The organism is Pseudomonas sp. 05N431, from assembly GCF_056397005.1.
The window spans coordinates 115,085-171,561 of sequence record NZ_JBFTMN010000010.1; the positions used below are offsets into that span (position 1 = coordinate 115,085).

A 56,477-nucleotide genomic window follows, 5' to 3' on the forward strand; every position below is an offset into this window, starting at 1 on the left:
CGCCGAAATGCTGGAGCCTTTAGGCTTGAAGCGGGTGGTGGTGGTGACGCAGGCCTGGCATATGCCGCGCAGCGTCTGGAGTTTCGAGCGGTCGGGTTTGACCGTGGTGCCGGCACCGGTGGGTTTTATGGGCACCGATAATGCCGAACCGCTGGGTGGCTGGATGCCGACGTTCAAATCGATCTGGCGATCCGGTCAGTTGTTGAACGAGGTGGTGGGGCAGATCGGGTATTCGATCTTTTACCGCTGAAGATCAAAAGATCGCAGCCAATTGATTGTTCCCATGCTCCCGCGTGGGAATGCTTCCCTGGACGCTCTGCGTCCGCTTTTGTGACGCGGAGCGTCACTGGCTGCATTCCCACGCAGAGCGTGGGAACGATCAACAGACAGTGCTTAAACCGTCTTGGCGATCCGGCTGGCCAGCAGTGCCCAGCCAAACAGCAGCGCGCAAAGGATAAGCAGCGGCCACGAGCGCCATTGCAGGTAAGGCGTCAAGTTGTGCATCGGCACCACGTCGCCGTAGAGAATGCCGCGTTCGAATTGCGGGATCTGCGCGGTGATTTTGCCGAAGGGGTCGATCAGCCCGGTGACACCGTTATTGGTTGCGCGAATCATCCAGCGACCAGCCTCAAGCGCCCGCATCTGCGCCATCTGCAGGTGTTGCAGCGGGCCGATGGAGGTGCCGAACCAGGTGTCGTTGCTGATGGTCAGCAGCAAATCGCTGCGCGCCGAAAGGCTGGCGGCAAATTCCGGGTAGACCACTTCATAGCAGATGAACGGTGCAATCTGATAACCCTTGGCTTGCAACAACGGCTGATCAGCCGGGCCACGGGCGAAATCCGACATCGGCAGATCGAAGAACGCAATCAGGCCACGCAACAGCTCTTGCAGCGGTACGTATTCGCCAAACGGCACCAGTTTCTGCTTGAGGTAAGTGCCCTCGCCTTGGCCAACCACGGTGATGCCATTGTAGAAGCGTTTCTCGTGATGCACTTCCTGGCGGATCGGCACGCCGGTAATCAGTGCCGAATTACGTTCGGCGGCGAAGCCGCCCATCATGTTCAGGTAGCCCTCGGCAGACTCCTTGAGCACCGGGACCGCGGTTTCCGGCCAGATCAGCAGGTCGACACGTTTGGAGCTGAAACTCATGTCGCGGTACAGCGCCAATTGCGCGTTGAGCTGCTCCGGGTCCCACTTCATGCTTTGTTCGATGTTGCCCTGAATCGCCGCGACGCTCAGTGGATTGCCCGAAGGGCTGGTCCAGGCGTGGCCTTTGAGCGACAGGCCGATAACCCAGGGCGCGGCCAGCAACAGAAGGCCAGCGACAATAAAACCTTTGCGTCCAGCCTTGATCAGGCGTGGCAGGTTGTACACAAGCGCGGCGGTCAGGGCCAGGCTGAAGGAAATCAGCCACATGCCGCCCAGTGGCGCCAATCCGGCAAGCGGGCCATCGAGTTGGCTGTAACCGGAATAGAGCCATGGAAAACCGGTGAGGAACCAGCCACGAAACGCTTCCTGACCCACCCACAGCGCTGCAAATGCCAAGGCGTCGGCCAATGGCGCTTCGTTACGGCGCAACCAGCGCGCCCAGAGCCAGGCGGGCAGGGCGAAGAACCAGGCAATCGCGGCGGTGAAAGCCAGCATCAGCAACCCGGCGAGCAGCATCGAAGCGCCGCCAAAGTTGTGGATGCTGTAGTAGATCCAGCTGGTGCCGGCGCCAAACAGACCGAAACCGAAGCACCACCCGCGACCCAGTGCCTGACGAGGTGTCAGTTCACGCAAGCCGGCATAGAAAAATCCGACCGCCAGCAATGCCAACGGCCAGATATCGAATGGCGCCAAGGCCAGGGTGGTGAGTGCACCGGCCGCCACGGCCAGCAGGTTACCGGGCCAGCCGGGGCGGGTGATCCAACGCATGTCAGTCCTTAACGGGCTATAGGGGTCAAGCGCAGCAAGTGAATGCGACGGCTGTCGGCGTTCAGGATGCGGAAGCGATAGGCGCCGATTTCAGTGATTTCATTGCGTTTTGGCAAGTGCCCGAACGCGCTCATCACCAGGCCGCCAACGGTGTCGAATTCGTCGTCGGAGAATTCGCTGTCGAAGAACTCGTTGAAGTTCTCGATCGGCGTCAGGGCCTTGATCAGGAAGTCGCCGCTTGGCAGTGGCTTGATGTAGCTGTCTTCTTCAACGTCGTGCTCGTCTTCGATGTCGCCGACGATTTGCTCGAGCACGTCTTCGATGGTTACCAGGCCCGCCACGCCGCCGTATTCGTCGATGACGATGGCCATGTGGTTATGGTTGGCGCGGAACTCGCGCAGCAACACGTTCAGACGCTTGGACTCGGGCACGAACGTGGCCGGACGCAGCAAATCCTTGATGTTGAAGCTGTCGCCGTTCTCCTTGAGGATCAGCGGCAGCAGGTCCTTGGCCAGCAACACGCCCATGACGTCGTCGTGGCTCTCGCCGATGACCGGATAACGCGAGTGCGCGGACTCAACCACGGCCGGGAGGAATTCACGGGGTGTCTGGGTCGCCTTGATGCTGACCATCTGCGAGCGCGGGACCATGATGTCGCGTACTTGCAGGTCAGCGACCTGGATGGCGCCTTCGACGATGGCCAGCGCTTCGCTGTCCAGCAACTTGTTCTGATGGGCATCACGCAGAAGCTCCAGCAGCTCCTGACGGTTTTTCGGCTCGTGGGCAAAAGCCTGGGTGAGTTTACCCAGCCAGGACTTTTGCCCGTTGCTCGATCGATCTTCGCTCATAGCGATTACTCTGAATCCTTTGTTGTAACGATAGGGGATGTTTCGGTTTCGTCGTCCGCATAAGGGTCAGGATGACCCAGTTCTGCAAGCAACGTTCGTTCCAGTGCTTCCATTTCTTCGGCTTCGTCATCATCTATATGGTCGTAACCAAGCAGATGCAAGCAGCCGTGAATGACCAGATGCGCCCAATGGGCCTTCAAATCCTTGCCTTGCTCGGCAGCCTCGCGCTCGACCACGGCCACGCAGATCACCAGATCGCCCAGCAACGGGATGTCCAGCAATTCATCGGGCACATCGGCAGGGAATGACAGGACGTTAGTCGCGTAATCCTTTTGACGCCACGTGTAGTTCAGCTCGCGGCCTTCTTCCTCGTCGACCAGGCGAATGGTCAATTCGGAGTCGGCGGTGCGCTGACGCAGGGCCAGTTCGCACCATTGGCGGAACTCGGCTTCGCTTGGGGCGGGCGCTTCGGTCGCCAGTTGCAGATCAAGCTCAAGCATCGTGGCGATTGCCCTTTTCGGCGGAAAGCGTTGCAGGTTCGTCAATCAGGCGATTTTCGAAACGCTCGTAGGCTTCGACAATGCGCTGCACCAACGGGTGGCGCACGACGTCTTTGGGTTTGAAGTGGGTAAAGCTGATGCCCGGTACTTCCTTGAGCACGTCGATCACATGAATCAGCCCGGACTTGGTGCCCTTCGGCAGGTCGATCTGGGTGATGTCACCGGTGATGACTGCGGTCGAGCCAAAACCGATCCGTGTCAGGAACATCTTCATCTGTTCGACGGTGGTGTTCTGGCTTTCGTCGAGGATGATGAAGCTGTTATTCAGCGTGCGGCCGCGCATGTAAGCCAGCGGCGCGACTTCGATCACCTGGCGTTCGATCAGCTTGGCGACGTGTTCAAAACCGAGCATTTCGTACAGCGCGTCATACAGCGGGCGCAGGTATGGGTCGATTTTTTGTGCCAGGTCGCCGGGCAGGAAGCCGAGTTTCTCGCCTGCCTCGACCGCTGGACGTACCAGCAGGATGCGGCGGATCTGCTCGCGCTCCAGCGCATCGACTGCGCAGGCAACGGCCAGATAGGTCTTGCCGGTACCGGCCGGGCCGATGCCGAAGTTGATATCGTTGCCGAGGATTTCCTTCACGTAGCGCAGTTGATTCAAGCCGCGAGGGCGAATCATGCCTTTTTTGGTGCGCAGGGCGACTGAGGGTTCGGCGGGCGAATGGTTGTCCATTTCTTCCACGGCCGATTCCTGCAGGAACAGGTGAACCAGGTCTGGCGACAGCTCACTACTCTTGGTTTCACGGTAGAGGCGGCGCAGCAGGTTTTCCGCGGAGATGGTGTGCTTGGGCTCGCCGATCAATTCGAACTGATTGCCGCGATTGCGGATCACGATCGCCAGGCGTTGTTCGATCAAGCGCAAATGCTCGTCGAATTGCCCGCACAGATTGGCGAAGCGATGAGCCTCGAAGGGCTCGAGGATGAAACGATGTGGTTCTATGGGTGCGTTCAAGGTTGTTTTTAGCCGCCCTGGGGCAATGAAGATAAATCAAGGATAACGCCAGAGGCCTGGGTGCGAAAGCTCTTAAACAGGCCAATCTTTTTCGTACGCCTGACGCGGTCTCTGTGGGAGCGAGCTTGCTCGCGATGGGGGCATGCCAGGCCACGCATATGTTGAATGCCGGACCGCAATCGCGAGCAAGCTCGCTCCCACAGGTTATCGTTGCTCCGCACAGGTGTTACAGAATCAGCGAACCGCGCAGCGAGTGCGGCTGGGCGGCGTCGATGTGCACGTCCGCGAACTGGCCGATCAAGGTCGGATTGTCGCAGCGGAAGTTTACGATTCGATTATTCTCGGTCCGGCCTTGCAGTTCGCCCGGGTCTTTTTTCGAGTAGTCGGTCACCAGGATCCGCTGGGTCGAACCGACCATTTGTCGGCTGATCTCGAAACCTTGCTGATTGAGGCGATGTTGCAGGGCGTTCAGGCGTTCTTTTTTCAGCTCTTCCGGCGTTTCGTCGGCCAGGTCGGCGGCCGGGGTGCCCGGGCGCTGGCTGTAGACGAACGAGTAGGAGAAGTCGAAACCGACGTCTTCGATCAGCTTCATGGTCTGTTCGAAGTCTTTTTCAGTCTCGCCGGGGAAGCCGACGATAAAGTCCGAGCTGATGCAAATGCCCGGCACGGCGGCCCGCAGTTTGCGCAGTTTCGACTTGTATTCGAGTGCGGTGTGGTTGCGCTTCATCGCCGCCAGAATCCGGTCCGAACCCGACTGCACCGGCAAATGCAGGTGTTTGACCAGTTCCGGCACTTCGGCGTGGGCCTGGATCAGGCTGTCGGAGAACTCCAGCGGGTGTGACGTGGTGTAGCGGATGCGGTCGATGCCATCGACCGCCGCCACCACGCGGATCAGCTCGGCCAGATCGGCCAGGCGTCCATCGTGAGTCAGGCCGCGATAGCCGTTGACGTTCTGCCCCAGCAGGGTGACTTCACGCACGCCGTTCTCGGCCAGGTGAATGATCTCGGCAATCACGTCATCGAACGGTCGGCTGACTTCTTCGCCGCGGGTATAGGGCACTACGCAGAAGGTGCAGTACTTGCTGCAACCTTCCATCACCGACACATAGGCGCTTGGGCCGTCGATGCGCGGTTCCGGCAGGTGGTCGAACTTTTCGATTTCCGGGAACGAGACGTCGACTTGCGGCAGCTTGGTCAGTCGGGCGGCGTCGATCATTTCCGGCAGGCGGTGCAGGGTCTGCGGGCCGAAGACCACGTCGACATAGGGCGCGCGGTCGCGGATTGCCGCACCTTCCTGGCTGGCCACGCAACCGCCGACGGCGATGACCATTTCCGGGTTGGCGAGCTTCAGTTCGCGCCAGCGGCCAAGCTGGGAATACACCCGGTCCTGGGCGCGTTCGCGAATCGAGCAGGTGTTGAGCAGGATGACATCCGCGTCTTCGGCGCGCGCCGTCACTTCCAGGGCCTGATGTTCGCCCAGCAGATCAACCATGCGCGAGCTGTCGTACTCGTTCATCTGGCAACCGTGGGTTTCGATATAAAGCTTCTTGGCCATGGACGGAGTCATCACGTGATTCAAAGAACCGCGCATTATAGGGAACAAGTCCCCAGGTTCCTACCGTCGTGCGTCCAGCGGCTATGCTATAGTTCGCGCCCTCATTTTTATCCCTCGATGTGTTGCTCGCCCACCATGACCAAACGTGAAGCTCCAATCTACAAGGTGATTTTCCTCAACCAGGGCCAGGTGTTCGAAATGTACGCCAAGCAGATCTATCAAAGTGATCTGTGGGGCTTTCTGGAAGTGGAAGAGTTCGTCTTTGGCGAGCGCACGCAAGTGGTCGTCGATCCGAGCGAAGAGAAGCTCAAGGCTCAGTTCGAAGGCGTGGTGCGCAGTTTTGTGCCGATGCATTCGATTGTGCGCATCGACGAAGTCGAGCGCATGGGCACCCCGAAAATCAGCGAAGCCCGTGGCGCGGTCGGCAATGTCATGCCGTTTCCGATGCCGATGCCTGAGAAGTAAGCCTTAAAACCGAGTTGCCCCCATCGCGAGCAAGCTCGCTCCCACATTTGATTTGTGCAACAACACAATCCACTGTGGGAGCGAGCTTGCTCGCGATGGGGCCAGTCAGGCCGATAGAGAAGTCAGGGAAGCGGCGAGAACGGCGTACGCCCATCCGCGCTTTGCAGTTCCATCAGGTATTTACGGAAAATTTGCCCCAGCACCTGGGTGGCGACTTCCAGTTCATCGCGTTGCATGTGCTCGGCGACTTCGTCGGCGGTGTCCAGCGCATCTTCCGCGCCGTTGACCGCGGCCATTTTCAGCACGATATACGCCTGAACGTTATTGGCCGGCACGCCTTCGCCATGGAAGAACATGATGCCGAGTTTGAATTGCGCCTGAGCGTGGCCTTGCAGCGAAGCTTTTTCGAAGTAGCTCAGGGCTTGATTGAGGTCGCGCGGTACGCGTTTGCCTTCGTAGTAGAACTCGCCCAACTCGTATTGCGCTTCCGCATCCCCGGCGTCCGACGCTTTCTGGCAGGCGGCGAGCGCCTCCTTCAGGTCTTCAGGCTGGGTATTGAGGGTGCAACGACCCATCGCTGGGATCAACAACGAGTTGCCGCCTGCTTGTGCGTGCGCGAGCAGGGGCTGAAGGAGCAACAGGCAGCCCAGTGCAAGGGCGCGGCCGGTGCGGTTCATGGGAATCGACTTACCTCTGAAGGGCGCGCGGACCCGTCGAGGGATCCAATAAGCGCGCATTATGAAATAAGCAGGACCCACCTTACAAAGTCTTTACTCGTTTTTCTGCCGCGCGGGGATTATATCTGCCGCTTTTGGGGGAATTATCAGTGTTGCGTAAGAAATAAGGTAGGCATGTAGGATAAAGCTGACGCCGACAATCGTCGACGTCAGCGTCTATCGCTTACTTCAATGCTGCGAATGCACGTTCAGCGGCGTCCAGCGTCAGTTTCAACTCGGCTTCGCCGTGAGCGATCGAGGTGAAACCGGCTTCGAAAGCGCTCGGTGCCAGGTAAACGCCACCTTCGAGCATCAGGTGGAAGAAGCGTTTGAACAGGTTGGCATCGCTGGCCATCACGTCATCGAAGGTCACGATGTCGTCGGCTCCGCTGAAGTACAGGCCAAACATGCCGCCGGCCTGGGTGGTCACGAACGGGATGCCTGCAGCATCGGCACGTTGTTGCAGGCCATCGAGCAGGCGACTGGTGTACTCGCTGAGTTCGGCGTGGAAGCCCGGGCGGCTGATCAGGCGCAGGGTGGTCAGGCCGGCAGCCATGGCCAGCGGGTTACCCGACAGGGTGCCTGCCTGGTAAACCGGGCCCAGCGGTGCGATGTGCGACATGATTTCGCGTTTGCCACCGAAGCAGCCGACGGGCATGCCGCCACCGATGATCTTGCCGAAGGTGCTCAGGTCCGGGGTTACGCCGTAGTGCGCCTGGGCACCACCGAGGGCGACGCGGAAACCGGTCATCACTTCGTCGAAAATCAGCACCACGCCGTGTTGGTCACACAGGGTGCGCAGGCCTTCGAGGAAACCTGGCGCTGGCGGCACGCAGTTCATGTTGCCCGCCACGGGCTCGACGATGATGCACGCCACTTCCTGGCCGACTTCGGCGAGCATTTTTTCAACCGCGTCGATGTCGTTGAATGGCAGCGTCAGGGTGTGTTTGGCGAAGGCCGCAGGAACCCCGGCAGAGCTTGGCACGCCTTGGGTCAGCAGGCCGGAACCGGCTTTCACCAACAGGCTGTCGGAGTGGCCGTGGTAGCAACCTTCGAACTTGATGATGCTGTCGCGGCCGGTGAAACCACGGGCCAGGCGAATGGCGCTCATGGTCGCCTCGGTGCCGGAACTGACCATACGGACCATTTCCATCGACGGCACGATCGAGCAGACCAGGTCGGCCATCTCGGTTTCCATCGCGGTCGGGGCGCCGTAGGACAGGCCGTGTTCAAGCTGCTTGCGCACCGCATCCAGCACGTCCGGGTGGCTGTGGCCGAGAATCATCGGGCCCCAGGAACCGACGTAGTCGACATAACGCTTGTCGTCTTCGTCCGTGACATAGGCACCTTCGGCGTGCTTGAAGAACAACGGCGTACCGCCGACGCTCTTGAACGCACGCACAGGCGAGTTCACGCCGCCGGGAATGTGTTTCTGGGCATTGGCAAACAGGGTTTCGGAACGAGACATGATCGGGCTCTTTAAGAAGTCAGAAATTGAACAGGTCATTGAAGGCGCGAGCGCGGCGCGTCACTTCTTGAGTTGTGTCGGCACCAAACAGCCCGTGAACCACAGCCAGCAGATCAACCCCGTGGGCCACCAGCGGGGCGGCGTTGTCGAGGGTGATGCCGCCGATCGCGCAGATCGGCAGGTGCAGTTTGCTGCGGGCCTGATCGAGCAGTTCGAGACTGCAGGTCGGCGCACCGGGCTTGGTGTTGGAGTTGAAGAAGCGGCCGAAGGCGACGTAACTGGCGCCTTCCTTTGCCGCTTGTTCGGCGAGTTCGAGTTGTGCGTGGCAGGTCGAACCGATGATTGCCTGTCGACCCAGTAGCGAGCGGGCCGGGGTGAGTGGGCCGTCGGTCTGTCCCAGGTGTACACCGACGCCCAGACGCGCGGCCAATTCGGCGTCGTCATTGATGATCAGCTGGGTCTTGTAGCGCCCGCACAGGTCATGCAGGGCTTCGGCCTCGCGCAGTCGGCGGGCCTCGTCGCTGCTTTTGTCGCGGTACTGCAGCAAGGTGACGCCGCCGTCCAGCGCAGCCTCCACGTAAGGCAGGAACTTGCCGGCCAGCAGTTGGCTGTCGGTAATGGCGTACAGGCCACGTAATTTCATCGTGCAGGCCTCATGGCGTTACGAACAAAAATCCAGCGGCAGACGGCGTGGCACGAACTGGCCTTTGCCCAGCTGTTCGGCGTCTCGCAGGGTGCGCCACGTGTAGTTGAGCGCCGACTGTACCGCGCTGGCGAGGTGTTCGCCTTGGGCCAGGCGTCCGGCCAGGGCGCTGGCCAAGGTGCAGCCCGAACCGTGATAACTGCCGGGCAGACGCTGACACGTGTAGGTATGGCGGCTGCCGTCGCGGCTGTACAGGCGATTATGCACTTCGTGTTCGTCGCCATGACCACCGGTGATCAGCAGGTGTTTGACGTAAGGCAGGAGTTTTTCTGCGCATTCATCGGCCGTGCCTTCGGGCAGTTCGGCAAGGATGCGCGCTTCAGGGAGGTTAGGGGTGGCGATGATCGCCAGTGGCAGCAGGCGCTCGCGCATGGCATAGCCGACCTCGTCCTTGCCCAGTCGTCCGCCACCGCCGGCGCGCAGCACCGGGTCACAGACCACTGGCAAATGCGGATGCGCCTGAAGCAGTTCGACGACGGTGTCGACCATTTCCAGTGAACCGAGCATGCCCAGCTTGACCGCCGCGACCGTCGAGTCGTTGAGCACGGCGTTGGCTTGTGCCAGCACCCACTCACGGTCGAGAACGCGGAAGTCGCTCACGTTGACCGTGTCTTGCACAGTCAGCGCGGTAACTGCCGGAGCAGCATGACAACCCTGAGCGAGCAGGGCTTCGATATCTGCCTGCAAGCCGGCGCCACCACTTGGGTCGTGGCCGGAGAGACAGAGGACAACGGGGCGAGAGCTGTAGATATTCATGGTGCGCGAGCTTACCACCAAACATCTTTTTTCGGTGTGCCGACCGATAACCATAACTCGGTCTCTGTAGCAGCTGCCGAAGGCTGCGTTCGGCCGCGAAGCGGTCGTAAACCTGCGTCCACGGTTCACCTGATATAGCGCAGTGCCTGATTTCACGACTGCTGCGCAGCCGAACGCAGCCTTCGGCAGCTGCTACAGGGGAGTGCAACCTTGTCACAATCTGACCGACTCAATAATCCCGGTTCTGTTAATTGCTCTGAAAGGCCCGTTCTAGAGCCTTTAGACTAAATTTTTCAATGGTGTTCAATGGCCATCAACGGCTATGCTAGAGTGGATCCAAACCAATAACAGGTAATGCCGGTTTTACGTCTACTCAAAGGGAATGGGGGGCTTCCTGACACAACCGGACTGGCCACGCTGGGGCTTTATGCGCTATTTGCTGATGTTGCTGTTGAGCTTGCCGATGTTGGCGGCCGCAGCCGATTTTGATGAGCTCACCCAAAGCCTCCCCTTGGGACGAGTCATGCAGGTGTACGAAGATGTCGCCGGCACTGCATCCATCGCCGATGTACGCGCGCAAGCGGCGGCCGGCAACTTCAAGACCCACGACAAAGACACGTTGAACGCCGGTTATTCGCATTCGGCGTTTTGGCTCAAAGTCGATCTGCACTACCGCCCGAACAACCCCGACGTTCAACGCCGATGGTTGCTGGAGCTGGCTTATCCGCCGATGGACCATATCGACCTCTACCTGCCGGACAGCACCGGTGAATATCGATTGGTCAGTCGTACTGGCGATACCTTGCCGTTCGCCAGTCGCCAGGTTCGGCAAAACAACTACCTGTTCAAACTGGACTTCGTCCCCGATCAGCGCGAAACGCTGTACTTGCGCCTGCAAAGCGAGGGTTCGATCCAGGCGCCACTGACCCTTTGGTCGAGCACCGCCTATCTGGAAGACCAGCCCTTGCGCCTGTATGTGCTGGGGCTGATTTACGGCGTACTGCTCGGGATGCTGGTCTACAACCTGTTCATCTACCTGAGCGTGCGTGACACCAGTTACCTCTACTACATCTTCTATATCGCCTCGTTCGGCCTCTATCAGCTGTCGGTCAATGGCGCGGCAGTCGAGTATTTCTGGCCGAACAACCCGTGGTGGGCCAACGCCTCGACGCCGTTCTTCATTGGTTGCGCCGCACTGTTCGGCAGCCAGTTCGCTCGCAGATTCCTGCAGACGGCCAGCTGCAGTCGCTGGCTCGATCGCCTGCTGTTGGTGTTGATTGCGTGCAGCGCGGTAGTAGTCGGGTTGTCGTTGATGACCAGCTACGCCCTGGCCCTGCGCTTGGCGACAGCATTGGCGTTGATCTTTACCGTGGTGATTTTCGTCGCCGGGATTTTCGCCTGGTGGCGCGGCCTGCGGGTGGCGCGCTACTTCATCATTGCCTGGTCGGCGTTTCTGCTCGGCGGTGTCGTCAATACATTGATGGTGCTCGGCTATCTGCCCAACGTGTTCCTGACCATGTATGCCAGTCAGATCGGCTCGGCGATTGAGGTCGCACTGCTGTCGCTGGCCCTGGCCGACCGGATCAACGCCATGCGCGAGCAGCAGGCACAGACGCTGTTTGACGCCGGGCAGAAGCTCGAGGTGTTGAACCAGCAACTGGCCCGCAGTAACCAACTGAAGGATGAATTTCTCGCGACGCTGACCCACGAACTGCGCACCCCCATGAACGGTGTGATCGGTTCACTGGAGTTGATGCAGACCGTCGACCTCGACCCGGAGCTTGAGCAGTATCAACAAACGGCTGCCGGTTCGGCGCGGGACATGATGCGCATGGTCAACGGCATTTTGACCCTGACTGAATTGCAGGCCGGCCGACTCAAGGTGTACCCCGAAGCGTTCAGCTTGCGCGCGATGCTCGAGACTTTGCAGCAACAGTTCGCCGCCAACGCCGCGAGCAAGGCCCTGGACTTCAAGGTTGATCTGACCCCTGGGCTACCTGACCGTTTGCACGGTGACAGCGCCAAGCTGGCGCAAAGTCTGGAGTGCTTGCTGGATAACGCAATCAAGTTCACCCGGGTAGGTGGACTGGCCTTGCGGGTCAGCGGCAAGTTTGCCGAAGAGGGGCGTCTGGCGCTGTCTTTCGCGGTGATCGACACCGGCATCGGCTTCACCGATCTGGGTGAAGCCACGCTGTATCAGCGGTTCTTCCAACTCGACGGCTCGATGACTCGCGAATACGGTGGGCTGGGTGTCGGTCTGGCGATTTGTCGGCAATTGGTCGAACTGCTTGGCGGGCGTTTGACCCATCGCTCCGAGCCCGGACGCGGTAGCCGCTTTCAGCTTGATGTCGAGTTCGACGTGGTGAATGTCATGCAACCGGTTGTTGTTCCATCGCGCCAGGTTCACGGTAGCGTCCGTTTGCGCGCACCGCAGGATTGCACGGTGTTGCTGGTCGACGACAACAGCATCAATCAGTTGGTGGTGCGTGGCATGTTGCTCAAACTCGGCTATCGGGTTCGCAGCGCCGACAGCGGTGAGGCCGCGCTGGAGTTTCTGCGTCGCGAGCCGTTTGATGCGGTGCTGATCGACTGCCCGTTGCCGCTGCTCGACGGACTGTCGATCGACAGCCAGATCCGCGCACTGCCCGGTTATGCCGAGTTGCCGGTGCTGGCGGCGGTGGTCTCGGTACAGGGGCTGGATCTCGAGCGGGGATTGACTGATTACCTCAGCAAGCCGGTGAAATTCGAAGAGTTGCAAGCGACGCTCTATCGTCGGGTGCTTTGTCCGAAACAAGGTGAAAGCGCCGATATTTAGGCGGATATGCCACTTTGTTCGGTGGGGAGGCGGTGCTTAACTGAAGGTCTCAGTTGACCCAAGGAGGCCCCGCGATGAACCTGCATCAGTTCGCCGAAACCCACCAAGTCACCAATCAGCCGCCATCGCTGGATGGGACCAACCTCTACCGCATCGACCTGCCGTTGCAAGAGTGGGCACGGCGTTTCGGGGCGGCTTGGGCTGACGCGCGCATCGATGCGTACGGCGCTTTGGCCGGTGGTCCGTTGATGGAGGCGGGGTTCCTGGCCAACCAGTACAAGCCGGTTTTCAGCAGCCATGATCGTTACGGCCACCGCATCGATCTGGTGGAGTTTCACCCGGCCTACCATGAACTCATGCGTACAGCTGTTGAGCACGGCTTGACCTCCTTGCCCTGGACCGATCCGCAGTCCGGCGCCCATGTTGCCCGCGCGGCCATGAGCTACCTGCACAGCCAGGCCGAAGCCGGCAGCGGCTGCCCGCTGACCATGACCTTCGCCAGTGTCCCGGCATTGCGCCTGCAACCGGACATCGCCAAACAGTGGCTGCCTAAAATTCTCGCCACCGAGTATGACCCGCGCAATGTCGGCATGGCCCACAAGGCGGGCGTCACTATCGGCATGGCAATGACTGAGAAACAGGGCGGCACCGACGTTCGGGCCAACACCACCAAGGCGTACCCGGTCGGCGCTGCGGGGCCGGGCCAGGCCTATGAACTGGTGGGGCACAAATGGTTCTGCTCGGCGCCGATGTGCGACGCCTTCCTGACCCTGGCGCAAACCGACAAGGGTCTGACCTGTTTCCTGCTGCCACGTCATCGCCCGGATGACACGCGCAACCAGTTCTACATCCAGCGGCTGAAAAACAAACTCGGCAATTGCTCCAATGCCTCCAGCGAAGTCGAGTTCCGTGGCGCGTTGGCGTGGATGATCGGCGAAGAAGGGCGCGGCGTGCCGACCATCATCGAGATGGTGGCCATGACCCGCTTCGATTGCATGGTCGGCTCCAGCGCCCTGATGCGTCAGGCATTGACCCAGGCCAGCCATCACTGCGCCCATCGGATGGTTGGCGGTAAATTGCTCAGCGAGCAGCCGCTGATGCAAAACGTGCTCGCCGACCTGGCGCTGGAAAGTGAAGCGGCGCTGGCGTTGAGCCTGCGCATGGGTCGGGCGCTGGATCACCTTGATGACACTCAGGAAGCCAAGTTCGCCCGATTAGTCACGGCAGTGGGTAAATACTGGATCTGCAAACGTGCGCCGGCCATGATCAACGAAGCCGCCGAATGCATGGGTGGTGCGGGTTACGTCGAAGAAAGCATCTTGCCGCGCCTGTACCGTGAGGCGCCAGTGAACTCGACATGGGAAGGTTCTGGCAACGTTCAATGCCTTGACGTGTTGCGAGCGCTGTCGAAGGAGCCGGGCGTGCTCGATGCGCTGTTCAGCGAGCTGGGCGATGGTCATGGCGACAAGCGTCTGGCCGCACACATCAGCCAGTTGCAGGCGGCGTTCAAGGACACCGATGACATTCAGTATCGCGCTCGACAGCTGACCGAAGACATCGCCCTGGGTCTGCAAGCCAAGCTGTTGCTCGAAGCCGGCAACGCCGCCGTCAGCGATGCGTTCATCGCCAGCCGGTTGGGAACGGCCGGCCGGGTCTACGGCACCTTGCCGCGTGGTCTGGATGTAGAAGCAATTGTTGCGCGGTCGACCCCGCAGGGCTTCTGATCACCAATTCATGAACACCACCGAACCAGTGTGGGAGCGAGCTTGCTCGCGATGACTGAGCAACATTCAACATGGATGTCGACTGTCACGCCGCTATCGCGAGCAAGCTCGCTCCCACACTGGACCTCATTGCATCGCCGTTTGTGGTCACCCAGCACTCCGGTGTTTCCGTGAAGCGATGTTGCAGGCAAGATGAAGGCCTGCAAGTCAGAACACAGGAAGCTGATCGTGACCGAAGCCTTTATTGTCGTTCAAACCGCCGAACAAGCCGTCGATCGGCTTGCCGCTCTGCACGAGCGGGCCACCACGGCGTTGAGTCAGGCGCTCAAGCGTTATCTCAAGGACCGCATCGAACCCGACGCCGAACAGCGTGCGATGTTTCGTTATCCGGAATTACGCCTGACCTACCTTTGCCAAGGCGAAGTCCCACAGACCACGCGGGCTTACGCCAAGGTCCAGTTGCCGGGGACCTACAGCGTCACCGTCACCCATCCGGCGGCTTTCCGTAAGTATTTGCTGGAGCAACTGGTGCCGCTGATGCACGACTTCACCGTGACGGTGGAAGTCGGCGTCAGTGAGCAGAACATCCCGTATCCGTACGTGGTCGAGCAGGGCGATGAACTGGCGGGCTCCGGCGTCACCGCTGCGGTGCTGGCGCGAGTGTTCCCGAGCACCGATTTGTCGGCTGCCACCGATGGCATTGCCGATGGTTTGTACGATTGGGAAAACACCGATCCGTTGCCGTTGGCGTTGTTCGATGCAGCGCGGGTGGATTTCTCCTTGCGCCGTCTGGTGCACTACACCGGCAGCGACTGGCGCCATGTCCAGCCGTGGATCCTGCTGACCAACTACCACCGTTATGTCGACCAGTTCATCACCCATGGCCTGGAGCAACTGCGCACTGATCCGCGTTTTGTGCGCATGGTCTTGCCAGGTAACGTGATCATAGAAAAGAGCATGGATCACGGCGAAGCGTCTTCCATTGCCGCAGGCGTGGTCTGGCACCGTTATCAAATGCCGGCCTATCACCTGCAAGCGTCTGATGGCCACGGCGTCACCCTGGTGAACATTGGTGTCGGCCCGTCCAACGCCAAGAACATCACCGACCATTTGGCCGTGTTGCGCCCGCATTGCTGGCTGATGATCGGTCACTGCGGTGGCCTGCGGCAGTCGCAGACCATCGGTGACTACGTGCTGGCTCACGCGTACATGCGTCGCGACGGGATTCTCGACCGGGTGGTACCGCCGAACATTCCGATTCCGGCCCTGGCCGAAGTGCAGCTTGCGCTTCAGCAGGCGGCAGCCAACGTCACCGGCGAAAAGGGCGATGACCTGAAAAAACGCCTGCGCACCGGCACCGTGCTGACCTACGACGACCGTAACTGGGAATTGCGCTGGGCTCAGGAGCGTCCGTTGATCAACCTGTCTCGCGCGGTTGCCGTGGACATGGAAAGCGGCACCATCGCTGCGCAAGGCTATCGTCTGCGCGTGCCGTACGGCACCTTGCTGTGTGTGTCGGACAAGCCGCTGCACAGCGAAATCAAGTTGCCAGGTTCGGCCAACGCCTTCTATGAGCGTGCGGTCAGCCAGCACTTGAAGATCGGTATCGCGGCGGTGGATCTGTTGCGCACCGAGCTCAACTCGTTGCACTCGCGCAAACTGCGCAGCTTCGACGAGCCGCCGTTCCGCTGATTGGATGGTGGTTATTTAACGGTCGGGCCACTAGCATGGTGAGCCCTGACCGTTAGATGTTGTTTTTGCCATGCCGCGTCCTCCTCGTCCCGCTTCCCGCCGCCCCGGCGTGAAACCTGCGCAATCCTCTTCAGCTCCGCGACGTGTTGCCAAAGCGCCACCGGCCGAGCCGAAGCTGATTCTGTTCAACAAACCCTTCGACGTGCTGACGCAGTTCAGCGACGCAGAAGGGCGGGCGACGCTCAAGGACTTTATCGAGATTCCCGGGATCTACCCGGCAGGACGGCTGGACCGTGACAGCGAAGGCTTGCTGTTGCTGACCAACGATGGCCAGCTTCAGGCGCGCATTGCTGACCCGAAACACAAGCTGGCCAAGACCTATTGGGTGCAAGTGGAAGGCGAGCCGAGCGCCGAGCAATTGCAGCTACTGCGCGAGGGTGTCGAGTTGAATGACGGCATGACCTTGCCGGCGCAAGCGCGGCAGCTGGAAGAACCTGAGCTATGGCCGCGCAACCCGCCCGTGCGCTTTCGCAAAAGCGTGCCGACCAGTTGGCTGGAATTGGTGATTCGTGAAGGGCGCAACCGCCAGGTGCGGCGCATGACCGCTGCAGTTGGCTTGCCGACTCTGCGTCTGGTGCGGGTGCGAATCGGCGACTGGACGATCGAAGGCCTCGATCAGGGGCAGTGGAAAGAAGTGCCGGCGCGCTTATAAAGCGCCGGATTCGATCAGGCCGATCACCACACTCTTGATGATGAACGCGGCCACGCCCAGACCCAGCACGAAGAACAGGATGAACGAGCCGAAGCGTCCGGCCTTGGATTTTTTCGCCAGATCCCAGACGATGAAACCCATGAAAATGATCAGGATGCTGACCAGACCGGTCATCATCCACTCTTCAAATACTGCAGGATCCATCGATTATCTCCAGCGCAGGCGGGGCAAAAGGCCGGGGAAGTATACGCCAATGGATATTGGCGGCGCATTGACGTGCGTCGGTCTGCCGCAGTTGTTCGTCGCCTGTGCCGGCCCCATCGCGAGCAAGCTCGCTCCCACAGTTGATCCCGGATGCTCACAAATAATGTGTTCACTGAAGATCCAATGTGGGAGCGAGCTTGCTCGCGATGGCGTAATCAGCTGCGCAGGTGAGTCAGCGGCAACTCGGTGCTGTTGAGCACCTGGTTCAGTACAAAGCTTGAGCGCACGCTGGTCACGCCTTCAATGCGGGTCAGGTGGCCGAGCAGCAGTTTCTGGTAGTGGTCCATGTCCGGCACCACCACCTTGAGTTGATAGTCGGCGTCCATCCCGGTCACCAGGCTGCATTCGAGCACTTGCGGCAAGGTGCGGATGGCGGCTTCGAAGTTTTCGAAGCGCTCGGGCGTGTGCCGGTCCATGCCGATCAACACGTAGGCGGTCAGGCTCAGGCCGAGCTTCTTGCGGTCGAGCAGGGCCACCTGACGGGTGATGTAGCCATCGTCCTCAAGCTGCTTGACCCGTCGCGAACAAGGCGAAGGCGACAGGCCGATGCGTTCGGCAAGCTCCTGATTGGAGATGCGTGCGTCGCGCTGCAATTCCGCCAAAATGCTCAAGTCGTATCGGTCGAGTTTGCTCATGAATCAGGCCTTTGTCTTAACTATTGCGGTGGATTATCTATCCGTGATGAAAAATTGCGCAAGTCATGTTTATTTGAGCAATCTTCGCAATCGTCTGTCGCCGCCTCAAGCCTATTCTTATCACCAGAATCACTGCCCGGACAAACAGTCCACAGCGACCCGCCGAATCAGGCCAGTCGCGGCCACCACTCCCACAGGAGCTGAGTTGGCCCCCGGGCTACACACTGTCCAGAAGACGGAGTGAGGTGAGCCGACGTCAAAAGCGTCGAGCACGGACGAAGTTCTCAAAGGGAGGCCGACGGGTCTCCCTTTTTTATTGTGTGTAAATCAAGAAATAAGTCTGGCGACTGATAACCTGTTGCAGAACCGGCCTGTGCTTTTTCAGTCTTATGTATAGGTCACCACCGCAGTGAGGAATAGCATGAAGTCGCGCATCTGGCGTATGGCAGGTGTTGGTGTGTTGTGTGCAAGTGTCAGCGCGCCATTGCTGGCAGAAGGTCAAGGTGGGGAGGATCTCCTTCGTCGACAGCAACAGCAACAGCAGCAACAACAACACAATAATGGTGGTGGCCAGCACGAGCATGGCGGTGAAGGTCATCAGGGAGGTAATCAACCGCGTCCCGAAAACAATCCGCCTCGCGTGGAAAGCATCCAGCAGCACCCGCAAAACAATCAACCTCGCGTCGAGTACAACCAGCCACGTCCCCAAATCAACCAACCACGTCCGCAGCCTGAAATAATTCGCGGCAACAACAGCCGCCAGTTTGAACACAACGATCAGAATCAGGGAGGCGACTGGCAGAACCGTCAGCGACACGAGCCCAATGGCCAGGTTCAAGTCCGCCCCGCGCCTGCGCCGGCGAACAACTTGCCGATCCAGGGCCGTCCGGACACTGTTCGCCAGACCCAGGAGCCACAGCGCGGCTATTATCAGGACGTTCCGCGGCGCAACGATTACAACCAGCGTTGGCAGGCCGGTGGTCGCGATGAGCATCGGGATGAGCGTCGCTGGCCAGGACGTCCGGAAGGACATGGCAATGGCTGGGGTGATGGCCCGCGGTATCGGCCAGGTCAAATAATCGACCGCTTCCCGGACCGCCACGACCGTGTGCCGTACCGTGGGCAGGATTATTTCTACTCCGGTGGCTATTGGTATCGACCGCAAGGGCCGCGCTATGTGGTGGTTCATCCGCCTCGCGGGATCCGTGTGAGGTATCTGCCCGATTACGCTCAGGAGGTGTGGATCGGTGGCGCGCTGATGTTTCTGGCGGCAGGTGCGTACTACGCCTACGAGGAAAGCACTCAAGACTACGTTGTGGTTGAGCCGCCGGTAGGCAACCCGCAACCACAACCCGTCAGCAATGGTTATGACGTGGTGGCATACCCGATCAATGGGCAGCCGCCCGAGCAGGTCACTCAGGACGGTTACGATTGTTATCGTTGGGCGGTCCAGCAGAGCGGGTTTGATCCACGGACCGTGACCTATCAGCCGGCGCCACAGGTGGTACAGACTTACCGCCAGGCCGAAGGCAATTGCCTTGTCTCACGCGGTTATCAGGTTACTTTCTGATTCCGGACGGCTGTCACCACTTCCTGCGGGTCGGCGTGCACCAGCACTTCGGCTCGCGGGTAAACGGCGTGAATGGCGTCCGCCGCTTGATCACTGATGCCGTGCGCGACTGATAGCGTCAGCTCCCCCGGCAACTCCAGGTGCAATTGCACGAACCAGTGACTGCCGGAGATCCGCGTGCGCAAGTCGTGTGCGCCGAGTACACCGGGTACGCCGCATGCCAGTTCGAGCATGTGCTGGCTGACATCCGGTGGCAGTTCTTCATCCATCAGCACTGCAAAACTTTCCCGGGCGATTTGTATCGCACTCCAGAGAATGTAGACGGCGATCCCCAGGCCGAACCAGGCGTCGACTTGATGCCAGCCAAAACCGGCCAGTACCAACGCGACCAGGATGCTGCCGTTGAGCATCATGTCGGAACGGTAATGCAGCGAGTCGGCGCGCACCGCGCTGGAGCCGGTTTCGCGGATAACCCGGTGCTGCAGCATCAGCAGCGCCAGGGTCAGGACCAGGGAAAAGATGATCACGCCAATGCTGATCCACGGCGCGCCCACCGGTTCCGGGTGTTGCAGGCGCTCGAATGCCTGATACGCGATCAATACCGCGCTGCCCCCGATGAACAATGCCTGGGCCATACCCGACAAGGATTCCGCCTTGCCGTGCCCGTAGCGGTGATCGTCATCGGCCGGGCGCAGTGCGTAATGCACCGCCAACAGATTGAGCAGCGACGTCACGCCGTCGAGTGCCGAGTCCGTCAGCCCGGCGAGCATGCTCACCGATCCGCTCAGCCACCAGGCAATGGCCTTGGCGACAATGAGTATGCTCGCCACCGCCACGGAGGCGCGGGTGGCGAGGCGTAACAGGCGAGCGTGTTCCGGGCTGCTGGTCATAGGTGGAGCGTTTCCTCGGTGTTGTGCATCAAGCAGCGGGTTGCAGGCCGAGCAAGGCCAGTTGCTGAACGCTGCCCTTGTGCTGGATCAGGCGCGGATCATCCAGCGGGAAGCTGCGGCCCAGTTCGCTTTCGAGAATGGCCTGCAACTTGTGGTTATCAACCTTGCCGTCGGCATCAATGGCCTGCTGGAGTTTCTCCGGCGCCACTTGCGCGGTCTTGCCGGGTTCGAAGTAAATCGCGCCGGTGGTGAAGTCTATGGCGAACGCGACGAGCCCGGGGATGATATAGAACAGCAGGCCTACGGCGTCGAGCGCGGCAATCGCCGGGTCGATCTTGCCGTCGATCTGGCCACGGCGATCCGGGTAGAAAATCGAACCGCATGCGGTCACTTGGGTCAGCAGGGTCGCAACCAATAGACCGCCAATCAGGCGAAATGGAGCACGCATAATAAATCTCCTGAGCAAACTTGAAACGAAACGTCGTCGGTATGAATTAGGACCGTGATTAACGCCAGGCAGTTCGCCGTTATACTCGGCGATCTGTTTTGGAGCCAGCATGATTTCTTTGCCAATTGATGAAGTTTTACCCGCGCTGCGTGAAGCCTTGGCGACACGCCACGAAGCCGTGCTCGAAGCACCGCCCGGCGCCGGTAAAACCACCCGTGTGCCGTTGGCGCTGTTGAACGAGCCGTGGCTGGCCGGGCAAACCATCCTCATGCTTGAACCGCGTCGGCTGGCCGCGCGGGCCGCGGCGGAGCGGCTGGCCAGCGAGCTCGGCGAGAAAGTCGGTGAAACAGTCGGATACCGGATTCGCCTGGACAGCAAGGTTGGGCCGAATACCCGCATCGAGGTGGTCACCGAAGGCATCCTCACACGCCGCTTGCAGGAGGACCCGGCGCTGGATGGCGTAGGCCTGCTGATCTTCGACGAATACCACGAGCGTAGCCTCGATGCCGACCTCGCGCTGGCCTTGAGCCTGAATGGCCGCGAGTTGTTTCGTGACGAGCAGCCACTGAAGATTCTGTTGATGTCGGCGACGCTTGAAGGTGAGCGCCTCGCCGGGCTGCTGAATGACGCACCGATCCTGCGTAGTGAGGGTCGCATGTACCCAGTAACGATGCGCTGGGGCCGGCCGTTTCAGCCGGGTGAGTTCATCGAGCCGCGAGTGGTGCAGACCATTCTCGATGCCTTGAACGATGAAGCAGGCAGCCTGTTGGTATTCCTTCCCGGGCAGGCCGAAATCCGTCGTGTGCACCAGCAGTTGGCGGATGCCTTGGGCGAGCGCTCCGAGGTGTTGCTCTGCCCGTTGCATGGCGAGCTCGATCTGGCGGCGCAGCGCGCAGCCATCGACCCGGCGCCGCCTGGCCAGCGCAAAGTAGTGCTGGCCACCAACATCGCCGAAACCAGCCTGACCATCAACGGCGTGCGGGTGGTCATCGACGCCGGGTTGGCGCGAGTGCCGCGTTTCGACCCGGGCAGCGGCATGACCCGCCTCGACACCCAGCGCATCTCCCGCGCCAGCGCCACCCAGCGTGCCGGCCGCGCAGGACGGTTGGAACCGGGTGTGTGTTATCGACTGTGGTCGCAGGATCAGCACGAACAATTGGCGGCCTACGCCAGCCCGGAAATTCTCTCGGCAGACCTTGCCGGGCTGGCCTTGCAGCTCGGGCGTTGGGGCGTGACGCCTGGGCAGTTGGTCTGGCTCGATGTGCCCCCGGCGGCGGCTTATGCACAGGCGCAGGACTTGCTCGAACGCCTTGGCGCGTTGCAGGGTTCGTCTGCTGAGGACTGGAAACTCACTCGCCACGGTCAGGCCATGGCCGAACTGCCGGCCCATCCGCGTATCGCGCATCTGTTACTGCGTGGGCAAGCCTTGGGGCTGGCGAACATGGCCTGCGACGTCGCTGCATTGCTTGGCGAACGGGACATTTTGCGCGGTGCCGGTGCGGACTTGCACAGTCGACTGGTGCTGTTGTCCGGCGAAGAGCGCGCGGCGCGTGGCGCTCAGGGTGGTGTGCAGCGGGCGCGGCAATTGGCCCGACAATATCGTGGTTATCTGCGTGGCAAAGCCGAAGAACCGGTCAGCGATCCGGAGCATCCGCGCTGGCTCGGCGCCTTACTGGCGCTGGCCTATCCGGACCGCGTCGCCCAACAGCGCCGTGCCGGTGGTGCGGAATATCGGCTGGCCAACGGTCGTGCGGCATTGTTCGCCGAGGCCGACAGCCTGATGAAACAACCCTGGCTGGTGATCGCCGATCTGGGCAGTCGTCAGGGACAGCGCGAAGAACGGATTTATCTGGCAGCGGATTTTGATCCGGCGCTGTTCGATTCGGTGTTGGCGGAGCAGGTGCGTTGCGTCGATCAGCTCGATTGGGACGAGCGCGAAGGCGTGCTGCGGGCCGAGCGTCAGCGCAAGGTCGGCGAGTTGGTGCTCAGTCGCGAACCGTTGACCGGCCTTGATGAAACCGCACGCAGCCAGGCGTTGGTCAATCTGGTGCGCCGTAAGGGGTTGGAGCTGTTGCCATGGACGCCGGAGTTGCGTCAGTGGCAGGCGCGAGTGGCATTGCTACGTCAGTTGGACTTGAGCAAGCAGGGCGAGAGTGAGTGGCCGGACGTCAGCGATGCGGCGTTGCTGGCCAGCCTCGAACATTGGTTGATGCCGTACCTGGGACGGGTTTCGCGGCTCAGCCATTTCGCCAGCCTGGACGTGTCGAGCTTTGTGCATAACCTGCTGCCGTGGCCATTGCCGCAACGCCTCGATGAGCAGGCGCCGCATCATCTGAGCGTGCCCTCCGGTTCATCGATTCGTCTGGATTACAGCGAACAGCCACCGATTCTCGCGGTGCGCTTGCAGGAGCTGTTCGGCCTGGCCGAGACCCCGCGCATTGCCGGTGGCCGGCAAGTGGTCAAGCTGCATTTGCTGTCACCGGCGCGCCGGCCGGTGCAGGTCACCCAGGATCTGGCGAACTTCTGGCGCAGCACCTATGCCGAGGTGAAGAAGGACCTCAAGGGACGCTACCCGAAACATTACTGGCCGGATGATCCGTTGGTGGCCGAGGCCACGGCGCGGGCCAAGCCGCGTAAGTCTTAAGAGCAATCCCCACCAGTCAAGTGCACACATTCCCTGATGCGCCAACACTCCAATGTGGGAGCGAGCTTGCTCGCGAAGGGGCCATAACATCCAGCATCAATGTTGAATGTCAGTCCGCTATCGCGAGCAAGCTCGCTCCCACATTGGATCTGTGTCAGTCAGTCGCTAGGGGGCGGCCGGGAGTAGAAACCGTGCAATCACCGGCAGGTGATCGGAGATGCGCAGCGTATCGTCCTGTCGCACTTGCGCTTCGATACGTTTGATCCGCGGGCTGTAGAACAGGTAATCGACGGTGCGGTCCGGGCCGTTGAGGTCGGGGTCGTTAGGGTAATGGGTCAGCCACTGGTCCCGATCGACGCCGCTGGCCTCATTGTTGGTCGGGATCATCGGGTACTTGTCCCACAACACATGCAGGGCACTGTCGGCGGAGTAGGGCGTGCGTTGCTCGGGCGCGAGGCGTTGATACTGGCCCAGCGGCAACAGGTTGAAGTCGCCACCGATCAGCCACGGCGTGCCGCGACCTTCATACGTGTCGAGCGCCTTGACAACCGCCGTCACCTTCTCCTGCTGGTTCTCATCAGGCTGCACCGCCCGATCAAGGTGAGTGTTGAGCACCGCCATTTGCCCGCCATCGCGCAGTGGCAGGTAACTCACCAACAGGGCGTTTTTCGGCTGGAACTGACGGCTGATGAAATTGATCGGCGCTTCAGGCAACTGCAGGCGTTCGGCGTGTTCGATCTGGTAGCGGCTCAAGGTCGCCAATTGCCGGCCAACGCTGCCGAAAATATGCGGATCGGGAACAAAGTCGGCCTTCCAGTCGAAGGCGTGCGTGCTGCAAGGGTAGAGGTCGGCCAGGCGTTCCTGGAGCAACTTGAGCTGATGCTGATAGCCGCTGGCCTTGGCGTCGTCATCCAGCGCCTGCAACAGGACCACGTCCGGCTGTTCGTCGCGGATCACCCGTGCCACTTCATCGAGGCTGAAAGCCATGTCTTCCGCGGTCGGACTTTCGTCAGGGCCTTGGGCCAGGTCATTCCAGAACACATAGCGTTTGCCCGCCAGGTACTGGACATTCCAGGTCATCACCTTCAACGTCTGCCCCGGCACCAGCACAGGCGCGCTGGTGCTGCAACTGACGGGGAGCGTTTCCTTGGCGTCGGGGCGCCAGGTCAGGCTGTAGAGAAAGGAAAACAGCAGGCTGACGAGAATCAGCAGGCCCAGCAGGGTGTAGCGCAGTAGACGGGTCATGGCTCGGCTTATGGCGTTACAAAGTTGGGCCCGAGCATAACCGAGGTGAGTCCTGACCCCAAGGGTAGAGCTGTCAGGCGCTTCCTTCGGTTTTGTCGGGGGCCGCGCTGATCAGCATGAACAGACGAAACAGCACCACGCTGGTGAACAGTTGCAGAAAGCTGTGGACACTTTCGATGATCAGCGACAGTGCCGGGTTCTGCGGCTCCGGGTAGATGGCCATGCTCGCGCCTTTGAGTATCCACAACGGGCCCATCACGCAGAGAATGCACAGCAGGATGCGCAGGAAATTGCCACGGGCCAGGCGCATGCTTTCGCGGATGGCCTCCAGCGGTTGCATGTTGCGCAGCACCAGCAGGTATTCGGCAAAGGCGAGCATCACCATCAGCCAGATGCCTGGCAGGAAATACAGCGACAAGCCCACCAGAATCAGCAAGGTGTTGACCGCCGTCAGCAATGCAAAGCGTGGCCACAGGCTGACCGACGCCGACAACAGGGCCAGGGTGCGCGGCGATTCGCCACGGCTGCGGGCATCGAGAAACAGGATCAGCGCGGCGGTGTACAGCGGATACACCAGCAACCCGACAATTACGCTATAGCCGGGAAAGGCGTCTGGCCCCTGGGAGTGGTCGACCAGTTGCTGAAGCAAGGCTTCAAGCACGACCAACGGCAGACACAGCGGCACGATACGGCCCAGGTTGCGCTGGAAGAAATACAAGGAGTCGCGGAGTACGTCTAACGGATTCATCGGTCGCTTTCGCTGATTACAAAGTATGGTGACACTGTAACCGATGCGACCGGCAGTCGAGCAAACGTAAACGTTCGGTAAAGGCTATTGAAACAATCGGCAACAGCCCCATAACTAGTGGGCACCTTATCCATAAGGGAGAAGGGCAATGATTTTCCGGCAATCTATGAGGTCGCCATGAACAGCGAAGAACAAACCCTGATCGATGGACTGTTTTCACGGCTGCAACAGGCCGAAACGGATTCAGCCCCACGCGATGCTCTGGCCGAGGCGCGGATCAAGGAACACCTGAGCCGCCAGCCAGCAGCGGGCTATTTCATGACTCAGGCGATTCTGGTGCAAGAGGCGGCGATCAAGAGCCTCGACGAGCAAAACAAACAGCTCACCCAGCAACTTCAGCAACTGCAAGCCGAACTGCAACAAGCCAGGGCCCAGGCCGCGGCACCAGCCCCGAGCAACAGCGGCGGTGGTTTCCTGTCGAGCATCTTCGGCGGCTCCCGTGATCCACAGCCTGCACCGGCCCAGAGCGCTCCAGCATCGAGCGGCGGCTGGCGTGAACCGGCGCGACCTTCTGCGCCACCGGCACAAAACTATGGCGCGCCACAGCAGGGCTTTGGTGCCCCACAGCAAAACTTTGGTGCCCCACAACAGAACTACGCCGCACCTCAGCAACAGGCGCCGGCAGCCGGCAGCAGTTTCCTCGGTGGCGCCTTGAAAACCGCAGCCGGCGTGGCCGGTGGTGTGATGCTGGCGCAGGGCATCAGCAGCCTGTTCCACAGCAACCAGCAGCAGCCGCAGGAAATCGTTGAAGTTATCAAGGAAGAGCCGGCTCAAGTGAATGACAGCGAGCGTCTGGCCAACAACGATTCCTGGAGCAACAACGATCAGGGCGGGTTTGCAGACACCGACGACAGCGACGACAGCTCATTCTTCGGTGGCGATGACGACGATTCCTTCGTCTGATACGCCATTCGTCCGGGGCCTTGTTGCGCCCCGGACTGATTATTCGCGGAACATTCCTTCTGACTGGCATACTGGGCGACTTTCGGACTTTGAGTCTGATCAATCGCCCGCGCTTGTGTGCGCCATGAGGATGTGCGGTGAAGAAGATCGCAGTGTTCGCCGATGTCCAGAATCTCTATTACACCGTGCGCCAGGCCTACGGTTGTCATTTCAACTACGCCGCCCTCTGGGCTGACGTCAGTCAGCGCGGGCAGATCGTCGAGGCCTATGCCTACGCCATCGATCGCGGCGACAGCAAGCAGCAGCAATTCCAGCAGATCCTGCGCAACCTCGGTTTCATCGTGAAACTCAAGCCCTACATCCAGCGCAGCGACGGCTCGGCCAAGGGCGACTGGGACGTGGGCATCACCCTCGACATCATGGACGCCGCCGATCACGTCGACGAAGTGGTGCTGGCCTCGGGGGACGGTGATTTCGACATGTTGCTGGAGCGGATCATCGCCAAGCACGGTGTCGAAGCGGTGGCCTATGGCGTGCCGGGGCTCACCGCCAACTCGCTGATTCGCGCGGCCAGCCGTTACGTGCCGATCGAAGGCGCGTTGCTGCTTAAAAACTGATTATTGAACCCAAGGAACAGGTTTGGAACGCATAGCCGTCATCGACTTTGAAACCACCGGAATCTCCCCGAGCAGCAGTTGCCGGGCCACGGAAATTGCCGTGGTGATTCTTGAACAGGGGCGGATTGTCGACCGTTACCAAAGCCTGATGAACGCCGGCGTGCGCATCCCGGCCTTCATCGAGCAACTGACCGGTATCAGCAACGCCATGCTGCGCACTGCACCCTCGGCCGAGCAGGTGATGAATGAGGTCAACGAATTCGTCGGTATCACGCCGCTGCTGGCCCACAACGCCGCCTTCGACCAGAAGTTCTGGGACTTTGAACTGGGACGGATCAAACGCACACGCCTGCAGAACTTCGCCTGCTCGCTGTTACTCGCCCGGCGCCTGATGCCGGCCGCGCCGAACCACAAACTCGGCACCCTCACCACTTTCGCCCAATTGCCCCACACCGGTCAGGCTCACCGGGCCATGGCCGACGCCGAAATGGCCGCCAACCTTACTGTGCACCTGGAGCGGGAACTGCTGCACAAACACGGCTTGCGCGAGCTGTCCCATGATCTGCTGTGCAGCTTGCAGAAAGTGCCGGCGGCGAAGATCAACGAACACCTCAAGCGCCATCGCGGGTTCTGACTGCATCACCACTCCACTGTGGGAGCGAGCCTGCTCGCGATAGCGATCTGTCAGTCACTTGTGTGGTGAGTGTGCCGGCGTCATCGCGAGCAAGCTCGCTCCCACAGGGGCACTACTTTTATCGTTCCCACGTGGAGTGAATGATCGTTCCCACGCTCCTGCGTGGGAATGCCTCACTGGACGCTCCGCGTCCGCTCTTGATGTGATGCGGTGGTACTTTGAAAAGTGTACCGGCCTTATAAACAGGTTTTGTAACTTAAGTTCCGTCTGTCGGCTTTCTAAAATAACGCTCTCCTTGTCCTGCCTTCGAGCGTCCCATGTCTGGTCTACGCCGTTTTCCGTTACCGCTGATCGGTGCCTTTTTCGCGTTGTACGTGATCTGGGGATCGACCTATCTGGTGATCCGCATCGGCGTGCAGTACTGGCCGCCACTGATGCTCGGCGGCATTCGTTTTATTGTCGGCGGGACGCTGATGTACGCCTTCCTGCGCTGGCGCGGTGTACCGGCGCCGACCTGGCCGCAGTGGAAGGCGGCGGGGCTGATCGGGATTTTGTTGCTCAGTTTTGGCAATGGCGCGGTCAGCATGGCCGAGCACACGGGCGTGGCCTCTGGCGTTGCGGCCTTGGCGGTGGCGACGGTGCCGTTGTTTACCTTGCTCTGCGGATATTTCTGGGGCTCGCGTAATACCCGTCTGGAATGGGCAGGGATTGTGCTCGGGCTGATCGGTATCGCCATGCTCAATCTGGGCTCCAATCTGCAATCGAGCCCTTTGGGGGCTGTGCTGCTGATTGGTGCGGCGGCAGCCTGGGCGTTTGGTTCGGTGTGGAGCAAACATTTGCCAATGCCTCAGGGCGCAATGTCCAGTGCGGCGCAAATGCTGGTCGGTGGCGTGGTGTTGTTGATCGGCAGCGCGCTGACTGGTGAACAGCTGCAAAGCCTGCCGCCGCTCGAGGGGTGGGTCGCGATGCTGTACCTGGTGGTGTTCGGCTCGATCGTTGCGTTCAACGCCTATATGTACCTGCTGAAAAACGTCCGTCCGGCGGCGGCCACCAGTTATGCCTACGTCAACCCGGCAGTGGCGGTGTTGTTGGGGATCGTTTTTGCCGGAGAAAGCATCGGTATCGAAGAGGCTTTGGCGATGGCGGTGATCATCAGTGCCGTGGTGCTGATCAGTCTGCCGCAGTGGCGACGCGCTCCTGAGCGGCCTGCCGTCCTGGTGCCGACAGAATCCCGTGTGAATTAGGGTAAACTGCGCGCCATTGCACACTCGCGCTGATTTTTCCTACGGTATTCCCATGACTTTCGCCACTCTTGGCCTGATCGAACCCTTGCTGCGCGCCCTTGAGACGCTCGGCTACCAGACCCCGACCCCGGTGCAGACGCAAGCCATTCCGGCGGTGCTGGCGGGTCGCGACCTGATGGCTGCGGCCCAGACCGGCACCGGCAAGACCGCCGGTTTCGCCGTGCCGCTGTTGCAGTTGCTGGCCATGGAAGGGCCGAAAGTCACCCATAACTCGGTACGTGCGCTGATCCTGGTGCCAACCCGCGAGCTGGCCGAGCAGGTTCATGAAAGCGTGCGTCAGTACGCCGAAAACCTGCCGCTGAGCACCTACGCGGTGTACGGCGGCGTCAGCATCAACCCGCAAATGATGAAGCTGCGCAAAGGTGTCGACCTGCTGGTGGCCACGCCAGGTCGCCTGCTGGACCTGTTCCGCCAGAACGCGCTGAAGTTCAACCAGTTGCAAACTCTGGTGCTGGACGAAGCCGACCGCATGCTCGATCTGGGTTTCTCCGAAGAGCTGGCGAACATTTACAAGGCGCTGCCGAAAAAGCGTCAGACGCTGCTGTTCTCCGCGACCTTCTCCGATGCGATTCGCGAGTTGGCCGGGAAAATGCTCAATGATCCGCTGAGCATCGAAGTCAGCCCGCGTAATGTTGCCGCCAATACGGTCAAGCAATGGGTGGTCACGGTCGACAAGAAGCGCAAGGCCGAGTTGTTCATTCACTTGCTGCGCAAGAATCGCTGGAAGCAGGTGCTGGTGTTTGCCAAGACCCGTAACGGCGTAGACGCGTTGGTGGAAAAACTCCAGGGCCTGAGCGTGAATGCCGATGGTATTCACGGCGACAAACCACAAGCTACACGGCAGCGCGCACTGGACCGTTTCAAGGCCAGCGAAGTGCAGATTCTGGTAGCCACCGACGTCGCGGCCCGTGGCCTGGATATCGAAGACTTGCCACTGGTGGTGAACTTCGACCTGCCTATCGTTGCCGAGGATTACATCCACCGTATCGGTCGCACCGGCCGTGCAGGCGCGACCGGCGAGGCGATTTCGCTGGTGTGTGCCGATGAGGTGAATCAGCTGTCGGCCATCGAGATGCTGACGCGTCAGACCTTGACCCGCCACATGGAGCAGGACTTCGAGCCTGAACACCGCGTGCCGGATACTGATGCCAGCGGCCAGGTGGTCAAGAAACCGAAAAAACCGAAGAAGCCAAAAGTCTCCGGTGGCGGCAAACGCAACCTCGGCAAGTGGGTAGAGAGCGGTGATGCTTCGGCGCCGGAGCCTTCGATCAAGCCTGTGCGCAAAGTGCCGGTGTTCAATACCGGGCCACGCAAGCGTAAGCCTTGATTAGACGCTGCGCCTGTTAGACCGCTTTCGCGAGCAAGCCCGCTCCCACACTGATTTTCATTTGACGCAAATTTTGCGTACAACTTAGATCAAATGTGGGAGCGGGCTTGCTCGCGAAGGACGCGACCCGGTCTTCAAGCCTTGCGCTGTAACCACTCCACCATCCCCAACCCCGCCGCTCGCCCACTGGCGAAACACGCGGTCAGTAGATAGCCACCCGTTGGCGCTTCCCAATCGAGCATTTCCCCTGCGCAGAACACGCCAGGCAGTTGCTTGAGCATCAGCTTTTCATTCATCGCTTCGAACGTCACGCCGCCGGCGCTGCTGATGGCTTCGTCCAATGGGCGGGTGTTGACCAGTGTCAGCGGCAAGGCCTTGATCGCGTTGGCCAGCAAAAACGGGTCAGCGAAGCATTCGGCCGGTGTCAGTTCGCGTAGCAGTGCAGCCTTGACGCCTTCGAGGCCGAGCTGGCTGTGCAAGTGTTTGGCCATGGAGCGTGAACCGCGGGGTTTATTCAGTGCCACCTGGATTTTATCCATAGGCCTGCCGGGCAGCAGGTCGAGATGAAGGGTGGCCGAGCCGGTCTGATTGATGGCTTCACGGATCGGCGCCGACAACGCATAAATCAAACTGCCTTCGATGCCGGTGGCGGTGATCACGCATTCGCCGAGTCGCGGCAGGTCGTCGTTGAGGGCAATGGCGATATTTTTCAGCGGGGCGCCGGCGAATTTGCTGACCATCAGCTCGCTCCAGGCCTTCACCTCGAAACCGCAATTGCTCGGTTGCAGCGGCGCCAAGGCGACTCCGCGTTGTTCCAGCGGCAGCATCCAGGCGCCATCCGAGCCCAAACGAGACCAGCTGCCGCCACCCAGCGCCAGTAACAGCGCATCGGCGCTGATCGCCTTCTCGCCCTCGGGGCTATCGATACGCAGGCTGCCATCAGCGTTCCAGCCCAGCCAACGGTGGCGGGTGTGGATAACGACGCCGGCATCGCGCAGGCGTTTGAGCCAGGCGCGCAGTAGCGGGGCGGCCTTCATGTCGGTAGGAAACACCCGGCCAGAGCTGCCGATGAACGTTTCGATACCCAACCCATGAATCCATTGGCACAAGGCCTCAGCCCCGAATTCGCGCAACAACGGGGCGATGTGCGGGGCGCGCTCGGCATAACGGGACAGAAATGCCGGGTAGGCTTCGGAATGGGTAATGTTCATGCCGCCGACGCCGGCCAGCAGGAATTTTCGACCCACCGAGGGCATGCCGTCGTACAGATCGACCTTGACCCCGGCCTGGCTCAGCACTTCTGCGGCCATCAGGCCGGCAGGGCCGCCGCCGATGATGGCGACGTGGTGAGGGAGGTTGGCGGGGGACTGGGTCATGGCGTGAGCTGCGGTTCGGCGGAATAGGGCGGGCATTCTAGCAGTACAACTTTGAAATACGGTGCAGGACTGCGTCCGTAGCAGCTGCCGAGCCTGCGAGGCTGCGTTCGAGGACGAAGTCCTCGCAAATCCAGCGTACGCGGATCGCCTGAAAGAACAGGTTGCCTGATTTTACGACTGCTTCGCAGCCGAACGCAGCCTCGCGGGCTCGGCAGCTGCTACAGGGCGGTGTTTTACTGGTCAAAAAACACTCAGTCCTTTGCAGGCTATATGCAGCATGGCCTGTAGGTCCTTTCACTCAGGTTATCCACAGGCCGTTCCACAGGCATTGTGGGTAAAGCATCCACATCTCAGTGACAACCTGATGACTGCCAGACCCGTTGCGCGCTGTGATGGAGGATGCCATGGCGTCGCGCCAGGGCCTGGCGGTCCTTGCTGTAGCCGCCGCCGATCACCCCGACCACCGGAATATCGCGCCCCAGGCAATGGCGCAGTACGCTTTCGTCGCGGGCGGCGACGCCTTCATCGGTCAGTTTCAGGTAGCCCAGTGCGTCGTCTTTATGCACATCGACACCGGCGTCATACAGCACCAGATCGGGCTGATAGAGCTGCAGCAGGTAATTCAGCGCGTCATCGACGACTTTCAGGTAATCCTCGTCGCCCATGCCCATGGGTAGCGGAATGTCCCAGTCGCTTTTGGCTTTGCGTGCGGGAAAGTTCTTTTCGCAGTGCAGGGAAACCGTCACCGCATCCGGGGTATGTTCCAGTATGCGTGCGGTCCCATCGCCTTGATGCACGTCGCAATCGAAGATCAGCACCCGACCGACGCGACCGCTTTCCAGCAGGTAATGGCTGATCACCGCCAGGTCATTGAAGATGCAGAAGCCTGCCGGGTGATCGTAATGGGCGTGATGCGTGCCGCCGGCCAGATGGCAGGCCATGCCGTGTTCCAGCGCCAGTTCCGCAGCCAGCAATGAGCCGCCGACCGCGCGCACGGTGCGTCGGGCCAGCGCTTCGTTCCACGGCAGGCCGAGCCGCCGTTGGTCTTCGCGGGACAACTCGCCACCCATATAGCGTTCGATATACGCGGGGTCATGGGCGAGGGCGAGAATCTCGTTTGGGCAGATTTCCGGGCGCCGCAACTGGTGATCAGTGGTCAGGCCGGTGTCCACCAAGTGATCGCGTAGCAGTCGGAACTTGTCCATGGGAAAGCGATGTTCCGCCGGGAACTCGGGGCTGTAGTCTTCGTGGTAAATCAGCGGCAGTGACATGGCGATTTCATGGAGTGAATGAGTGAAGGATCCTACCAGCGATGTAGACTTGTTTGCAGGGGAACGGAGGGGGAACGATGGAGCCGATACTGCAACTCGAGAGTGCGCGGCTGTTGATGCGCCAATGGCGCGATGAGGATTTGCCGGCGTTTGCGGCGATGTGCGCCGACCCACAGGTCATGCGCTACTTTCCGGCGCCCTTGAGCCGTCTGGAAAGTGCGGCATTGATCGGGCGAATCCGTGGTCATTTCGCTGAACATGGTTTCGGTTTCTGGGCGCTGGAGCGCAAGGACACCGGCGCGTTTATCGGTTTTACCGGATTGGCGGTGGTCGGGTTCGAGGCTTCTTTCACCCCGGCGACTGAAATCGGCTGGCGCCTGGCCCGTGAGCACTGGGGGCTGGGTTACGCCAGTGAAGCGGCCTGGACCGCTCTGCGTTGCGGCTTTGACCGTTTGGCGCTGGACGAAGTCGTGGCGTTTACCACCGAAGCCAACCTGCCGTCGCAGAAAGTCATGCAAGCCATTGGCATGCATCACGACCCCGCGGCGGATTTCGAGCACCCCAAACTGGCGGCCGATCATCCGCTGCGCCGCCACGTGCTGTACCGCATCACCCGCGAGCAATGGTTGGAAACCTTGCATGGATAAGCTGGCCGGGATGTTTACAATGGGCTCATGGTTGGCCCTGGCCACTATCTGAATCGACCGCGCAGCCAAGACTGCGCGGCATTGCTCTGTGTGAGGAGAGTCTGAATGAGCCATGTGTTGGATGATCTGGTCGACTTGCTGACCCTGGAACCGATCGAAGAAAACCTGTTTCGCGGTCGCAGCCAGGACCTGGGTTTTCGTCAGCTGTTCGGCGGCCAGGTGTTGGGCCAGTCCCTTTCCGCGGCCAGCCAGACGGTCGAAGACGCGCGCCATGTGCATTCGATGCACGGTTATTTCCTGCGTCCGGGCGATGCGGGTATGCCGGTTGTCTACCAGGTGGATCGGGTGCGCGATGGCGGTAGCTTCAGCACTCGCCGCGTGACGGCGATCCAGAAGGGCAACCCGATCTTCACCTGCAGCGCATCGTTCCAGTACGACGAAGAAGGCTTCGAACACCAGACCGCGATGCCGCAAGTGGTCGGTCCGGAAAACCTGCCATCGGAGCTGGAAATCACCCAGCAACGCGCGCATTTGATTCCCGAGCACATGCGCGAAAAGCTGCTGTGCCCAAAGCCGATCGAAGTCCGCCCGGTGACGGAGAAAGACCCGTACAACCCGCAACCGGCCGACCCGATCAAGTACGTCTGGTTTCGCGCCGACGGTGCGTTGGCCGACTCGCCAGCGCTGCATAAATACCTGCTGGCCTATGCCTCCGATTTCGGTTTGCTGACCACCTCGATGTTGCCGCACGGCAAGTCGGTCTGGCAGAAAGACATGCAAGTCGCCAGCCTCGACCACGCGTTGTGGTTCCACGCCGACCTGCGCGCCGATGACTGGTTGCTGTACGCCATGGATAGCCCATGGGCCGGCAATTCTCGCGGCTTCTCACGCGGCAGTGTGTTCAACCGCGCCGGCAAGCTGGTGGCGTCGGTGACGCAGGAAGGCCTGATTCGTCATCGCAAGGATTGGGCATGAGTCTCTCCGAGGTACGGCATTGGGTGTTCGACATGGACGGCACGCTGACCGTGGCCGTGCACGATTTCGTGGCGATTCGCCAGGCGCTGGCGATTCCCGCTGAACACGACATCCTCACCCACCTCGCGGCTCTGCCGGCCGATGAAGCTGCGGCGAAACACGCCTGGTTGCTGGAGCATGAACGGGACCTGGCCTTGGGCTCCAAACCGGCACCCGGTGCGGTGGAACTGGTGCGTGAACTGGCTGGGCGCGGCTATCGTCTTGGCATCCTTACGCGCAATGCTCGCGAGCTGGCGCATGTCACGCTTGAGGCGATCGGCCTGGCTGACTGCTTTGCGGTGGAGGACGTGCTGGGCCGTGATGAAGCACCGCCTAAACCGCATCCGGGTGGTCTGCTGAAGCTGGCCGAAGCCTGGGACGTAGCGCCGAGCGAGCTGGTGATGGTCGGTGATTATCGCTTTGACCTGGATTGCGGGCGCGCGGCGGGCGCACGGACGGTGCTGGTAAATATGCCGGAGAATCCATGGCCGGAATTGGCCGACTGGCATGCGCGCGATTGTGTGGTGTTGCGGCAGATGTTGTCGGCTTGAGGGATTTGTTGTCTGGTTAACCGCTATCGCGAGCAAGCTCGCTCCCACATTTGATCTTCACACGATCCCCTGTGGGAGCGAGCTTGCTCGCGATGGGGCCCTTTCAGGCGACACACTTCCAGCTACTGAAACAACGCCTTCTGCCCCTCGGGCGAGGTGAACATCTTGTCCCCGTTATGCCCGACACCGGGCACCTCAATCAGCCGCTGATTCAGCCCTTCGGGATGGCGCTGCTGCAAGTAGTCGAAGTACCGATGCCCACGAACCAGCCGAGACGCGCCTTGCGTCTCCGCAGCGCAGCTTCTGTCGAGTGCCGGATGATGCGGGTTGGTGTCTCGCTGACCGAGCAAATAGGTGATGTTGCGCTGTACGTAGCCTTGCTCCAGCTGCTGCGGCGTTTGCCCGTTGGCGTAGTCCGGCAGTTTCAGCAGTCCGTACTTCCAGTCGTTGAAGCCGGGGCAGCGCGCGGCATTGAACGGCACCGGCCGCTGCTCATCGAAATACGCATACGAAGACGGGTTGGCGATCACGTAGCGCACGCTGACGCCCGCCGCTTGCAGTGCCGGCTGATCGTGGCCGAGCAGTGCATAACGTTGCACCACTTGTGCGCCACCGGAATGGCCGGCGATGACGACTTCTTTCAGGGTTGGAAACTGCTGGCGATCGCTCAGGCGTTCCAGAATCTTGTCGAGCACCGCATAAGAGCTCAGCGGATTCGCTCCGATGGACAGTTCGCCAGCCATCCAGTCATCACCGCGCCAATGCAGCAGGCTGTCGGGCAATTGATGGCGAACGATGTCAGTTTCGTTGAGAAACTGCGGTGCGATCACCAGGGTGGTTGCGCTTTGTCCGGCCTGCTCGGCAGCTTTTTCCGCGCTCTGGCGGTAGGTTTCGGCGTTGCGCAAGCGCCCGTGAATCACGATCAGTACACGTTGGATTTGCGGTGACGACTGACTCACGCCAACCGCCAGCTCGGCGTCGCCCAGGTTCAGGCGACCGGGGCTGATGACCTTGACCGCATGCTCGGCAGCCAGCAGGTTGGTGCTATCGAATAACAGCGCGAATACCAGCAGCCAGCGCGCGTGCATTTAGAGGTTCTTCGTCGCGAAGGTGTCGCATTGACTGACCTGGCCCTGGGCGAAGCCGGTCTTGAACCAGCGAACCCGTTGCGCCGAGGTGCCGTGAGTAAACGAGTCCGGGACCACGCGGCCCTGACCCTGTTGCTGCAAACGGTCATCGCCGATGGCATTGGCGGCGTTCAAGGCTTCTTCGACGTCGCCCGGCTCCAGCCAGTTCAGGCGCTTTTGCGCGTTGTTGGCCCAGACACCGGCCAGGCAATCGGCCTGCAATTCCTGACGTACCAGCAGACCTCCGTCACCTTCCATGCGCTGACCTCGTTGACGTGCGGCCTGGATCTTGGCAGATACGCCGAGCAAGGTTTGCACATGATGACCGACCTCGTGAGCAATCACGTAAGCCTGGGCGAAATCGCCGGCGGCACCAAAACGCTGGGACATTTCCTGGAAGAAACTCATGTCCAGATACACCCGCTGATCTGCCGGGCAGTAGAACGGACCGGTCGCCGAGGTAGCGCCGCCGCAGGCCGAATTGACCCGCCCGTTGAACAGCAGCAGTTTGGGCGCCGAGTACTGGCGACCGGCTTGCTGGAAGATCTGGCCCCAGGTGTCTTCGGTGTCGCCGAGGATCCGCGCGACAAACTCGGCCTGTTGATCATTGGCTGGCGGCGCCTTGCGGGTTTGCACGGTTTGCGTGGTAGCCGGAGCCGATTGTTGGTCCATCTGCCCGACCAGTTGTCCGAGAATCTGCATCGGGTCTTGCCCGGTGATCCAGCCGATACCGACGATCAGCACAATGGCCGTCAAGCTCAGCCCCTTGCCACCACCAAAACGCATCCCACCGCCGCCACCGCCAACATCCTCATCGCGAGCATCCACCACGTTGTCGCTGCGGCGGCCTTTTTTCCATAGCATGTGGGAATCCTCTGTTTGCGCGTGGTGATGAGTGTCGCTGGTGAGTGGGATAGTCGCCAGTCCGGTCGTCAGACTATGCCCGGCGATGGGTTACAGGCGCGTTGCGGCGAACGTGTCGCACTGCTCAAACCGGCCTTCATTGAAGCCGGTCTTGAACCAGTGAGCACGTTGCGCCGAGGTGCCGTGAGTGAAGGTCTCAGGCATCACGCTGGCTGTTTGGTTCCCTTGTCGGTAGTCATCACCGAACACCGCAGCAGCCTGCAATGCCTCTTCGAGATCGCCGGGCTCCAGCCAGTTCAGACGCTTTTGCGCGTGATGCGCCCAGACACCCGCCAGGCAATCGGCTTGCAGCTCTGATCGCACTTCCAGGCCGTTTTCGCCGACGACAGTTTGACCGGCGTTCAGTGCGTCCTCGAACGGCTGCGACAAGCCCAGTTGCAGTTGCACGTGATGACCGACTTCATGGGCGATCACATACGCTTGGGCGAAGTCACCGACCAACGAAAAACGCTGCGACATATCATGAAAAAACACCAGGTCCAGATACACCTGCTGGTTCTCCGGACAATAAAACCGTCCGCTGGCAGAGGAGGTAAAACCACAGGCTGATGCCACGCCATGATCGAAGAGGGTCAGGGTCGGTTCGGGATATTGACGATTGAGTGGCTGGAAAATCTGCTTCCAGGTGTCCTCGGTGTCCCCGAGTATGGCGCGGATAAATGCCAGCTCCGGGTCTTCGACAGGCGTCGCGATAATACTGATCGGTGAGGAATGGGGTGAATGAGGACTTTCGACAAGCGGCGTAAGGCTGATCAGTACGCCTACCCCCATTACAGTGGTGGCGCCGAGTATTACTCCGAGCTTTTTGCCAGGAGTGAACCGGGTTGCCGTGTCCTCACGGGTGTCCTGTACGTTGTCGCTGGGTTGGGCTTTGTTCCATAACATGTTGACGTTCCTTGTAGGTTGAGCGGCATTCATTGCCTCCACAATGGATAACAGTTATGGCGTGCAGCGGGCGCAGAAAAGTGTAAAGGCGCGTAAGACACCGCTGGCTGAGGCCGTAGCCTTTGCTTGTTTACGCACAGTCATGCACCAGCGATATGTCGCGCGGCAATGTAGCCGAAGGTCAACGCCGGACCAAGATTGATCCCGCCGGCGGGGTAGTAGCCGCCCATGATGCTGGCCATATCGGTGCCCGCGGCGTAGAGACCGTGGATGGCTTGCCCATCGCCGTCGAGTACTTGCGCGTGTTGATTGACCTTCAGCCCGGCGAATGTGCCGAAGCAGCCTGGCTGGACTTTGACGGCGTAGAACGGACCTTTGTCGATCGGCGCGACGCAGGGGTTGGGTTGCTGGAGTGGATCGCCTTGCTTGCGGTTATAAGGTGTGGAGCCACGACCGAACTGCGGGTCTTCACCTTTTCGCGCATGGTGGTTGTAGTGCGACACGGTGGTTTCCAGCGCGCTGGCGTCGATGCCACAGGCAAGAGCCAGTTCTTGAATCGTGTTGCCGGTTTTCAGGTAGCCGCTGCGAATGAACGGCGTGACGGGTAACGGGAAGGGGCGGGAAATTCCCAGGCCATAACGACGTTGAAAGTGATGGCTGCAAATCAGCCAGGAGGCGACTTCTTCATCGGCCGGGGCGGCGGCGACCATTGCCGTGACGTAATCGTAGTAACCGTTGGCTTCGTTGACGAAGCGCTGGCCATTGCGCAGCACGCCGATGATTCCCGGTTTGCCACGCTCGATGATGTGCGGGAAGTGACCGAGGCTGCCGTCCTTGTAGGGCACCTGCGAAACCGGCGCCCAGGCCACCGGTGATTCGAGGTCGGTCTTTACTTGACCGCCGACGCTTTCGCCCAGCCGCAGGCCATCGCCCGAGGCGCCGAGAGGCGGTAGCGCCAGATGCTCAGCACCGGTGGGCGTGCGTGGGAACAATGCCTTGCGCCGTTCGATATCGTTTGGAAAACCACCAGCCGCCAGCACCACGGCTTGGCGTGCGCGGATCTGGATAGCACCTTTGGCGCTGTGGATTACCGCGCCGCTGACCCGGTTGCCGTCACGCAGCAGTTCGGTGACAGGTGCTGACGCCCAGAGCAGAACGCCGAGGTCTTCAGCCGATTTTGCCAAACGCGCCACCAGTGCCACGCCATTGACCAGTTGCATCGCGCGACCGTGTAGCGCGAGGTCGAGCAGGTGTCGGCTGAAACGCCGGGTCACGTGCCAGAACGCGGACAAAGAACGGGTCAGATTGAGGAACGCTGACAGGTCGGCGCCGGCCATGATCGGCATGCCCATGAACGAGGTTTCACGCATCGTTGTTCGTAACCGCTTGAGCAACGTGCCGACCTTGCGTGCGTCGTAAGGCGCGGCGATCACCGAGCGTCCGCCAGTTCCGGCGCCCGGTGTGTCGCCATGAATATCGGCGATGCCGTTGCCGTCGGCAAATTGCAGCGAGGTGTGCTCCTCAAAGAACGCGACCATGCGCGGGCCGGCTTCGAGGAAAGCGTCGATCAGCGCCGGTTCATAGCGTTCGCCGAGCTCGTGCTTGAGGTAGGTGCGCGGCAGGTCGATGTCTTCAATGATGCCGGCGCGCCGGGCCAGCGGATTGCACGGCACCCACGCCCAGCCACCGGACCAGGCCGTGGCGCCGCCGAACACCGGATCCTTTTCCACGACGATCACCTTGAGCCCGTGCCAGGCAGCGGTGACGGCGGCGGACAAACCCGCCGCACCGGAGCCGACAATCAACACATCGCAGTCGACTGCAGGGGGACAAGTGGATTTGGCAGGCATGCTGGCTGACTCCGGCAATATTGTTATTTTGGAATTTAATTCCAAAAAATATACGTAGCCGATTTTGAAACGACAAGACTGTCCCGGCGCAAAGCGCTATTTGCGGGCGGTTATCGGACACTGCAGTTCCACATTTCGCATTCACCCGGTTGTCTTCTAGAATCGGCCAAATTTCATCTGGAGTCCCACCATGGCCGGCAGTCAAATCGAACGTGTCTTCAGTGTTCTGGAAAGTCTTACCAGTGATCCGCGAGGCTTGCCGATGCAGGTGCTGGCCGAGCAACTGGAGATCCCGAAAAGCGCAACGCACCGCTTGCTCGCGGAGCTGATCCGCCTGGGTTACGTGCGGCAGAATCCGGACAATTTGCGTTATCACCTGTCGACCAAACTGGTTGCCATGGGTTTTCGTTACCTGTCGAGCAGCGGTGCGGATATCGTCCAGCCGGTGCTTGATCGGTTGGCCCAGGAAACCGGCGAGCTGGTGCGATTGGGTGTGATCGAGGGCGAGCGTCAAACCTGGATCGCCAAGTCTCAGGGCGCGCGTTCCGGTTTGCGTTATGACCCGGACATGGGCCGCGATGCGCCGTTGTTCTACACCGCGTCGGGGCACGCGTGGCTGGCCTGCCTCAGTGATGCCGAGGCCTTGTCACTGGTGGAACGGCAAGCGGTGGATATGCCGCTGGAGTTGGGACCGAATGCACCGCGCTCCAACATCGAACTGCTCGAGCGCCTGCGCCTGGCCCGCGAACACGGCTATGCCTGGGTTCAGGAAAGCTCGGCGGTCGGCACCTCGGCAATCGCCGCGGTGGTGCGTCATCCGGTGGATGGGCGGGTGGTCGGCGTGCTCAGTGTCGCCGGGCCGAGTGCGCGGTTGCCCGAGTCGCGACTGCATGAACTGGCGCCGTTGTTGCTGCAATTTGCTCAGGAGCTGTCGGTGGCGAGTCAGGCCTCGGAGCTGTTCAACTGATCGCCATATCCCCCCTGTGAAGCAAAGCTGTGCGCTGTTCGAACACTATTGGCGTTTCCTTGTGTGATAAATTGGAATCGAGTTCTAGATTATTGGAATTCGATGTCCTGACAATAATCACAAGAGGATTGCACTGTGAGTTCGCCACTTCGCATCGCGCTGATCGGTGCTGGCAATATGGGCCAGCAGCATTACCAGCATCTCAAGACCCTGAATGAGGCGACCTTGTGCGCAGTGGCCGATCCTGGTCCGCAAGCCGCCGAGATCGCGGCCGAGTGGGGCGTGCCGTATTTCGCCGATCACCGGGCACTGCTGGAACAGCTCAAACCGGACGCCGTCATTGTTGCCAACCCGAACAACCTGCACGTGAGTACGGCGCTCGATTGCCTGGCCGCTGGCGTGCCGGTGCTGCTGGAGAAACCGGTAGGCGTGCACCTGGATGAAGTGCGCACACTGGTGGCCGCGTCGACAGCTACTGGCGTGCCGGTTCTGGTCGGTCATCATCGTCGGCACAATCCGCTGATCGCCCGCGCCCATGAGCTGGTGCGCAGCGGGACACTGGGGCAACTGACGATGGTCACCGCGCTCTGGCAGGTGCGCAAACCCGACAGTTATTTCGAGATTCCCTGGCGCCGCGAGGCCGGTGCCGGGATGTTGCTGACCAACCTGATTCACGACCTCGATCTGCTGCGCCACTTGTGCGGTGAAGTGCGTCAGGTACAGGCCATTACCAGCAATGCGGTGCGCGGGTTTGCCAATGAAGATTGCGCGGCGGTGTTGCTGCAATTCGACAACGGGGCGCTGGGCAGTCTGACCGGCTCCGACGCGGTGGCGGCACCCTGGAGCTGGGAGCTGGACTCGGGAGAAAACCCGGTTTACCCACTTCAAGCTGACCAGCCGTGCTACCTGCTGGCCGGGACCGCTGGCGCACTGAGTATTCCGCAGCTCAAGCGCTGGCATTACGCCGAAGCGGACGCCGGTTGGCATCACCCCTTGCAGACCGTTCAGGAATCTTTCAACGCTGATGAAGCGCTGCGCCTGCAATTGCAGCATTTCGTAAGGGTGGCCCGAGGTGAGGCGAAGCCGCTGGTGAGTGTCGCTGACGCGGCCCGAACGCTAGCGCTGATCGAAGCCATACGCGAGGCCGCTGCCAGCGGTCGCGCCTGCGTTCCGGCACGGATCGAGGAGTGAACATGAGCGAGCGTATTTTCTCCCTGGCCAGCCTGACCGTTCTTGAATTGTCGCCGCCGGAGATCATCGAGGTGGCGGCGCGTGCCGGGTATAGCCATGTCGGGCTGCGACTGGTTCCGGCCACCCCCGAGGAGCATCATTTCCCGCTGATGGCCGATGCACAGTTGTGGCAACAGACGCGGGCGCGGCTGCGTGACACCGGCATTCAAGTGCTGGATATCGAAATTCTGCGATTGAAAGCCGAAACCCGAGTGGCGGATTTCGAGGCGGTCCTGGCGGCCGGCGCAGAGCTCGGTGCCAGTGAATTACTGGTAGCCGGTAATGATCCTGACGAGCAGCGGCTCACCGAGAATTTTGCCGCACTCTGCGATCTGGCGGCAGGTTACGGTTTGCACAGCCATCTGGAGTTCATGCCCTGGACCGATGCGCGCAACCTTGAGCAGGCCGTGCGTATTGTTGAAAACGCTGATCACGAATACGGTGGCGTACTGGTGGATGCTTTCCATTTCGACCGCTCGGCTTCGCGTCTGGAAGACCTGGCCAGGGTCGCGCCGTCACGCCTGCGTTATGCACAGCTGTGCGATGTGGCAGGACCCAGGCCTACAGACATGCAGGAGATTTTGCGTCAGGCTCGCAACGAGCGGCGTTTCCCTGGCGAAGGGGATTGCGACCTGCTTGGGTTATTGAGGTGTTTGCCGGTCAATCTGCCATTGAGCCTGGAAGTGCCGGCCGTGCAGTTGCAACGGCAGGGCGTGAGTGCCTTGCAGCGGGCGCAGATGGCGTTGGACAAGACGCGTGCGTTGTTGACGCTGATTTAAGCGATGCTTTTCAGGTCCTTCAACCTTCGGGATTTCCCATGACTGTATCGAGCACTCCGCTTTCCGGTATCAATCAGCCCTTCAAAGGCATCCTGTTGATCGTTGTTGCGACCTTCCTGTTTTCCACTCACGACGCCTTGTCCAAATACCTGTCGGGTTTCTATCCGGTGATCATGGTGGTGTGGGCGCGTTATCTGGTTCACACGCTATTGATGGCCGGGATTTTTCTGCCGCAATCGGGCTTGCGTGTCCTGCGCACGAAACGCCCGTTGCTGCAGTTGCTGCGGGCGTTGTGCTTGCTTGGCACCAGCCTGTTGTTCACCACAGGCCTGTTGTTCATCCCGTTGGCGGAAGCCACCGCGGTCAACTTTCTCGCGCCGGTGTTGGTGACCGCGTTGTCGGTGCCCTTGCTCGGTGAGCGGGTGACGCGGGGGCAATGGCTGGCGGTGATTTGCGGGTTTATCGGCGTGTTGATCATCGTCCACCCCGGCGGCGATTTGTTCACTCCGGCAGTGTTGCTGCCGTTCTGCTCGGCGTTGTTCTTCTGCTTTTACCAACTGCTGACGCGAAAACTCAGCGAGATCGACAGCCCGACCACCAGTAACTTCTTTGCCGGTTTGTGCAACACCCTGGTCATGAGCGCTCTGGTGCCGATGTTCTGGCAAGTGCCGAGTTTGACTCATGGCCTGTTGATGCTGGCGCTGGGTAGCTGCGGGATGACCGCGCATCTGTTGCTGACTCAGGCTTTCCGGCATGCCGCACCGGCACTGCTGGCGCCTTTTGGTTACTGCCAGATCGTGTTTGCCGGACTGCTCGGCTGGTTGCTGTTTTCCCACACACCGAGCCTGACCACTGTGATTGGCATCGTGATCATTTGCCTCAGCGGTCTGGCGGCGGCCTGGCAACAGCGCAGAAGCTGATTGCGCTCAAAACCTGAAACGCACCACCAGGTTCTGCAAACCGGCCGCCAGTTGCGACAACTCCTGACTGGTGGCGCTGGTCCGGGTCGATGCGTCGGCGCTGGCCAGCGACAGGTCGCGGATGTTCAGCAGGTTGCGGTCTACCTCTCGGGCCACTTGAGCCTGCTCTTCCGAGGCGCTGGCGATCACCAGATTGCGCTCGTGGATCTGCTCCATGGCGCGGGTGATTTGCGCCAGGGCCACACCGGCCTGTTCGGCGATCGACAAAGTCTGGGCCACCCGCTGGCTGTTGCCGTGCATCGATAGCACCACACTGTCGGTGTCGCCCTGAACCCGGGCGATCATCTGCTCGATTTCCCGGGTCGACTGCTGGGTGCGGTGGGCCAGGGCTCGCACTTCATCGGCGACCACGGCAAACCCGCGCCCAGCTTCCCCGGCTCTTGCGGCCTCGATGGCGGCGTTGAGGGCCAGCAGGTTGGTTTGTTCGGCAATAGCGCGGATGACGTCCAGTACTTTGCCGATTTCCCGAGATTGTTCGGCCAGGGTCTGAACCTGTTGCAGCGCGGTGCCGACATCGGCACTCATGGCCTGGATCGAATCGAGGGTCTCGATCACTCGCGCCTGGCCCTGAGTGGCCTCTAGCGTCGACTGGCGCGTGGTGTCCGAGGTCGAGACCGCGTTGCGCGCCACTTCTTCGACGGCGGCGGTCATTTCGTTGACCGCCGTGGCGGCCTGCTCGATTTCGTTGTGCTGCTGTTGCAAGCGATTGGAGTCCTGCCCGGTGTTCTGGCTCATCTGCTGTGCCGCACCGTTCAGTTGGTTCGACGTACCGCTGATCAGCTGCAGGGTATCGCGCAGGCTGTTCTGCATGCTGGCCAGAGCCCTGAGAAGACGGGCGGTTTCATCGGGCCCCTGGCTGTGGATCGGCGTACTCAGGTCACCGTCAGCGACCTGCTCGGCCACACGCACAGCCTGACGGATGGGCACGACGATGCTGCGGATCAGTAGCCAGGCCAGGCATAAGGTCAGCAGGGCAACAGCGATCAGTGCGCCGATCACGGTCATTTTTACCTGGGTGTAAAGCCAATCGGCATGGCTGGCCGATTGGCTGACTTCGCTGGCGGTGAGGTTCATCAGCTCGGTGAATTGATCGCCGGTCCGGGTCGAGTAATCCTGGATTTTTCCGTTGAGCAGCGCGCTCATTTCCTCGCTGCGGTTTTGCCGGGACAGTTCTTCGTATTGATCCAGTGCCTGTCGGTAGCTCTTTACAGTGCTGACAAAGGTTTCGTACTGCACGCGGTTGTAGTCGTCGACCAGGGGCGCGAATCTGGTCAGCGTTTGCTCAAGCCAGCCTTCCACCTGATGCAGGCGGGCGATAGTGGCATCGAGTACTTTCGGCTCGCGGTTGAGCGCCATGCGCAGGCTGAGCACGCGAATGCTCAGAATGTAGTCACGGATTTCCCCCAGGTAGCGTGTGCTGGGCAGGGAGACGTTTTCGGTGTGCTGGCCGGTGGCGCGTACTTCGGCCACCTGCTTGAGGGCAAACAGTCCTTGCAACAACACCAGCAGGGCGATTAGGCCGAAGCTGATCAGCGCACGTTTGGCGATGCTCAGGTTACCCAGAGACATGGTATGAGCTCCGTGGACGGAAAAAAGGGGGGCGAAATCGGCAACCGTGCAAACAAAAAAAGCAGGCCTGGAACCAGGCCTGCGAAAGAGGAAGCGTCAGTTGTCGATTTTCGGAATCTTGCGCGGTGCCATGAAGTACAACCAGGTCAGCGCAATGAAGTACATCGCCGGAATCATGGTGAACAGCACGGTGTAGTTGTTATTGGTGATGGTCAGGATGTGCCCGACCAGTTGGGTCATGAACATCCCGCCAATGGCGGCGCACATGCCACCGAAACCGAACACCGTGCTCATCATGTGCTTGGGCGTGTAGTCCATCACCAGGCTCCAGATGTTTGCGGTCCAGGCCTGGTGCGCGCCGATGGCCAGCGAGATGGCAAACACGGCGACCCACAGGTTGCTGGAGCCGGCGGCCATGATCACGCCGATGATGCAGCAGGCGAACAGCAGCATCGACATCAACCGGGCCTTGATCGGGTTGACCCCGCGGCCGATCAGGAACGAGGACAGAATGCCGCCGCCGACGCTGCCGAAGTCGGCCGTCATATAGATGATGATCAGCGGAATACCCATTTGGGTCACGTTGATGCCCAGGTTGTATTGCTGGTTGAGGAACGGCGGCAGCCAGTACAGGTAGAACCAGAACACCGGTGCGGTGATCGAGTAGGCGAGGGCGAAGGCCCAGGTGCCGCGCATCCGAAGGATCCGTGAGAACGGCACGCGGGTTTGTTCCGGTTCGACTTCCTTCTGGATGTAGTCCAGTTCCGATTGCTTCACCGACGGGTGATCTTCCGGGTTGAAGTACTTCAAGCCCCAGAACAACAGCCAGATCCCGCCCAGTGCCGACATGCACAGGAACGCAGCTTGCCAGCCCCAGACGTGGAGGATCAGCGGCAGCAGCATCGGCGTGAACATGGCGCCGACGTTGGTCCCGGCATTGAAGATGCCAGTGGCCACGGCGCGCTCACCGGCAGGGAACCACAGCCGGGTGGTTTTCACGCAGGCCGGGTAGTTGGCGGCTTCGGTCAGCCCGAGGATAAAGCGGCAGACCATAAAGCCGACGGCCGAGGTTGCCAGGCCATGGGCGCCGGTCGCCAGGCTCCAGAGCAGCACCGCGCAGAAGAACACGCGCTTCACGCCGATCCGGTCGATCAGCCGGCCTTGCAGCACGAAGCCGACGGCGTAACCGACCTGGAACCAGAAGTTGATGTTGGCGTAATCCATCGCCGTCCAGCTCATTTCCTTGGCCAGGATCGGCTGCATGACGCCCAGTGCGGCGCGGTCGATGTAGTTCAGGGTGGTGGCGAAAAACACCAGCGCCAGCATGCCCCAACGGGTTTTGCCGACCGCCATGGCGCCACGGATTTTGTCGCCGATGCCGCCGGACGCGACACCCAGGCCTGAGGCCGTGCGGGCGCTTTCTGTATGAGAGCTCTGAGAAGGAATCATCTGTGCCATCCGTTCAATGACTGACAAGCAAGGCTCGTCGGGACTTCATGGGCGCGTGATCAATCGTCGGGGTGCGCGGATGCGCAGGGGAAAACAATGATTGATCGGCTGAGTGTTTGCGTTGGCTCAGTGTTGGCTGAGGCAACCAAAGCGCGTGTTCAGCATGCGGGCCGGGTTCGGTCGCGGGCGCCAGAAAGGTTCGAAGGCGGTTGGCGGTCGGGCGCCAGGCACGGGGAATGAAGGAGAGAGCAACGAAACAAGGCGTTGAATGCAAGCATGAGCGTGTACCCGATTTTTGAATTTTTTATGGTGTGTTCTGGGTCGTTGGTCACTTCGACCGGTGGTTCATGACCGGAATCGATGTGCTGCCGATGGTGCGCAGTGAGCGAAAAATCGTCAATTCGCCAACCGCCATTGTGTTCGATAATCGCACAGTAAACTAACCGGTTGGTACACTTTGAATTGCTGTAACGGATCGCTAAGCCAATAATTCGCCTCAAGTCAAACGCGATCCCTTGTAGCAGCTGGCGCAGCCGGCGTTCGGCTGCGAAGCAGTCGTAAATCCTGAATGCGCGGTCCTCCTGACTCACCGCATTGCCTGATTTCACGACTGCTGCGCAGCCGAACGCCGGCTGCGCCAGCTGCTACGAAAAGCCGTGTCGTGCCTCTAACAAGATCAGCCCATCCCACCGGGAGTCGAAACATGCAGCGTTCCATTGCCACCGTTTCCTTGAGCGGTACCCTGCCGGAAAAACTCGAAGCCATTGCCGCCGCGGGTTTCGATGGGGTGGAGATTTTCGAGAACGACCTGCTGTACTACGACGGCAGCCCGCGTGAAATTAAACAGATGTGCGCTGACCTCGGTATCGCCATCACTCTGTTTCAGCCCTTTCGTGATTTCGAAGGCTGCCGCCGTGACCGTCTGCCGCGCAACCTTGAGCGCGCCGAGCGCAAGTTCGACCTGATGCAGGAACTGGGCACCGATCTGGTGCTGGTGTGCAGCAATGCCTCAGCCGACAGTGTTGGCGATGAGCAGATTCTGGTCGATGATCTGCGACTGTTGGCCGAACGCGCCGGGGCTCGTGGCTTGCGGATCGGTTATGAGGCGCTGGCCTGGGGCCGGCATGTGAACACTTATCAACAGGTCTGGAATATCGTCCGCCAGGCGGACCATCCGAATCTGGGCGTGTTGCTGGACAGTTTTCATACCTTGTCGCTCAAGGGTGATCCACGGGCTATCGCGGATATTCCCGGCGAGAAGATTTTCTTTGTGCAAATGGCCGACGCACCGATCCTGGCGATGGACGTGCTGGAGTGGAGCCGACATTTTCGTTGCTTCCCCGGACAGGGCGAATTCGACTTGCCGGGTTTTCTCGCACCGATTATCCAGAGTGGTTACACCGGGCCGCTGTCGCTGGAAGTTTTCAACGACGGATTCCGCGCCGCGCCACCACGCGCCAATGCCGCCGATGGTCTGCGCTCCTTGCTGTATCTGGAAGAGAAGACCCGAGCGCGTTTGCAACAACAAGCAACGCCCACGCCGAACCTCGACATTTTGTTCGCCACGCCGCCGGCCAGTGAGTACGACGGCATCGAGTTTCTCGAGTTCGCGGTGGACGAAAGCCTCGGCGCCAAACTCTCGCATTGGCTGGAGCGACTGGGTTTCGTCAAGGCCGGTGAACATCGCTCCAAGAACGTTACGCTGCTGCGTCAGGGCGATATCAATCTGATCCTCAACTCTGAACCCTATTCGTTTGCCCACAGCTTTTTTGAAGCGCACGGGCCGTCATTGTGTGCGACCGCAGTGCGGGTCAAGGACAGCGCGAGTGCGTTGGCCCGAGCGGTGGCGTACAAAGGGCAACCCTATCGCGGACTGGTCGGCCCCAATGAACTGGAACTGGCGGCGGTCCGTGCGCCGGATGGCAGCCTGATTTATCTGGTGGATGAACACGCCGATGTCTACGGCACCGACTTCAGTCTGTATCCGACGGCCGCCACCGGGGGTGGACTGAAAAGGATCGACCACATGGCGATGGCGCTGCCGGCGGACAGCCTCGACAGTTGGGTGCTGTTCTACAAGAGCCTGCTGGATTTCGAGGCCGACGATGAAGTGGTGTTGCCGGATCCTTACGGCCTGGTGAAAAGCCGCGCGCTGCGCAGCCGTTGCAGCTCGATCCGTTTACCGCTGAACATTTCCGAGAACCGCAACACCGCGATCTCCCATGCCTTGTCCAGTTATCGCGGTTCCGGTGTGCACCACATTGCCTTTGACTGCGACGATATTTTCGCTGAAGTCAGTCGCGCCAAAGCCGCCGGCGTACCACTGCTGGACATCCCGCTCAACTATTACGATGACCTCGCGGCACGCTTTGATTTCGATGACGAGTTCCTCAGCGAGCTCGCCTATTACAACGTGCTGTATGACCGCGATGCCCAGGGCGGTGAGCTGTTTCATGTGTACACCGAGCCCTTTGAAGGGCGCTTCTTCTTCGAAATCATCCAGCGCAAAAACGGCTATGCCGGATATGGTGCGGCCAACGTCGCGGTGCGCCTGGCGGCGATGGCGAAATCACGCAGCGGAGGTGTGCGTCACGCCAAGTTGTAGGAAATTGGTAAACGCGGGGGTAAACGGCCGTGGCGAAGCTTCCTTCACTGCAGCGTGCGGCCCATAATCGCCAGCTGTGCAGTGAAGGCCATGAGCCCGGAATGAGAATGACCACAGAACTCACCGTCGCGCCCGACGAACCCTCGATCGAGCCGCGCAAGAGTCGCAAGAACAACCCGGAAAAGACCCGCGAGAACATTCTTCAAGAAGCCATTGTCGAGTTCGTCCAGCAGGGTCTGTCCGGTGCTCGTGTCGATGCGATCGCCGAGCGTATCCACACCTCGAAACGGATGATCTATTACTACTTCGGTAGCAAGGAACAGCTCTACGTCGAGGTGCTGGAGAAGCTTTACGGCGACATCCGCAGCACTGAAAGTCGCTTGCACCTGGCTGAGCTGGAACCGCGTGAGGCGATTCGGCGGCTGGTGGAATTCACCTTCGATCACCATGACCGCAACGTCGATTTTGTGCGCATCGTCAGCATCGAGAACATTCACAACGCCGAGTACGTGAAGCAGTCCGAAGCGATCAAGGCGATGAACAATACGATCCTCGATTCGCTGGGCGTGATTCTACGTCGTGGTGCCGAGGAGGGGGTGTTCCGTAGCGGGCTGGATCCGCTGGATGTGCACTTGTTGATCAGTTCGTTCTGTTTTTACCGGGTGTCGAACCGTCATACCTTTGGTGAGATTTTTCAGATCGACTTGCCGGACGAAACGATCAAGCAACGTCATCGCCAGATGATCTGCGAGTCAGTGCTGCGTTATTTGCAGGCCTGAAGACCGCAGCCCACAGATCGTTCCCACGCTCTGCGTGGGAATGCCTCACTGGACGCTCCGCGTCCGCTCTTGATGGTGACGCAGAGCGTCACGGGCTGCATTCCCACGCAGAGCGTGGGAACGATCAAGGCCGTGGTCGTCAACCATTCATGCTTTGAAAATGCTCCAGCATCCGCTGCGCATCCGGCGCCACGCCACTGAACAACTCAAAAGCCTTTACCGCCTGAAACACTGCCATGTTGCCGCCATCCAGAGTACGGCAGCCCAACGCACGGGCGTTGCGCAGCAGTTCGGTTTCCAGTGGAAAGTAAACAATCTCCGCGACCCACAACTCAGCCCGCAGCAACTCCACCGGCACTGGCATGCCGGGCAGTTTGGCCATACCCATCGGCGTGGTGTTCACCAGCCCATCGGCCTGCGCCAACGCACTCGGCAGATCGCTGCCGGCACAGGCCCGGCCGCTGCCGAAGTGCTGATTGAGGTTGTTCGCAAGGCTTTGCGCACGGCTGACGTCCACATCGAAAATACTCAATTGCTGCACACCTTCACTCAGCAGCGCATGGGCTACCGCAGCACCGGCACCACCGGCACCCATTTGAACGACGCGCTCGCGGGCAGCCTCCTTCAAGCCCCGACGAAAACCTTCGGCAAAACCCAGGCAGTCGGTGTTGTGGCCGATGCGTTTTCCATCCTTGAGCACCACGGTGTTGACCGCACCAATGCCTCGGGCTTCAGGCGAGAGTTCGTCAAGCAGCGGGATGATCGCCTGCTTGCACGGAAAGGTGATGTTCAGGCCGGTGAAGTTCATCCGCTCGGCTGCCATCAGCAGGTCGGGGAGGGCACCGCTGTCGAGTTTCAGCTGATCGAGGTCAATCAACCGATAGAGATAGCGCAGGCCTTGGGCATCGCCCTCGCGCTCATGCAGCGCCGGGGTTCGCGACGCCTGGATACCAGCGCCGATGAGCCCGGCGAGTACCGTGTTGTTCTGCGACATGTGACTCACCCCTTCAAGCGATGGCTGAAATGCTCCAGCGCCAAGCGATAGCCGTGGCTACCGAATCCGCACAGGACGGCGGTGGCGATGGCCGACACGAACGAGTGATGTCGGAACGGCTCGCGAGCATGCACATTGGACAGGTGCACTTCGATCACCGGTAACTCGCTGGCGATCAGCGCGTCGCGGATCGCGACCGAGGTGTGCGTCCAGGCTGCCGGGTTGATCACGATCCCGGCACAACGACCGCGTGCCGAGTGAATCCAGTCGAGCAATTCGCCCTCGTGGTTGGTCTGGCGAAACTCCACTGCCAGGCCGAATTCTTCGGCAGCGCGCCCGCACAAGGCCGAAATGTCGGCCAGGGTTTCATGGCCATACGTCGCTGGCTCACGGGTACCAAGCAGATTCAGGTTCGGGCCGTTGAGCACCAGAACGATAGGGGACATCAGGGGCATCTCCATTGTTATTGTGGGCGTGGGTCGAGGGGGACCCGCCGGTGGAGATAAATTGTACTAGCTGGTTAATTTGGTCAATTGAAGCTGAGCGCCAAGCCTCGCAAGACGACAATAAGTGTTCGATGATCGGACAGTTGCAGGCGCCACCCACAAAAAAGCCGTCATCAAGACGGCTGTTTTGTATTGAGCGTGTGCAATCAACGTCGGGTCAGCAAGACCCCGGATTCCATGTGGTGCGTCCACGGGAACTGATCGAACATCGCGCAGCGGGTGATGCGGTGGGTGTCGTGCAATTGGGCGATGTTGGCGGCCAGCGTTTCCGGATTGCACGAGATGTACAGAATGTTCTCGAAGCGTCGGGTCAGCTCGCACGTGTCCGGGTCCATGCCGGCGCGCGGTGGGTCGACGAACACGCTACCGAACTCGTAGCTCTTCAGATCAATGCCGTGCAAACGGCGGAACGGGCGAACTTCATTCAGCGCTTCGGTCAGCTCTTCGGCAGACAGACGCACCAGGGTGACGTTATCCACAGCGTTTTCACTGAGGTTGCTCAGCGCTGCATTCACCGAAGTCTTGCTGATTTCGGTGGCCAGCACTTTGCGCACGCGTGTCGCCAGTGGCAGGGTGAAGTTGCCGTTACCGCAATACAACTCCAGCAAATCGTCGGAACGATCGCCCAAGGCGTCGTAAGCCCAGTTGAGCATCTTCTGGTTCACCGTGCCGTTCGGCTGGGTGAACGCGCCTTCCGGTTGGCGATAGCTGAAGGTACGACCACCGACTTCAAGTTTCTCGACCACATAATCATGGCCGATCACTTCGCGTTTGCCCTTGGAGCGACCGATCACGCTGACGTTGAGGTCGGCGGCCAGTTTCGACGCGGCCGCGTACCAATGCTCGTCCAGCGGGCGGTGATAACACAAGGTGATCATCGCATCGCCGGCCAGGGTGGTCAGGAACTCCACCTGAAACAGCTTGTGGCTCAGGGCGGCGCTGGCTTGCCAGGCGGCCTTGAGCTGCGGCATCAACTGGTTGATGCGCTGGCTGGCGATCGGGAACTCTTCGATCAGGATCGGCGTGCGTTTGTCTTCCTGGGAGAACATAGCGTAGTGACGCTCGCCGGCTTCGCGCCACAGGCGGAATTCGGCGCGCAGGCGAAAGTTCGCAAGCGGCGAGTCGAACACCGCAGGTTCGGGTGCATCGAACGGCGCCAGCAGGTCACGCAAGCGCGTGGCCTTTTCTTCGAGCTGAGCGGTGTAAGCCTGGGAATCGAAAGTCATGCGTTGAACCAACCCAACTTGATCACGAACAGAATCGACAGAACCACCAGCGCCGAGTTCAGCTCACGGCCACGGCCGGACAGCAACTTGATCGCGGTCCAGGAAATGAATCCGAACGCGATACCGTTGGCGATGGAGTAAGTGAATGGCATGGCCAGCGCGGTAACCACCACAGGCGCGGCGACGGTGATGTCGTCCCAGTCTATTTCCGCCAGGCCCGAGGTCATCAATACGGCGACGAACAGCAAGGCCGGTGCAGTGGCGAAGGCCGGTACGCTGGCGGCCAATGGTGCGAAGAACAACGCCAGCAAGAACAGAATGGCCACCACGACGGCTGTCAGGCCGGTACGGCCGCCGGCACTGACGCCTGCTGCCGACTCGATGTAACTGGTGGTGGTCGAGGTACCCAGCAGGGAACCGGCCATGGCCGCAGTACTGTCGGCGATCAGCGCACGACCCATTTTCGGCATGTGGCCGTCCTTGCCCATCAGGCCGGCGCGCTTGGCGACGCCGATCAGGGTGCCGGAGTTATCGAACAGGTCGACGAACAGGAAAGCGAAAATCACGCTGACCAGGCCGATGTCCAGCGCACCTTTGATGTCCAGCTGCAGAAAGGTCGGTGCCAGCGAAGGCGGCATCGCCATCACGCCGCCGAACGGTGTGAAGCCCAGGGCGATGGAAACGATGGTCACGGCCAGGATGCCGATCAGCACTGCACCGCGCACTTTCAGGGCTTCGAGGGCGACGATCAGCGCAAAACCCAGGGTCGCGAGGATCGGTGCCGGTTGTTTCAGGTCGCCGAGGCCAACCATGGTCGCCGGGTTGCTGACCACGATGCCCGCGTTATGCAGGGCGATCAGCGCCAGGAACAGACCGATACCGGCGGCAATCGCCGAGCGCAACGCCAGCGGGATACTGTTGATGATCCACTCGCGGATGCGAAAGATCGACAACAGGAAAAACATGACTGCCGAGATGAACACTGCGCCCAGCGCCACTTGCCAGGTATGGCCCATGTGCAGGACAACGGTGTAGGTGAAGAAGGCGTTCAGGCCCATGCCCGGCGCCAGCGCGATCGGGTAGTTGGCGATCAGGCCCATCACCGTCGAGCCAATGGCTGCTGCCAGGCATGTCGCGACAAACACCGCGCCCTTGTCCATGCCGGTCTCGCCGAGGATGCTCGGGTTGACGAACAGAATGTAGGCCATGGCCAAAAAGGTCGTGATACCGGCAAGAATCTCGGTACGCACGTTGGTGTTGTGTGCCTTGAGTTGAAACAGCCTTTCCAGCATGTCTGCTCCCCGTGGCGCGCCCGGCGCCGTGAATGTATCGACTTCAACAGCAAAGCACAGGCCGTGCCAAGCGCCTGAGTATTTTCTGTCGGTCGGAAAAAGCCGCGCATCATACCAGCAGCGTGCGGCTATGGCTGCCTAATGGCGTTGATCGTCGGCGATGTTTTGCAGTTTGAGGGAGTGGGGCATACTGCGCGCTGGTTTTGGGAGTGGATATGTCTTCTATAAAGAACAGGATGATTCTGGCTTTTGGCCTGTCTGGTGCCATGTTGTTCGGTGCGCACACCGCACTGGCAGCGTCCGCACCACCGCTGAGCGAAGTCAAGGTGCTCAAGGTCCAGTCGACCTCCTGCGGCATTGAAGATATTGCGCCAGGGCAGGAGAAGACGAAGTGCGATCATTCAGGCCCCAGCATCAAGATCTATGTGCTGGAGATCGGCTACGGCCGCCTGCCGAATGCAACGCTGGACGGCTTTGAAGTCAATGGCGTGCGGGCTCCTGTCTGCGCCTATGGCAACGGCAATCTGACGGAATGCTCCGGCGTGGCCAGCAAAATCGTCGGCAACCTATACACCTTCGATCTGGCGGGTAAGCAGGAAGGCACTTTCACCTTCAGCAATACCTCGATCAATGCACCGGGCAATACGATGTCGACGCAGCTGTACATCAAGTAGCAAGCACCGCTCGAACATCTGTCAGCAAAGCTGACTACGCTTTAAGGATCACCCTGTGGACGCAGACCATGACCTTTAGAGCCCTGATTACCCTTGCCGAAGGTATCGACGACCTGCAAGCCGTGACACTGATCGACGTGTTGCGCCGTGCGAAAGTCGAAGTGGTGGTGGCGAGCATCGAATCACGGCGCATGCTCACCTGCGCCCGTGGCACCCGTCTGACTGCCGACACGATGCTGATCGATGTGTTGGCGCAACCGTTCGACCTGGTCGTTTTGCCGGGTGGCGCCGTCGGCGCTCAGCGCCTGGCAGCTCATCAACCCTTGCTGCAGCTGGTCCAGGATCAATCCGCCGCCGGGCGCATGTTTGCCGGTATCGCCGAGTCACCGGCGCTGGCGCTGCAAGCCTTTGGGGTATTGCGCCAGCGCCGCATGACCTGCCTGCCTTCGGCCAGTCATCAACTGCTCGGCTGCACGTTCGTCGATCAGCCGGTGGTCATCGACGGCAACTGCATCACCGCTCAAGGTTCGAGCGCTGCCCTGGCGTTTGCGTTGGTGCTGGTTGAACGACTGTGTGGCAAAGCCGTCAGGGCTGCGGTGGCGGGGGAGTTGCTGGTGTAGCAGACACCGCTGAGGCTTTCGCCTCATCCACCGGCACATGCATGCGGTCGCGTTGGGCCAGGGTCGGGAACAGTTTGACCCACGTTCCGGTGACCAGCAGCGTGCCGATTCCGCCCATGACCACCGCCGGTACAGTGCCGAACCAGTGGGCGGTGAGTCCGGATTCGAATTCGCCCAACTGGTTCGAGGCACCGATGAACAAGCCGTTCACCGCGCTGACCCGGCCGCGCATTTCGTCCGGGGTTTCCAGTTGCACGAAGGACGCGCGGATCACCATGCTGATCATGTCTGCCGCGCCGAGCACCACCAGCACCGCCAGCGAGAACCAGAACGAGGTCGACAGGCCGAAGGCGATGGTCGCGACGCCGAATACCCCGACGGCGGTGAACATGACCCGTCCGACGTTGCGCTCCACGGCAAACCGCGCCAGCCATAACGACATCAGCAACGCCCCGACCGCTGGCGCCGAGCGCAGCAGGCCCAGCCCCCAGGGGCCGGTCAGCAGGATATCCTTGGCAAACACCGGTAGCAGCGCCGTGGCGCCCCCGAGTAATACCGCGAACAAGTCCAGTGAGATCGCCCCGAGAATGTCCGGGCGGCTGCGAATGAAGCGAATCCCGGCAAGCAACGAATCCAGGGTTGCCTTGCCCTTGTTCAGCGGGGTTTGCCGTGCGGGCAGGTTGAGCATCAGGGTGCAGGCGATGAGGTACAGAATCACCGTCGGGCCATACACCCAGACGCTGCCGAAGGCATACAGCAAACCGCCCAGTGCTGGCGCGACGATGGTTGCCGATTGCTGAGCCGACTGGGACGCGGCCACTGCGCGCGGAAACAGTGCACTGGGGACGATGGTCGGCAGCAGCGCCTGGGTGGTCGGCATTTCAAATGAACGGGCGGCGCCGAGCAGGAACGCGAGGATGAAGATCATTTCGCGGGTGACGTGGTCAGTGGCGCTGCCAATGGCCAGGGCGAGGGCGATCATCGCCTGCA

52 protein-coding genes (2 of these 52 running past the window's edge) are annotated in these 56,477 nt (G+C 60.5%); 24 read left to right on the forward strand and 28 right to left on the reverse strand.

Annotated features, from left to right (window positions below; translation table 11 throughout):
- Positions 1-250 carry the end of a YdcF family protein gene (locus AC1DIG_RS19020; protein ID WP_477768536.1) on the forward strand. Its footprint begins 512 nt before the window's first position, so 250 of the gene's 762 nt are visible here — the last part of the coding sequence; the start codon falls outside the window, past its left edge; its stop codon occupies positions 248-250.
- Between the two features lie 143 nt (positions 251-393).
- On the opposite strand, the gene lnt is transcribed toward AC1DIG_RS19020, so the two are convergent.
- The 5 genes from lnt to miaB all read right to left on the reverse strand — a co-directional run bounded on the left by lnt (position 394) and on the right by miaB (position 5,832).
- Positions 394-1,917, reverse strand: a complete 1,524-nt coding sequence (gene lnt, locus AC1DIG_RS19025) for an apolipoprotein N-acyltransferase (protein ID WP_477768537.1) — start codon at positions 1,915-1,917, stop codon at positions 394-396.
- Positions 1,918-1,925: 8 nt separating this feature from the next.
- Complete coding sequence (locus tag AC1DIG_RS19030) at positions 1,926-2,765, reverse strand: HlyC/CorC family transporter (protein WP_019691823.1); 840 nt, start codon at positions 2,763-2,765, stop codon at positions 1,926-1,928.
- A gap of 5 nt (positions 2,766-2,770) precedes the next feature.
- Positions 2,771-3,265 (reverse strand): rRNA maturation RNase YbeY, encoded by a 495-nt coding sequence (gene ybeY, locus AC1DIG_RS19035; protein ID WP_477768538.1) that lies wholly within the window; start codon positions 3,263-3,265, stop codon positions 2,771-2,773.
- Entirely contained in the window at positions 3,258-4,277 is a 1,020-nt protein-coding gene (locus AC1DIG_RS19040) for a PhoH family protein (protein ID WP_477768539.1), read from the reverse strand. The genes ybeY and AC1DIG_RS19040 overlap by 8 nt, the downstream gene beginning before the upstream one ends.
- Positions 4,278-4,503: 226 nt before the next feature.
- Entirely contained in the window at positions 4,504-5,832 is a 1,329-nt protein-coding gene (gene miaB / locus AC1DIG_RS19045; RefSeq protein WP_477768540.1) for a tRNA (N6-isopentenyl adenosine(37)-C2)-methylthiotransferase MiaB, read from the reverse strand.
- A gap of 135 nt (positions 5,833-5,967) precedes the next feature.
- Between miaB and AC1DIG_RS19050 the strand changes: the two genes are divergently transcribed.
- Positions 5,968-6,297 (forward strand): DUF1820 family protein, encoded by a 330-nt coding sequence (locus AC1DIG_RS19050; RefSeq protein ID WP_008052403.1) that lies wholly within the window; start codon positions 5,968-5,970, stop codon positions 6,295-6,297.
- Between the two features lie 122 nt (positions 6,298-6,419).
- Here AC1DIG_RS19050 and AC1DIG_RS19055 read toward each other — a convergent pair whose 3' ends face one another.
- The 4 genes from AC1DIG_RS19055 to AC1DIG_RS19070 form a co-directional block, all read right to left on the reverse strand.
- Positions 6,420-6,974, reverse strand: coding sequence for a tetratricopeptide repeat protein (locus AC1DIG_RS19055; protein WP_019691827.1), 555 nt, complete (start codon positions 6,972-6,974; stop codon positions 6,420-6,422).
- 223 nt (positions 6,975-7,197) lie between these two features.
- Positions 7,198-8,481, reverse strand: a complete 1,284-nt coding sequence (gene hemL, locus AC1DIG_RS19060; RefSeq protein ID WP_477768541.1) for a glutamate-1-semialdehyde 2,1-aminomutase — start codon at positions 8,479-8,481, stop codon at positions 7,198-7,200.
- Between the two features lie 19 nt (positions 8,482-8,500).
- On the reverse strand, positions 8,501-9,124 hold the full coding sequence (thiE, locus tag AC1DIG_RS19065) for a thiamine phosphate synthase (RefSeq protein ID WP_477768542.1): 624 nt from the start codon (positions 9,122-9,124) through the stop codon (positions 8,501-8,503).
- Positions 9,125-9,142: 18 nt separating this feature from the next.
- Positions 9,143-9,940 (reverse strand): hydroxymethylpyrimidine/phosphomethylpyrimidine kinase, encoded by a 798-nt coding sequence (locus tag AC1DIG_RS19070; RefSeq protein ID WP_019691830.1) that lies wholly within the window; start codon positions 9,938-9,940, stop codon positions 9,143-9,145.
- Between the two features lie 427 nt (positions 9,941-10,367).
- On the opposite strand from AC1DIG_RS19070, the gene AC1DIG_RS19075 reads away from it, so the two are divergent.
- The 4 genes from AC1DIG_RS19075 (at position 10,368) to AC1DIG_RS19090 (ending at position 16,883) form a co-directional block, all read left to right on the forward strand.
- The gene (locus tag AC1DIG_RS19075) at positions 10,368-12,755 is read left to right on the forward strand and encodes a 7TM diverse intracellular signaling domain-containing protein (RefSeq protein ID WP_477768543.1); all 2,388 of its coding nucleotides are present in this window, start codon (positions 10,368-10,370) and stop codon (positions 12,753-12,755) included.
- A 74-nt stretch (positions 12,756-12,829) separates the two neighbouring features.
- Positions 12,830-14,479, forward strand: coding sequence for an acyl-CoA dehydrogenase family protein (locus AC1DIG_RS19080; RefSeq protein ID WP_477768544.1), 1,650 nt, complete (start codon positions 12,830-12,832; stop codon positions 14,477-14,479).
- Positions 14,480-14,671: 192 nt separating this feature from the next.
- Positions 14,672-16,171: an AMP nucleosidase gene (gene amn / locus AC1DIG_RS19085; RefSeq protein WP_477768545.1), complete on the forward strand. Its 1,500-nt coding sequence runs from the start codon at positions 14,672-14,674 to the stop codon at positions 16,169-16,171.
- A 70-nt stretch (positions 16,172-16,241) separates the two neighbouring features.
- Positions 16,242-16,883 (forward strand): pseudouridine synthase, encoded by a 642-nt coding sequence (locus tag AC1DIG_RS19090; protein WP_477768546.1) that lies wholly within the window; start codon positions 16,242-16,244, stop codon positions 16,881-16,883.
- On the opposite strand, the gene AC1DIG_RS19095 is transcribed toward AC1DIG_RS19090, so the two are convergent.
- Positions 16,878-17,087: a DUF2788 domain-containing protein gene (locus tag AC1DIG_RS19095; protein WP_003228500.1), complete on the reverse strand. Its 210-nt coding sequence runs from the start codon at positions 17,085-17,087 to the stop codon at positions 16,878-16,880. The genes AC1DIG_RS19090 and AC1DIG_RS19095 overlap by 6 nt on opposite strands.
- Before the next feature lie 215 nt (positions 17,088-17,302).
- Positions 17,303-17,782 carry an Lrp/AsnC family transcriptional regulator gene (locus AC1DIG_RS19100; protein ID WP_427528659.1) on the reverse strand — a complete coding sequence of 160 codons (480 nt, stop codon included), beginning with the start codon at positions 17,780-17,782 and terminating at the stop codon, positions 17,303-17,305.
- 421 nt (positions 17,783-18,203) lie between these two features.
- On the opposite strand from AC1DIG_RS19100, the gene AC1DIG_RS19105 reads away from it, so the two are divergent.
- Positions 18,204-19,352 carry a DUF6515 family protein gene (locus tag AC1DIG_RS19105; protein WP_477768547.1) on the forward strand — a complete coding sequence of 383 codons (1,149 nt, stop codon included), beginning with the start codon at positions 18,204-18,206 and terminating at the stop codon, positions 19,350-19,352.
- On the opposite strand, the gene AC1DIG_RS19110 is transcribed toward AC1DIG_RS19105, so the two are convergent.
- Together AC1DIG_RS19110 and AC1DIG_RS19115 are read right to left on the reverse strand one after the other, a co-directional pair.
- Complete coding sequence (locus AC1DIG_RS19110) at positions 19,337-20,242, reverse strand: cation diffusion facilitator family transporter (protein WP_477768548.1); 906 nt, start codon at positions 20,240-20,242, stop codon at positions 19,337-19,339. The two genes, AC1DIG_RS19105 and AC1DIG_RS19110, sit on opposite strands and share 16 nt — an antisense overlap.
- A 28-nt stretch (positions 20,243-20,270) precedes the next feature.
- Positions 20,271-20,690, reverse strand: coding sequence for a hypothetical protein (locus AC1DIG_RS19115; protein WP_054594184.1), 420 nt, complete (start codon positions 20,688-20,690; stop codon positions 20,271-20,273).
- Between the two features lie 109 nt (positions 20,691-20,799).
- Here AC1DIG_RS19115 and hrpB point away from each other — a divergent pair, with 109 nt between their 5' ends.
- Complete coding sequence (gene hrpB, locus AC1DIG_RS19120) at positions 20,800-23,334, forward strand: ATP-dependent helicase HrpB (protein WP_477768549.1); 2,535 nt, start codon at positions 20,800-20,802, stop codon at positions 23,332-23,334.
- A 165-nt stretch (positions 23,335-23,499) separates the two neighbouring features.
- Here the strand turns inward: hrpB and AC1DIG_RS19125 are convergent, their stop codons facing one another.
- Together AC1DIG_RS19125 and AC1DIG_RS19130 are read right to left on the reverse strand one after the other, a co-directional pair.
- The gene (locus AC1DIG_RS19125) at positions 23,500-24,579 is read right to left on the reverse strand and encodes an endonuclease/exonuclease/phosphatase family protein (protein WP_477768550.1); all 1,080 of its coding nucleotides are present in this window, start codon (positions 24,577-24,579) and stop codon (positions 23,500-23,502) included.
- 73 nt (positions 24,580-24,652) lie between these two features.
- Positions 24,653-25,327: a YciC family protein gene (locus AC1DIG_RS19130; RefSeq protein WP_477768551.1), complete on the reverse strand. Its 675-nt coding sequence runs from the start codon at positions 25,325-25,327 to the stop codon at positions 24,653-24,655.
- 177 nt (positions 25,328-25,504) lie between these two features.
- Between AC1DIG_RS19130 and AC1DIG_RS19135 the strand changes: the two genes are divergently transcribed.
- The 5 genes from AC1DIG_RS19135 to AC1DIG_RS19155 all read left to right on the forward strand — a co-directional run bounded on the left by AC1DIG_RS19135 (position 25,505) and on the right by AC1DIG_RS19155 (position 30,172).
- Complete coding sequence (locus AC1DIG_RS19135) at positions 25,505-26,290, forward strand: DUF2076 domain-containing protein (protein WP_477768552.1); 786 nt, start codon at positions 25,505-25,507, stop codon at positions 26,288-26,290.
- Positions 26,291-26,427: 137 nt separating this feature from the next.
- Entirely contained in the window at positions 26,428-26,907 is a 480-nt protein-coding gene (locus AC1DIG_RS19140) for a LabA-like NYN domain-containing protein (RefSeq protein ID WP_019691557.1), read from the forward strand.
- Between the two features lie 22 nt (positions 26,908-26,929).
- Positions 26,930-27,541: a 3'-5' exonuclease gene (locus AC1DIG_RS19145; RefSeq protein ID WP_477768553.1), complete on the forward strand. Its 612-nt coding sequence runs from the start codon at positions 26,930-26,932 to the stop codon at positions 27,539-27,541.
- A gap of 317 nt (positions 27,542-27,858) precedes the next feature.
- Positions 27,859-28,785, forward strand: coding sequence for a drug/metabolite exporter YedA (gene yedA / locus AC1DIG_RS19150; RefSeq protein WP_477768554.1), 927 nt, complete (start codon positions 27,859-27,861; stop codon positions 28,783-28,785).
- Positions 28,786-28,837: 52 nt separating this feature from the next.
- Positions 28,838-30,172, forward strand: a complete 1,335-nt coding sequence (locus tag AC1DIG_RS19155) for a DEAD/DEAH box helicase (RefSeq protein ID WP_477768555.1) — start codon at positions 28,838-28,840, stop codon at positions 30,170-30,172.
- A 134-nt stretch (positions 30,173-30,306) separates the two neighbouring features.
- Here the strand turns inward: AC1DIG_RS19155 and AC1DIG_RS19160 are convergent, their stop codons facing one another.
- Positions 30,307-31,548: a TIGR03862 family flavoprotein gene (locus AC1DIG_RS19160; RefSeq protein WP_477768556.1), complete on the reverse strand. Its 1,242-nt coding sequence runs from the start codon at positions 31,546-31,548 to the stop codon at positions 30,307-30,309.
- A 350-nt stretch (positions 31,549-31,898) separates the two neighbouring features.
- Entirely contained in the window at positions 31,899-32,819 is a 921-nt protein-coding gene (locus tag AC1DIG_RS19165) for a histone deacetylase family protein (RefSeq protein WP_477768557.1), read from the reverse strand.
- Between the two features lie 77 nt (positions 32,820-32,896).
- Between AC1DIG_RS19165 and AC1DIG_RS19170 the strand changes: the two genes are divergently transcribed.
- The 3 genes from AC1DIG_RS19170 (at position 32,897) to AC1DIG_RS19180 (ending at position 35,031) form a co-directional block, all read left to right on the forward strand.
- Positions 32,897-33,466: a GNAT family N-acetyltransferase gene (locus AC1DIG_RS19170; protein WP_477768558.1), complete on the forward strand. Its 570-nt coding sequence runs from the start codon at positions 32,897-32,899 to the stop codon at positions 33,464-33,466.
- A 105-nt stretch (positions 33,467-33,571) separates the two neighbouring features.
- Complete coding sequence (gene tesB, locus AC1DIG_RS19175; RefSeq protein WP_054594173.1) at positions 33,572-34,441, forward strand: acyl-CoA thioesterase II; 870 nt, start codon at positions 33,572-33,574, stop codon at positions 34,439-34,441.
- Complete coding sequence (locus AC1DIG_RS19180) at positions 34,438-35,031, forward strand: HAD family hydrolase (RefSeq protein WP_477768559.1); 594 nt, start codon at positions 34,438-34,440, stop codon at positions 35,029-35,031. The genes tesB and AC1DIG_RS19180 overlap by 4 nt, the downstream gene beginning before the upstream one ends.
- Before the next feature lie 122 nt (positions 35,032-35,153).
- Here AC1DIG_RS19180 and AC1DIG_RS19185 read toward each other — a convergent pair whose 3' ends face one another.
- From AC1DIG_RS19185 to AC1DIG_RS19200, 4 genes are all read right to left on the reverse strand, one after another.
- Positions 35,154-36,119, reverse strand: coding sequence for an alpha/beta hydrolase (locus AC1DIG_RS19185; RefSeq protein WP_477768560.1), 966 nt, complete (start codon positions 36,117-36,119; stop codon positions 35,154-35,156).
- Positions 36,120-37,022, reverse strand: a complete 903-nt coding sequence (ypfJ, locus tag AC1DIG_RS19190) for a KPN_02809 family neutral zinc metallopeptidase (RefSeq protein ID WP_477768561.1) — start codon at positions 37,020-37,022, stop codon at positions 36,120-36,122.
- Positions 37,023-37,112: 90 nt separating this feature from the next.
- Positions 37,113-37,967 (reverse strand): KPN_02809 family neutral zinc metallopeptidase, encoded by an 855-nt coding sequence (ypfJ, locus tag AC1DIG_RS19195; RefSeq protein ID WP_477768562.1) that lies wholly within the window; start codon positions 37,965-37,967, stop codon positions 37,113-37,115.
- Between the two features lie 140 nt (positions 37,968-38,107).
- On the reverse strand, positions 38,108-39,817 hold the full coding sequence (locus AC1DIG_RS19200; protein ID WP_477768563.1) for an FAD-dependent oxidoreductase: 1,710 nt from the start codon (positions 39,815-39,817) through the stop codon (positions 38,108-38,110).
- A gap of 190 nt (positions 39,818-40,007) precedes the next feature.
- Here AC1DIG_RS19200 and AC1DIG_RS19205 point away from each other — a divergent pair, with 190 nt between their 5' ends.
- The 4 genes from AC1DIG_RS19205 to AC1DIG_RS19220 all read left to right on the forward strand — a co-directional run bounded on the left by AC1DIG_RS19205 (position 40,008) and on the right by AC1DIG_RS19220 (position 43,713).
- Positions 40,008-40,784 (forward strand): IclR family transcriptional regulator, encoded by a 777-nt coding sequence (locus AC1DIG_RS19205; protein ID WP_477768564.1) that lies wholly within the window; start codon positions 40,008-40,010, stop codon positions 40,782-40,784.
- A gap of 135 nt (positions 40,785-40,919) precedes the next feature.
- Positions 40,920-41,975 (forward strand): Gfo/Idh/MocA family protein, encoded by a 1,056-nt coding sequence (locus AC1DIG_RS19210; RefSeq protein WP_477768565.1) that lies wholly within the window; start codon positions 40,920-40,922, stop codon positions 41,973-41,975.
- Positions 41,976-41,977: 2 nt separating this feature from the next.
- On the forward strand, positions 41,978-42,793 hold the full coding sequence (locus AC1DIG_RS19215) for a sugar phosphate isomerase/epimerase family protein (protein ID WP_477768566.1): 816 nt from the start codon (positions 41,978-41,980) through the stop codon (positions 42,791-42,793).
- A gap of 38 nt (positions 42,794-42,831) precedes the next feature.
- Positions 42,832-43,713 (forward strand): DMT family transporter, encoded by an 882-nt coding sequence (locus AC1DIG_RS19220; RefSeq protein ID WP_477768567.1) that lies wholly within the window; start codon positions 42,832-42,834, stop codon positions 43,711-43,713.
- Between the two features lie 6 nt (positions 43,714-43,719).
- Here AC1DIG_RS19220 and AC1DIG_RS19225 read toward each other — a convergent pair whose 3' ends face one another.
- Positions 43,720-45,342, reverse strand: coding sequence for a methyl-accepting chemotaxis protein (locus AC1DIG_RS19225; RefSeq protein WP_477768568.1), 1,623 nt, complete (start codon positions 45,340-45,342; stop codon positions 43,720-43,722).
- A gap of 96 nt (positions 45,343-45,438) precedes the next feature.
- The gene (locus AC1DIG_RS19230; protein WP_477768569.1) at positions 45,439-46,791 is read right to left on the reverse strand and encodes an MFS transporter; all 1,353 of its coding nucleotides are present in this window, start codon (positions 46,789-46,791) and stop codon (positions 45,439-45,441) included.
- Between the two features lie 703 nt (positions 46,792-47,494).
- Between AC1DIG_RS19230 and quiC the strand changes: the two genes are divergently transcribed.
- Positions 47,495-49,396, forward strand: coding sequence for a 3-dehydroshikimate dehydratase QuiC (gene quiC, locus AC1DIG_RS19235; protein ID WP_477768570.1), 1,902 nt, complete (start codon positions 47,495-47,497; stop codon positions 49,394-49,396).
- Positions 49,397-49,497: 101 nt separating this feature from the next.
- Entirely contained in the window at positions 49,498-50,175 is a 678-nt protein-coding gene (locus AC1DIG_RS19240) for a TetR/AcrR family transcriptional regulator (protein ID WP_477768571.1), read from the forward strand.
- Positions 50,176-50,314: 139 nt separating this feature from the next.
- Here AC1DIG_RS19240 and AC1DIG_RS19245 read toward each other — a convergent pair whose 3' ends face one another.
- The 4 genes from AC1DIG_RS19245 to AC1DIG_RS19260 all read right to left on the reverse strand — a co-directional run bounded on the left by AC1DIG_RS19245 (position 50,315) and on the right by AC1DIG_RS19260 (position 54,193).
- A complete protein-coding gene (locus tag AC1DIG_RS19245) occupies positions 50,315-51,169 on the reverse strand; it encodes a shikimate dehydrogenase (protein WP_477768572.1) in 855 nt (284 codons plus the stop codon).
- 5 nt (positions 51,170-51,174) lie between these two features.
- Positions 51,175-51,615 (reverse strand): type II 3-dehydroquinate dehydratase, encoded by a 441-nt coding sequence (gene aroQ, locus AC1DIG_RS19250; protein WP_477768573.1) that lies wholly within the window; start codon positions 51,613-51,615, stop codon positions 51,175-51,177.
- Between the two features lie 206 nt (positions 51,616-51,821).
- Complete coding sequence (gene trmA / locus AC1DIG_RS19255; protein ID WP_477768574.1) at positions 51,822-52,901, reverse strand: tRNA (uridine(54)-C5)-methyltransferase TrmA; 1,080 nt, start codon at positions 52,899-52,901, stop codon at positions 51,822-51,824.
- Complete coding sequence (locus AC1DIG_RS19260; protein ID WP_019691579.1) at positions 52,898-54,193, reverse strand: NCS2 family permease; 1,296 nt, start codon at positions 54,191-54,193, stop codon at positions 52,898-52,900. The genes trmA and AC1DIG_RS19260 overlap by 4 nt, the downstream gene beginning before the upstream one ends.
- 215 nt (positions 54,194-54,408) lie before the next feature.
- Between AC1DIG_RS19260 and AC1DIG_RS19265 the strand changes: the two genes are divergently transcribed.
- Together AC1DIG_RS19265 and AC1DIG_RS19270 are read left to right on the forward strand one after the other, a co-directional pair.
- Positions 54,409-54,867 (forward strand): DUF4879 domain-containing protein, encoded by a 459-nt coding sequence (locus AC1DIG_RS19265; RefSeq protein ID WP_477768575.1) that lies wholly within the window; start codon positions 54,409-54,411, stop codon positions 54,865-54,867.
- 68 nt (positions 54,868-54,935) lie between these two features.
- Positions 54,936-55,487, forward strand: coding sequence for a DJ-1 family glyoxalase III (locus AC1DIG_RS19270; RefSeq protein ID WP_477768576.1), 552 nt, complete (start codon positions 54,936-54,938; stop codon positions 55,485-55,487).
- Here the strand turns inward: AC1DIG_RS19270 and AC1DIG_RS19275 are convergent.
- A protein-coding gene (locus AC1DIG_RS19275; RefSeq protein ID WP_477768577.1) for an MFS transporter crosses the window boundary here: on the reverse strand, positions 55,453-56,477 show its 3' portion. Its footprint extends 259 nt past the window's final position; the window shows 1,025 of its 1,284 coding nt (coding positions 260-1,284); the start codon falls outside the window, past its right edge; its stop codon occupies positions 55,453-55,455. The two genes, AC1DIG_RS19270 and AC1DIG_RS19275, sit on opposite strands and share 35 nt — an antisense overlap.

Excerpts from the sequence above, each read along its gene's own strand:
- AC1DIG_RS19070 (WP_019691830.1), bottom strand. The coding sequence starts at position 9,940 with ATGAATATCTACAGCTCTCGCCCCGTTGTCCTCTGTCTCTCCGGCCAC.
- trmA (WP_477768574.1), bottom strand. The coding sequence starts at position 52,901 with ATGACTTTCGATTCCCAGGCTTACACCGCTCAGCTCGAAGAAAAGGCC.
- thiE (WP_477768542.1), bottom strand. The coding sequence starts at position 9,124 with ATGAAATTACGTGGCCTGTACGCCATTACCGACAGCCAACTGCTGGCC.
- ypfJ (WP_477768562.1), bottom strand. The coding sequence starts at position 37,967 with ATGTTATGGAACAAAGCCCAACCCAGCGACAACGTACAGGACACCCGT.
- AC1DIG_RS19220 (WP_477768567.1), top strand. The coding sequence starts at position 42,832 with ATGACTGTATCGAGCACTCCGCTTTCCGGTATCAATCAGCCCTTCAAA.
- hrpB (WP_477768549.1), top strand. The coding sequence starts at position 20,800 with ATGATTTCTTTGCCAATTGATGAAGTTTTACCCGCGCTGCGTGAAGCC.
- quiC (WP_477768570.1), top strand. The coding sequence starts at position 47,495 with ATGCAGCGTTCCATTGCCACCGTTTCCTTGAGCGGTACCCTGCCGGAA.
- AC1DIG_RS19180 (WP_477768559.1), top strand. The coding sequence starts at position 34,438 with ATGAGTCTCTCCGAGGTACGGCATTGGGTGTTCGACATGGACGGCACG.
- AC1DIG_RS19130 (WP_477768551.1), bottom strand. The coding sequence starts at position 25,327 with ATGAATCCGTTAGACGTACTCCGCGACTCCTTGTATTTCTTCCAGCGC.
- AC1DIG_RS19050 (WP_008052403.1), top strand. The coding sequence starts at position 5,968 with ATGACCAAACGTGAAGCTCCAATCTACAAGGTGATTTTCCTCAACCAG.
- lnt (WP_477768537.1), bottom strand. The coding sequence starts at position 1,917 with ATGCGTTGGATCACCCGCCCCGGCTGGCCCGGTAACCTGCTGGCCGTG.
- tesB (WP_054594173.1), top strand. The coding sequence starts at position 33,572 with ATGAGCCATGTGTTGGATGATCTGGTCGACTTGCTGACCCTGGAACCG.
- yedA (WP_477768554.1), top strand. The coding sequence starts at position 27,859 with ATGTCTGGTCTACGCCGTTTTCCGTTACCGCTGATCGGTGCCTTTTTC.
- AC1DIG_RS19160 (WP_477768556.1), bottom strand. The coding sequence starts at position 31,548 with ATGACCCAGTCCCCCGCCAACCTCCCTCACCACGTCGCCATCATCGGC.
- AC1DIG_RS19260 (WP_019691579.1), bottom strand. The coding sequence starts at position 54,193 with ATGCTGGAAAGGCTGTTTCAACTCAAGGCACACAACACCAACGTGCGT.
- AC1DIG_RS19030 (WP_019691823.1), bottom strand. The coding sequence starts at position 2,765 with ATGAGCGAAGATCGATCGAGCAACGGGCAAAAGTCCTGGCTGGGTAAA.
- AC1DIG_RS19090 (WP_477768546.1), top strand. The coding sequence starts at position 16,242 with ATGCCGCGTCCTCCTCGTCCCGCTTCCCGCCGCCCCGGCGTGAAACCT.
- AC1DIG_RS19100 (WP_427528659.1), bottom strand. The coding sequence starts at position 17,782 with ATGAGCAAACTCGACCGATACGACTTGAGCATTTTGGCGGAATTGCAG.
- AC1DIG_RS19155 (WP_477768555.1), top strand. The coding sequence starts at position 28,838 with ATGACTTTCGCCACTCTTGGCCTGATCGAACCCTTGCTGCGCGCCCTT.
- AC1DIG_RS19055 (WP_019691827.1), bottom strand. The coding sequence starts at position 6,974 with ATGAACCGCACCGGCCGCGCCCTTGCACTGGGCTGCCTGTTGCTCCTT.
- miaB (WP_477768540.1), bottom strand. The coding sequence starts at position 5,832 with ATGGCCAAGAAGCTTTATATCGAAACCCACGGTTGCCAGATGAACGAG.
- AC1DIG_RS19205 (WP_477768564.1), top strand. The coding sequence starts at position 40,008 with ATGGCCGGCAGTCAAATCGAACGTGTCTTCAGTGTTCTGGAAAGTCTT.
- AC1DIG_RS19110 (WP_477768548.1), bottom strand. The coding sequence starts at position 20,242 with ATGACCAGCAGCCCGGAACACGCTCGCCTGTTACGCCTCGCCACCCGC.
- amn (WP_477768545.1), top strand. The coding sequence starts at position 14,672 with ATGAAGGCCTGCAAGTCAGAACACAGGAAGCTGATCGTGACCGAAGCC.
- AC1DIG_RS19215 (WP_477768566.1), top strand. The coding sequence starts at position 41,978 with ATGAGCGAGCGTATTTTCTCCCTGGCCAGCCTGACCGTTCTTGAATTG.
- aroQ (WP_477768573.1), bottom strand. The coding sequence starts at position 51,615 with ATGTCCCCTATCGTTCTGGTGCTCAACGGCCCGAACCTGAATCTGCTT.
- AC1DIG_RS19080 (WP_477768544.1), top strand. The coding sequence starts at position 12,830 with ATGAACCTGCATCAGTTCGCCGAAACCCACCAAGTCACCAATCAGCCG.
- ybeY (WP_477768538.1), bottom strand. The coding sequence starts at position 3,265 with ATGCTTGAGCTTGATCTGCAACTGGCGACCGAAGCGCCCGCCCCAAGC.
- AC1DIG_RS19225 (WP_477768568.1), bottom strand. The coding sequence starts at position 45,342 with ATGTCTCTGGGTAACCTGAGCATCGCCAAACGTGCGCTGATCAGCTTC.
- ypfJ (WP_477768561.1), bottom strand. The coding sequence starts at position 37,022 with ATGCTATGGAAAAAAGGCCGCCGCAGCGACAACGTGGTGGATGCTCGC.
- AC1DIG_RS19245 (WP_477768572.1), bottom strand. The coding sequence starts at position 51,169 with ATGTCGCAGAACAACACGGTACTCGCCGGGCTCATCGGCGCTGGTATC.
- AC1DIG_RS19095 (WP_003228500.1), bottom strand. The coding sequence starts at position 17,087 with ATGGATCCTGCAGTATTTGAAGAGTGGATGATGACCGGTCTGGTCAGC.
- AC1DIG_RS19075 (WP_477768543.1), top strand. The coding sequence starts at position 10,368 with ATGCGCTATTTGCTGATGTTGCTGTTGAGCTTGCCGATGTTGGCGGCC.
- AC1DIG_RS19125 (WP_477768550.1), bottom strand. The coding sequence starts at position 24,579 with ATGACCCGTCTACTGCGCTACACCCTGCTGGGCCTGCTGATTCTCGTC.
- AC1DIG_RS19170 (WP_477768558.1), top strand. The coding sequence starts at position 32,897 with ATGGAGCCGATACTGCAACTCGAGAGTGCGCGGCTGTTGATGCGCCAA.
- AC1DIG_RS19105 (WP_477768547.1), top strand. The coding sequence starts at position 18,204 with ATGAAGTCGCGCATCTGGCGTATGGCAGGTGTTGGTGTGTTGTGTGCA.
- AC1DIG_RS19185 (WP_477768560.1), bottom strand. The coding sequence starts at position 36,119 with ATGCACGCGCGCTGGCTGCTGGTATTCGCGCTGTTATTCGATAGCACC.
- AC1DIG_RS19115 (WP_054594184.1), bottom strand. The coding sequence starts at position 20,690 with ATGCGTGCTCCATTTCGCCTGATTGGCGGTCTATTGGTTGCGACCCTG.
- AC1DIG_RS19230 (WP_477768569.1), bottom strand. The coding sequence starts at position 46,791 with ATGATTCCTTCTCAGAGCTCTCATACAGAAAGCGCCCGCACGGCCTCA.
- AC1DIG_RS19165 (WP_477768557.1), bottom strand. The coding sequence starts at position 32,819 with ATGTCACTGCCGCTGATTTACCACGAAGACTACAGCCCCGAGTTCCCG.
- hemL (WP_477768541.1), bottom strand. The coding sequence starts at position 8,481 with ATGTCTCGTTCCGAAACCCTGTTTGCCAATGCCCAGAAACACATTCCC.
- AC1DIG_RS19200 (WP_477768563.1), bottom strand. The coding sequence starts at position 39,817 with ATGCCTGCCAAATCCACTTGTCCCCCTGCAGTCGACTGCGATGTGTTG.
- AC1DIG_RS19270 (WP_477768576.1), top strand. The coding sequence starts at position 54,936 with ATGACCTTTAGAGCCCTGATTACCCTTGCCGAAGGTATCGACGACCTG.
- AC1DIG_RS19265 (WP_477768575.1), top strand. The coding sequence starts at position 54,409 with ATGTCTTCTATAAAGAACAGGATGATTCTGGCTTTTGGCCTGTCTGGT.
- AC1DIG_RS19135 (WP_477768552.1), top strand. The coding sequence starts at position 25,505 with ATGAACAGCGAAGAACAAACCCTGATCGATGGACTGTTTTCACGGCTG.
- AC1DIG_RS19240 (WP_477768571.1), top strand. The coding sequence starts at position 49,498 with ATGAGAATGACCACAGAACTCACCGTCGCGCCCGACGAACCCTCGATC.